General features: G+C 63.5%; 46 protein-coding genes (1 of these 46 running past the window's edge). 18 read left to right on the top strand and 28 right to left on the bottom strand.

The window, feature by feature from the left end; genetic code table 11:
- From H3Z74_RS07910 to H3Z74_RS07900, 3 genes are all read right to left on the bottom strand, one after another.
- Positions 1-973: the 5' portion of a cytochrome c3 family protein gene (locus H3Z74_RS07910; protein WP_187763356.1), read on the bottom strand. It extends 839 nt beyond the left edge of the window; 973 of the gene's 1,812 nt are visible here — the first part of the coding sequence; it begins with the start codon at positions 971-973; its stop codon lies beyond the left edge, outside the window.
- A 10-nt stretch (positions 974-983) separates the two neighbouring features.
- Complete coding sequence (locus H3Z74_RS07905) at positions 984-1,751, bottom strand: hypothetical protein (RefSeq protein WP_315443966.1); 768 nt, start codon at positions 1,749-1,751, stop codon at positions 984-986.
- Positions 1,752-1,861: 110 nt separating this feature from the next.
- Positions 1,862-4,315, bottom strand: coding sequence for a cyclic nucleotide-binding domain-containing protein (locus H3Z74_RS07900; protein WP_229726968.1), 2,454 nt, complete (start codon positions 4,313-4,315; stop codon positions 1,862-1,864).
- A gap of 133 nt (positions 4,316-4,448) precedes the next feature.
- Between H3Z74_RS07900 and H3Z74_RS07895 the strand changes: the two genes are divergently transcribed.
- On the top strand, positions 4,449-5,387 hold the full coding sequence (locus H3Z74_RS07895; RefSeq protein WP_229726967.1) for a tetratricopeptide repeat protein: 939 nt from the start codon (positions 4,449-4,451) through the stop codon (positions 5,385-5,387).
- Positions 5,388-5,972: 585 nt separating this feature from the next.
- A complete protein-coding gene (locus H3Z74_RS07890; RefSeq protein ID WP_187763354.1) occupies positions 5,973-6,260 on the top strand; it encodes a hypothetical protein in 288 nt (95 codons plus the stop codon).
- 9 nt (positions 6,261-6,269) lie between these two features.
- Here the strand turns inward: H3Z74_RS07890 and H3Z74_RS07885 are convergent, their stop codons facing one another.
- Positions 6,270-6,842, bottom strand: coding sequence for an Lrp/AsnC family transcriptional regulator (locus H3Z74_RS07885; RefSeq protein ID WP_229726966.1), 573 nt, complete (start codon positions 6,840-6,842; stop codon positions 6,270-6,272).
- 37 nt (positions 6,843-6,879) lie between these two features.
- Here H3Z74_RS07885 and H3Z74_RS07880 point away from each other — a divergent pair, with 37 nt between their 5' ends.
- Genes H3Z74_RS07880 through H3Z74_RS07870 form a run of 3 tightly spaced genes read left to right on the top strand, consistent with a single transcriptional unit; the run spans position 6,880 to position 9,423 of the window.
- Complete coding sequence (locus H3Z74_RS07880; RefSeq protein WP_229726965.1) at positions 6,880-8,052, top strand: MFS transporter; 1,173 nt, start codon at positions 6,880-6,882, stop codon at positions 8,050-8,052.
- A 4-nt stretch (positions 8,053-8,056) separates the two neighbouring features.
- Positions 8,057-8,650: a glutathione S-transferase N-terminal domain-containing protein gene (locus H3Z74_RS07875; protein WP_187763352.1), complete on the top strand. Its 594-nt coding sequence runs from the start codon at positions 8,057-8,059 to the stop codon at positions 8,648-8,650.
- Positions 8,650-9,423, top strand: coding sequence for a class I SAM-dependent methyltransferase (locus H3Z74_RS07870; RefSeq protein ID WP_187763351.1), 774 nt, complete (start codon positions 8,650-8,652; stop codon positions 9,421-9,423). The genes H3Z74_RS07875 and H3Z74_RS07870 overlap by 1 nt, the downstream gene beginning before the upstream one ends.
- A gap of 71 nt (positions 9,424-9,494) precedes the next feature.
- On the opposite strand, the gene H3Z74_RS07865 is transcribed toward H3Z74_RS07870, so the two are convergent.
- Both H3Z74_RS07865 and H3Z74_RS07860 read right to left on the bottom strand, forming a co-directional pair.
- Complete coding sequence (locus H3Z74_RS07865) at positions 9,495-9,887, bottom strand: response regulator transcription factor (RefSeq protein WP_187763350.1); 393 nt, start codon at positions 9,885-9,887, stop codon at positions 9,495-9,497.
- 44 nt (positions 9,888-9,931) lie between these two features.
- Positions 9,932-10,984 carry a sensor histidine kinase gene (locus H3Z74_RS07860; protein ID WP_229726964.1) on the bottom strand — a complete coding sequence of 351 codons (1,053 nt, stop codon included), beginning with the start codon at positions 10,982-10,984 and terminating at the stop codon, positions 9,932-9,934.
- A gap of 246 nt (positions 10,985-11,230) precedes the next feature.
- Between H3Z74_RS07860 and H3Z74_RS07855 the strand changes: the two genes are divergently transcribed.
- Together H3Z74_RS07855 and map are read left to right on the top strand one after the other, a co-directional pair.
- Complete coding sequence (locus H3Z74_RS07855; protein ID WP_187763349.1) at positions 11,231-11,443, top strand: ParD-like family protein; 213 nt, start codon at positions 11,231-11,233, stop codon at positions 11,441-11,443.
- Positions 11,440-12,228 carry a type I methionyl aminopeptidase gene (map, locus tag H3Z74_RS07850; protein ID WP_187763348.1) on the top strand — a complete coding sequence of 263 codons (789 nt, stop codon included), beginning with the start codon at positions 11,440-11,442 and terminating at the stop codon, positions 12,226-12,228. The genes H3Z74_RS07855 and map overlap by 4 nt, the downstream gene beginning before the upstream one ends.
- A 69-nt stretch (positions 12,229-12,297) precedes the next feature.
- Here map and H3Z74_RS07845 read toward each other — a convergent pair whose 3' ends face one another.
- Positions 12,298-14,559: a CHASE2 domain-containing protein gene (locus H3Z74_RS07845; RefSeq protein WP_187763347.1), complete on the bottom strand. Its 2,262-nt coding sequence runs from the start codon at positions 14,557-14,559 to the stop codon at positions 12,298-12,300.
- 202 nt (positions 14,560-14,761) lie between these two features.
- Between H3Z74_RS07845 and H3Z74_RS07840 the strand changes: the two genes are divergently transcribed.
- A complete protein-coding gene (locus H3Z74_RS07840) occupies positions 14,762-15,343 on the top strand; it encodes a CC0125/CC1285 family lipoprotein (protein ID WP_187763346.1) in 582 nt (193 codons plus the stop codon).
- A gap of 250 nt (positions 15,344-15,593) precedes the next feature.
- On the opposite strand, the gene secA is transcribed toward H3Z74_RS07840, so the two are convergent.
- The 3 genes from secA to H3Z74_RS07825 all read right to left on the bottom strand — a co-directional run bounded on the left by secA (position 15,594) and on the right by H3Z74_RS07825 (position 19,480).
- Positions 15,594-18,329, bottom strand: coding sequence for a preprotein translocase subunit SecA (secA, locus tag H3Z74_RS07835; RefSeq protein ID WP_187763345.1), 2,736 nt, complete (start codon positions 18,327-18,329; stop codon positions 15,594-15,596).
- 98 nt (positions 18,330-18,427) lie between these two features.
- On the bottom strand, positions 18,428-18,706 hold the full coding sequence (locus H3Z74_RS07830) for a hypothetical protein (protein ID WP_187763344.1): 279 nt from the start codon (positions 18,704-18,706) through the stop codon (positions 18,428-18,430).
- Positions 18,707-18,817: 111 nt separating this feature from the next.
- Positions 18,818-19,480 carry an energy transducer TonB gene (locus H3Z74_RS07825; RefSeq protein WP_187763343.1) on the bottom strand — a complete coding sequence of 221 codons (663 nt, stop codon included), beginning with the start codon at positions 19,478-19,480 and terminating at the stop codon, positions 18,818-18,820.
- A gap of 92 nt (positions 19,481-19,572) precedes the next feature.
- Between H3Z74_RS07825 and ppk2 the strand changes: the two genes are divergently transcribed.
- The gene (ppk2, locus tag H3Z74_RS07820) at positions 19,573-20,499 is read left to right on the top strand and encodes a polyphosphate kinase 2 (RefSeq protein WP_187763342.1); all 927 of its coding nucleotides are present in this window, start codon (positions 19,573-19,575) and stop codon (positions 20,497-20,499) included.
- Positions 20,500-20,903: 404 nt separating this feature from the next.
- Here the strand turns inward: ppk2 and H3Z74_RS07815 are convergent, their stop codons facing one another.
- Both H3Z74_RS07815 and H3Z74_RS07810 read right to left on the bottom strand, forming a co-directional pair.
- Positions 20,904-21,857, bottom strand: coding sequence for a transporter (locus H3Z74_RS07815; protein ID WP_187763341.1), 954 nt, complete (start codon positions 21,855-21,857; stop codon positions 20,904-20,906).
- 55 nt (positions 21,858-21,912) lie between these two features.
- On the bottom strand, positions 21,913-23,514 hold the full coding sequence (locus tag H3Z74_RS07810) for an inorganic phosphate transporter (RefSeq protein ID WP_187763340.1): 1,602 nt from the start codon (positions 23,512-23,514) through the stop codon (positions 21,913-21,915).
- Positions 23,515-23,817: 303 nt separating this feature from the next.
- Here H3Z74_RS07810 and argJ point away from each other — a divergent pair, with 303 nt between their 5' ends.
- From argJ to H3Z74_RS24855, 5 genes are all read left to right on the top strand, one after another.
- A complete protein-coding gene (gene argJ / locus H3Z74_RS07805) occupies positions 23,818-25,047 on the top strand; it encodes a bifunctional glutamate N-acetyltransferase/amino-acid acetyltransferase ArgJ (RefSeq protein ID WP_187763339.1) in 1,230 nt (409 codons plus the stop codon).
- A 2-nt stretch (positions 25,048-25,049) separates the two neighbouring features.
- Positions 25,050-25,493 (top strand): GFA family protein, encoded by a 444-nt coding sequence (locus H3Z74_RS07800; protein ID WP_229726963.1) that lies wholly within the window; start codon positions 25,050-25,052, stop codon positions 25,491-25,493.
- Complete coding sequence (locus H3Z74_RS07795) at positions 25,487-26,095, top strand: glutathione S-transferase family protein (RefSeq protein ID WP_187763337.1); 609 nt, start codon at positions 25,487-25,489, stop codon at positions 26,093-26,095. Before H3Z74_RS07800 ends, H3Z74_RS07795 begins: the two co-directional genes overlap by 7 nt.
- Before the next feature lie 35 nt (positions 26,096-26,130).
- On the top strand, positions 26,131-27,036 hold the full coding sequence (locus H3Z74_RS07790) for a glutathione S-transferase family protein (protein ID WP_187763336.1): 906 nt from the start codon (positions 26,131-26,133) through the stop codon (positions 27,034-27,036).
- Positions 27,037-27,211: 175 nt separating this feature from the next.
- A complete protein-coding gene (locus H3Z74_RS24855) occupies positions 27,212-27,367 on the top strand; it encodes an SEC-C metal-binding domain-containing protein (RefSeq protein WP_390901789.1) in 156 nt (51 codons plus the stop codon).
- A gap of 37 nt (positions 27,368-27,404) precedes the next feature.
- Here the strand turns inward: H3Z74_RS24855 and trxA are convergent, their stop codons facing one another.
- The 14 genes from trxA to ahcY all read right to left on the bottom strand — a co-directional run bounded on the left by trxA (position 27,405) and on the right by ahcY (position 49,756).
- Positions 27,405-27,728: a thioredoxin gene (gene trxA / locus H3Z74_RS07780; RefSeq protein ID WP_187763335.1), complete on the bottom strand. Its 324-nt coding sequence runs from the start codon at positions 27,726-27,728 to the stop codon at positions 27,405-27,407.
- A 48-nt stretch (positions 27,729-27,776) separates the two neighbouring features.
- Positions 27,777-31,193, bottom strand: coding sequence for a double-strand break repair helicase AddA (gene addA, locus H3Z74_RS07775; protein WP_187763334.1), 3,417 nt, complete (start codon positions 31,191-31,193; stop codon positions 27,777-27,779).
- Positions 31,174-34,143, bottom strand: coding sequence for a double-strand break repair protein AddB (gene addB, locus H3Z74_RS07770; RefSeq protein ID WP_187763333.1), 2,970 nt, complete (start codon positions 34,141-34,143; stop codon positions 31,174-31,176). Before addB ends, addA begins: the two co-directional genes overlap by 20 nt.
- On the bottom strand, positions 34,136-34,900 hold the full coding sequence (locus H3Z74_RS07765; RefSeq protein WP_187763332.1) for a nucleotidyltransferase family protein: 765 nt from the start codon (positions 34,898-34,900) through the stop codon (positions 34,136-34,138). The genes addB and H3Z74_RS07765 overlap by 8 nt, the downstream gene beginning before the upstream one ends.
- Positions 34,897-35,895, bottom strand: coding sequence for an aminoglycoside phosphotransferase family protein (locus H3Z74_RS07760; protein WP_187764221.1), 999 nt, complete (start codon positions 35,893-35,895; stop codon positions 34,897-34,899). Before H3Z74_RS07760 ends, H3Z74_RS07765 begins: the two co-directional genes overlap by 4 nt.
- Positions 35,892-36,332 (bottom strand): tRNA (adenosine(37)-N6)-threonylcarbamoyltransferase complex ATPase subunit type 1 TsaE, encoded by a 441-nt coding sequence (gene tsaE / locus H3Z74_RS07755; RefSeq protein ID WP_187763331.1) that lies wholly within the window; start codon positions 36,330-36,332, stop codon positions 35,892-35,894. The genes H3Z74_RS07760 and tsaE overlap by 4 nt, the downstream gene beginning before the upstream one ends.
- Entirely contained in the window at positions 36,332-36,631 is a 300-nt protein-coding gene (locus tag H3Z74_RS07750) for a CcdB family protein (RefSeq protein ID WP_187763330.1), read from the bottom strand. Before H3Z74_RS07750 ends, tsaE begins: the two co-directional genes overlap by 1 nt.
- The gene (locus H3Z74_RS07745; RefSeq protein WP_187763329.1) at positions 36,631-36,885 is read right to left on the bottom strand and encodes a type II toxin-antitoxin system CcdA family antitoxin; all 255 of its coding nucleotides are present in this window, start codon (positions 36,883-36,885) and stop codon (positions 36,631-36,633) included. The genes H3Z74_RS07750 and H3Z74_RS07745 overlap by 1 nt, the downstream gene beginning before the upstream one ends.
- Before the next feature lie 57 nt (positions 36,886-36,942).
- Positions 36,943-39,297: a sensor histidine kinase gene (locus H3Z74_RS07740; protein WP_390901796.1), complete on the bottom strand. Its 2,355-nt coding sequence runs from the start codon at positions 39,295-39,297 to the stop codon at positions 36,943-36,945.
- 227 nt (positions 39,298-39,524) lie between these two features.
- On the bottom strand, positions 39,525-42,755 hold the full coding sequence (locus H3Z74_RS07735; protein WP_187763328.1) for a TonB-dependent receptor domain-containing protein: 3,231 nt from the start codon (positions 42,753-42,755) through the stop codon (positions 39,525-39,527).
- A gap of 150 nt (positions 42,756-42,905) precedes the next feature.
- A complete protein-coding gene (locus H3Z74_RS07730; protein WP_187763327.1) occupies positions 42,906-44,660 on the bottom strand; it encodes a tetratricopeptide repeat-containing sulfotransferase family protein in 1,755 nt (584 codons plus the stop codon).
- Positions 44,661-45,016: 356 nt separating this feature from the next.
- Positions 45,017-46,732, bottom strand: a complete 1,716-nt coding sequence (locus tag H3Z74_RS07725) for a TonB-dependent receptor domain-containing protein (RefSeq protein WP_229727063.1) — start codon at positions 46,730-46,732, stop codon at positions 45,017-45,019.
- A gap of 52 nt (positions 46,733-46,784) precedes the next feature.
- Positions 46,785-47,960: a TonB-dependent receptor plug domain-containing protein gene (locus H3Z74_RS07720; protein WP_187763326.1), complete on the bottom strand. Its 1,176-nt coding sequence runs from the start codon at positions 47,958-47,960 to the stop codon at positions 46,785-46,787.
- Between the two features lie 374 nt (positions 47,961-48,334).
- Complete coding sequence (ahcY, locus tag H3Z74_RS07715) at positions 48,335-49,756, bottom strand: adenosylhomocysteinase (protein WP_187763325.1); 1,422 nt, start codon at positions 49,754-49,756, stop codon at positions 48,335-48,337.
- Between the two features lie 196 nt (positions 49,757-49,952).
- Here ahcY and H3Z74_RS07710 point away from each other — a divergent pair, with 196 nt between their 5' ends.
- A complete protein-coding gene (locus H3Z74_RS07710; RefSeq protein ID WP_187763324.1) occupies positions 49,953-53,273 on the top strand; it encodes a DEAD/DEAH box helicase family protein in 3,321 nt (1,106 codons plus the stop codon).
- 50 nt (positions 53,274-53,323) lie between these two features.
- Here H3Z74_RS07710 and H3Z74_RS07705 read toward each other — a convergent pair whose 3' ends face one another.
- Positions 53,324-53,869 (bottom strand): hypothetical protein, encoded by a 546-nt coding sequence (locus H3Z74_RS07705; RefSeq protein ID WP_187763323.1) that lies wholly within the window; start codon positions 53,867-53,869, stop codon positions 53,324-53,326.
- A gap of 89 nt (positions 53,870-53,958) precedes the next feature.
- The gene (locus H3Z74_RS07700; RefSeq protein ID WP_187763322.1) at positions 53,959-54,519 is read right to left on the bottom strand and encodes a YqgE/AlgH family protein; all 561 of its coding nucleotides are present in this window, start codon (positions 54,517-54,519) and stop codon (positions 53,959-53,961) included.
- A gap of 134 nt (positions 54,520-54,653) precedes the next feature.
- Here H3Z74_RS07700 and H3Z74_RS07695 point away from each other — a divergent pair, with 134 nt between their 5' ends.
- The 3 genes from H3Z74_RS07695 (at position 54,654) to H3Z74_RS07685 (ending at position 57,565) form a co-directional block, all read left to right on the top strand.
- Complete coding sequence (locus tag H3Z74_RS07695; protein WP_187763321.1) at positions 54,654-55,133, top strand: peroxiredoxin; 480 nt, start codon at positions 54,654-54,656, stop codon at positions 55,131-55,133.
- A 465-nt stretch (positions 55,134-55,598) separates the two neighbouring features.
- Positions 55,599-57,029, top strand: coding sequence for an AMP nucleosidase (locus tag H3Z74_RS07690; RefSeq protein WP_187763320.1), 1,431 nt, complete (start codon positions 55,599-55,601; stop codon positions 57,027-57,029).
- 86 nt (positions 57,030-57,115) lie between these two features.
- Positions 57,116-57,565 (top strand): hypothetical protein, encoded by a 450-nt coding sequence (locus H3Z74_RS07685; protein ID WP_187763319.1) that lies wholly within the window; start codon positions 57,116-57,118, stop codon positions 57,563-57,565.
- Positions 57,566-57,671: the final 106 nt, after the last annotated feature.

Genomic DNA, 57,671 nt, shown 5'->3' with positions numbered 1-57,671 from the left:
CGCGCGACAGTGCCGGCTGCGCGCCGGCCTTCGCCGCGACCAGCGGACGGAATTGCGGATGCGTGGTGCCAAAGTCACCGGCATTCTCGATCTTCGTATCGGCCAGCCTCTGCTTCAGGCTGCCATGACAATCGGTGCAGAAGGCCTGGGCGGTCGGCGGCATCGGCCCGGCCCCCTCATGCTCGGTGTGGCAATCGACGCACGCCCCGGCTTCCGGCTTGCCGAACGCAGTCGCGACGCCTTGCAGCAGGCGCCCGCCAAGGCCGGGCATTGCGCGGGCGCCGGCAAGGCGCGATGGCGGAGCATGCTCATGCGCGTCCTTATGACAAGCGGTGCAACTCGTATCGCGCACCGACACAAACGCCTGCTGGTGACAGGCGGTGCACTTCCCCTCCAGTTCGTGATGCGCCTGGCTCAGCGGCCCGCTCGACCAATTATGGTCAGCCGTGAAGGCATAGATGCTGCGCTTGTCCTCGGCCGGGTGCATGAAGGTCCAAACCGGCCAGGCCAGGAAGACGAGCAGGATGCCGATCGCCAGGATATAGGCTGACCGGCGCTTACTCAGCATCAGGTCGTGCAGCGAAAAGGCCGTCGCCTCCTCGCGATATTCGGCAGCGTCCGACACCGCCTCGACCCGCTGGACGGTGAGGACGACATGGTCCTCGGCATCGTGCGAAACGGTGATGCGGTGACCGCCGATCGCGATTTCGGCGCCCTTGGCGCTGTTGACGTCGCATTTGCTCCGCGTCCGCCCATCGACCTCGAAACCGAGCGTGCCCAGCGCGGTAATCGTGATGCGCTTGTCGTCCTGCAGGTCGATCCGCGCATGATAAGGCGTGACTGCCAGGTCGGGCAGCGCGATGTCATTGTTCGCCGCACGGCCAATGGTCAGGCTGTCGTCGGCATGGGTGACGCCGCGTACGATCTCACGCCCGTCGGCGGTGTGGCTGATCTGCCGGATCAGGAAGCTCATCCGCCCCGCCTCACCAGTAGAAGAACACGCTGACGATATGCGCCGTCAGCGCGGCGAGCAGCGCAAAGGTCACCGGCACATGGATATATAGCCAGATCTCGAGCATCGCCTTGTAGCGCAGATGCCGCCGCAGCTGCACCAGCATCGCCATCTTGCGGTCGAGCAGCGCGTCGATCTTCTCGAGTGGATCGGTACCGACGTCGGGGCGCGGGCCGGTGCTCCGGCGGATCTCCTCGAAGCTCTGTGCGGTCGCGCAGCGCGGGTAGCGGCCGGTCAGCCGCGCCGCGATCCCGCCACCGAACGGGTCCTGCTCAAGCGAGCGCTGCACGATCGCCGCCTCGCGCTGCGGTAGCGGCTGTGCGGAATCGTGGAGCTGGCGATCGACCGCGCGCAAGCCGTCGAGCATCTGCATCTGCGTCATCTGCTCGCGATTGTCGCTCATCCGCCGCGGGATCACGGCATAGACCGAGATGCCGAAGATCCCCGACAGGATCACCAGCATCATCAGCACATAAGCCAGAGTGTGCACGTTCCAACCGAACTGGAACCCGGTGTGCAGGGTGCCGATCACCACCAGGCTGAGCCCGAGATAGACATGCGCGCTCGTCCACGCCTTGAGCGACCAGCGCCCGCTGGTCATCGCGCGCTTGCGCAGCCCAAGCGCGGTCAGCCACAGGATCAGCAGGACTCCGATCGTGCCGAGCGTATAGCCATACCAGCTGCCGCCATTGGGCCGCGGTCGCACGTCGATCAGCAGATAGGCGAGCGTCACGACCATGCTCAGCCCGACCGAGATCTTCAGCCAGCGAAAGTTCCGGTGGCGCAGGAATCCGTCATGTCGCGCAGTGGCATTGGTCGCCCCGCGGACGGCAATGGCCGATCGGCTGACTATGACTGTTCCTCGCTCTCGAGCCGCGCGACCGTGAGGAATTCCTCCGGCGCGACGCGGATCGCGGCGCCGGTCGGGCAAGCGCGAACACAGGCGGGACCGCCGGTAATGCCGGCGCACATGTCGCACTTGATCGCCTTTTTGGGCTTTTCGACCCCAGGCTTGCCATGCTTGGCGCGCCATTTCTTGGACGGCTCTCCGGGGCCCGGCCCCGCGCCGAGCATCAGCCAGCTCATCAGCCCGGGCTTTTTCGGCGGCACGCTTTCCATGCGGATCACGCCATAAGGGCAGTTTCGCTGGCAATTGCCGCAGCCGATGCAGCTGTCGTCGATGAACACCTCGCCATCCTGGCCGCGATGGATCGCATTGGGCGGGCAATCGGCCATGCAGTGCGGATGCTCGCAATGCCGGCAGCTGGTCGGCACATGGAGATGCGCATAGGTCCGCCCGGTCTCACGGTCGAGCCGCGACAGTCCTTCATGGCTGTCGGCACAGGCCTTTTCGCAATTGTCGCAACCGACACACAGATTCTCGTCGATCAACAGCACGTCGGTCGCCTCGCCGATGCCGTTCTCGACCAGGAACGTCGCGGTCTGCGAATACATGTCGACCACGCCCGAAAAGCTGTTCTTGCGGCTCTCGACAAAGGCGTTGACGTTCTGCCGTGCGGCCATGTCCGCGCGGGTGCGGTCGAGCAGCCGGGGCTTGGCCCGCATCAGCCGGCTGAACGCCGCGCCGTGAAGCCGGATCACCTCCGACTTGACCGCCGCCTTGACCGTCGCGGTGCGCGGGCCGCCGGAGATCAGTGCCATCTCCCCGACATAGGATCCGGCCGGAAGATAGGACAGGAACACCGGTTTCTTGCCGACCATCTTCTCGACGATCATGCTGCCGACGCGGATGACGAAAATGTCCTCGCCATCCTCCCCTTCGGTGATGATCGGCTGGCCGGCGCTGACCGTGATCAGCTCCGCCGTGTCGAGCACTTCGACCAGATCGGCAGCGGTCAGGCCGGAGGCGAACAGCTGCAGCAATTGCCGTTCGACCGAAATACGCGTGACGGCGCGCTTCGCCGCCGGGACCGACGCCATCAGCTTGAGCGCCGCGGTACGCGGCACCTCCACCATGATCGCCGGGCTGCCCGCCACCACGGTCGCACCACGACGCCGGCCCGAAATCAGCCCGACCTCGCCTATGATCGAGCCCTGTTCGATCAATGCGGTATTCGCCGGATCGTCCTTGTCGACCTGAACCAAAGCGGTCCCCTCAGCGAGGGCGAACAGCGACGAGCCGGGGTCGTTGCGCTCGAAGATCGTTTCGCCGGGCTTGAAGGCCCGAACTTCGGCGCCGAGCATGAACTCGCGCATCTGCAAGGGCGACAGCTCGTTCAGAATCGAGATATTGGTGCGCAGCAGATCGAGCCAGTCGTCGACCGAGCGGTTCACGCGGAGACGCTCGAACTTGGCCTCGAGGATCGGCTCGTCGGCCGGCTTCAGCAAGTGGTTGCCGTTGATGAACTCGACCACGTCATGGCCCTGGTTCATGCAATGCTTGATCAGCGGATAGCCGGCGAGCGCACCGATCACGAAGATACCGGGATTGGTGGATTCGAACACCGGCGACAGTTTGGGAAACGCCTCACGATCGGCGCTGCTGAACTCGACCCCGCATGCCTCGACAAAGGCGCGCGGCGCGGCGGAGCCCATCCGCGCGATGATCCGGTCGCAACGGATCGTCGTCTGCCCGTCGGGCGCGTCGAGCATCAACTGACCACCGCGCACCTCGCACGGCGTGGTCTGCAGCCGGATCGTGATCCGCCCGGCCTCCGCTGCCTCGGTGAGCAGTTTGACATTGGCGTTCTTGGCACGCGCGAAATCGGTCGAGCGGTTGAGGATCGTGATGACATTGCCCTGCGCGGCATCGGCGGCGAGCCCGAGCGCATTCTCGATCCCCGCATCGCCCGATCCAATCACGGTGATATGCTCGTCGATATACGCGCCGGGATCATCGAGTTGATACTGGACATGGCCCATGTCGCTGCCGGTGCAGCGCATCAGGTTGGGATTGCCCTGCGTGCCGATCGCCAGCACCACTGTCTCGGCGGTAATGAACGCGCCGTCCGTCAGAGCGAGAGTAAAATCACCTTCGGCGCCGGTGATCGACTTTACCTCGCTGCGATAGCGGACGTTGATGCCATGTTCGGATGCAAGCCGGTTCCACGCATCGAGGATCGCCTCGCGCTTGCCCGCCGCGAAGGCCATGTCGGAGCGCAGCGTGAGCTGGCTGGGCGTCGCCATGACATGCTTGCCCTTTTGGTATTTGAAGATGGTGTCCGACAGATGATCGGTCTTCTCCAGCAGGACGTGCGACAGACCGAGCTGCGCGGCACGCGCGGCGGCACTCAGGCCGGCCGGACCCGAGCCGATGATCGCGATGCGGACTTTATCCGCCACGCATTTACTCCCCAGTTGTCCCCGTTGTACAAAAGCGACATCCAATCGGGATTGCACTTTCGACAGACCAGTAGACACTAGCACGGACATGGCTTTACGCCACCCTTTCACGTGGTCAGGTGCAGGAACGGCAATGGATCAGACCAGCAATTCTTCGCGAACCGGCAAGCTGATCATGGGCTTTGCGGCAATCGTCTTGATCGTATCGATCGGCTACGCCTCGTTGCGCGGCAGGAACGATGCGGCAAGGCCCCTCACCGACCCGGTGCCGATGGTTGCGGACAAGCCAGGCAGTCTCGCCATGTTGCGCGACCAGGCGCGGGCATCGCCCGACAATGCCGAGGCCTGGCACGCGTTCGGCGCGGCAGCGTTCGAGCAGCAGCAATTCGCCGAAGCCGTGACTGCCTATGAACATGCTACCGCCCTCGCGCGGGAGCGTGCCGATCTCTGGTCCGCGCTGGGTGAGGCGCGCGTGATGAACAGCCCGACCGACCCGATGCCGGCCGTGGCCGTCAGCGCGTTCGAAAAGGCGATGGCGATTGATGCGAAGGATCCGCGCGGCCGGTACTTCCTGGCAGTGAAGCGCGACCTGTCGGGCGATCACAAGGGCGCGATCGACGACTGGCTCGCGCTGTTGCGCGATACGCCGGCGGGTGCGCCATGGGAAAGCGACCTGCGCCGCACTATCGTACAGGTCGGCAAGATCAACGGCGTGGACGTCGAGTCTCGACTCGCCGCGATCAGCTCGGCCGACGCGCATGCGGGGCTCGGCGTGACATCGACCGCCAATGCCCCGATCCCCGGCCCCTCGGCCGCGGAGATCCGCGCCGCCGCCGCGTTGCCGCCGAGCGAGCAGAACAATATGGCCCGCGGCATGGTTGCGAGCCTGGAAGGCAAGCTGAAGGCCAACCCCGCCAATATCGATGGCTGGGTGATGCTGATGCGCAGCCGGATGATGCTCAACGAACCCGCCGGCGCCATGGCGGCGCGCAAGGCGGCGATCGCGGCCAACCCGGGAGCCAAGGCCCGGATCGAGAGCGAGGCGGGCGCATTGGGCGTGCCGGCGGGATAATTTGAACCAGCGACGGCCGGGAGGCGGCGATTCGCATCGCCTTGCGACCGCTGTTTACCGGGAATAAAAAAACCACCCCTGTTAAGTTGGATATAAAACCCTGATTTCGTTTTTATTTTCAATGCCTTGATTGGAATTTCCGCTGTTATTGATAACAGCGGTGGAGCAGCGGAAGAACAGGGGTCGGCTCCCGCCCGAACAGGGGTGAGAGAAGTGCGAAAATGATCCAGTCATGAGAAAGAGCAGGCCGAGCCGCCGATGGCGCCTCGTCCGGGTGCACTGTGTCATGGTGTAAAATGACATTGAATCGGCGCGATCCGGCTTCAATGATCGGCGTGGACCATAAAGCGAAGTCGCAAGCGACCGACAAAGGATGTTGCGCGAGCAAACGGCCATCCAGTTCGCGGTGTACCGCGGCCGCGCTGTTCGCGAGCATGACACCCTTTCCACCGATAGCGTCGTCAACATATGCCGGGCGTGCCGGTTTCCAATCCAAAGCCGCCGGTTGGTACCATTGCCCGTTTATCTCACGCTTGGCCCGCATATACCGCTCGCGTTACAGACCAATTTTTTTGCGGAACTCCGATGGCGAAGAAGCACTATCTGACAGCCACCCTGCCGGACGGCTATATCAAGACGATCGGACCCACCCCCGTGGAATTCTCGCATTATTGGAGGATCGTCGCGCATCTCTCCAAAGGGGGGACCGAAATATTCTGGGGTCATACAAAGTCGTTGGCCGAGGCAAAGAAGAAGCGGAACGCGGCAATCGAGGCGGTCGATCGGCGCGGCTGGAAAGCCTATGATTTCGACGTCGTCGAGTTGGTGAAGACGTTCGAACAGCCCGGTCGGACGATGTCCAACGGCAACTGAGCCGGGCCGTCAGACAGGGTGAAGTTCCCCCGTGTCCGCGAAATCGGTGATGCCGGCCTGCGAGGTGCGTTCCAGATATGTTGACAGGACAACATAGCTGCGGGTGCTCCTGATGCTCGGCATCGCATAGAGCCTTGCGAGCAAAGCCTCCAATGCCAGGCTCGAGGCGCAACGGACCTTGAGCAGCATCCCTGTGTCGCCGGCGACCGAGTGGATTTCTTCCACTTCGGGCAGATCGGCCATCGCCATCAATTCCTCGGTTTTGCACCAGCCAGTGTTGTCGACATGGACGAAGGCCAGAAATGGCTTACCGATTGCGGCGGCGTCGAGCACCGCGACCGTGCGGCGCAGGCACCCCGACGCGCGCAGTTTCTTCACGCGGTCGTGAACCGAGGGTGCAGACAAGCCGACCATCTGGCCGAGCTCGACATAGCTGACGTCCGCATTCGTAGCGAGTGCGCCTAATATTCTTCGGTCAAAAGTATCGAGTGGCCGTACGATTGTCGGCACTTGCCGAATGCGATCTGTTTTTTCGGCGTTCGGCATAATCACCCTTTCCTGAATGTCATTCGTGCGTTTCAATCATAGTCCTAATGAAATTTAGAACAGGCATATGTTGATGCGCAAGCTTCTCCCGCTGGCCGGATCGATTGCGGTGATCGGCGCAAACTCGCTGGCGCTGAGTCCGATCGCCGGCACAGTCGCGCGCTCTTTCGTCGGTGTGGACGCGCCGGGCGTGATGAACGCCGCCATCCTCTATGGGCTTGCGACAGCCGCCAGTGCTCTGGCGCTCGCCCCTGCAATCGATCGGATCGGCCACCGGACGGCGCTCATCCATTCTCTGGTCGCCCTGACAGCGGCGCTCACCCTGTCGGCCTTCGCGCCGAACCTGCTGGTGTTCTGCCTTGCCCAGGCGCTGGCCGGCCTGGCTGCCGGGTGTGCGCTGCCGGCGATCTATGCGCTGTCGGCGCTGGTCGCCGAGAAAGGGCGCGAAAGCGAGACACTGGGATGGGTGCTTACGGGATGGACCGTCAGCCTCGTGCTCGGCGTCAGCCTGTCGGCCATTGTCGCCGATTTCGCTCATTGGCGCTTCGTGTTCGCAGGACTCGCACTCGCGGCGGGCTGGCTGGCAGCGAAGGTGGGTCGCGGCCCGGACCTGGCATTCCCGGCGCCTTCCCCGGTTGCTCTGGCGGGCACGAATTCACCGCTGACCGCGCTCCGCGTGCGCGGCGTTGCGCCGGCACTACTGGTTGTCGCCACCTACATGACCGCTTTTTATGGCCTTTACGCCTATCTTGGCCTGCATCTCACAGGAGTCCTGCACCTCTCGACGGCGGCCGCCGGGCTCGCGCCCGCAGCTTATGGCATCGGCTTCGGGGTCGCGGCGTTCGCGGATCGCTTGCTGGACCGCTATGGTCCAAATATTGCCGCCCCGGTCGCGTTCGTGGGTCTCGGGTTGGTCTATTGCGCGCTGGCCGCGGCTTCGGACCATGCCGCGGTCCTCATTTTCCTTTGCCTGGCATGGGGTGTCGCCAACCATATCGGCCTGAACCTGATTGTCGGTCGGCTAACCGCGCTTGATGCTGGCCGGCGCGGTGCGATTCTGGGCCTTTACAGTGCCGTCACCTATCTCGCCGTTTCTGCTGGAGCATTCTTCTACCGGCCATGGTTCGAGCAGTTCGGCTTTGCCGGCTGCGCGCTCGCATCCGCCTGCTGCATCGCGCCGGCGCTCGCGCTGTCGTTGCACGGTCGGCAAAAATCCCCCTCGCTCACTCGCAGGAATGGAGGTTGATCCGATGAAACTGTTCTTTGCTCCAGAATTCAGCAGCCTTGCCGACCATATCGCGCTGCTGGAGACCGAAACCGCGTTCGAGATCGCTGAGGTCGACCTCGAGTCGAAGCGGCTCGGCGACGGCAGCAATTATCTCGAGGTCAATCCCAAGGGACTGGTGCCGGCGCTGCTGTTCGACGACGGCGCGGTGTTGACGGAGAATGTGGCGATCCTCGCCTGGAGTGCCGACCGTGCTTCGCATCTCATGCCACCGGGGGAACTCGGCCGCTACCGGCTGCTGGAGATGCTGAGCTTCATTGCCAGCGAGATCCACAAGCGATTCCCGATCTATTTCTCGCTTCCCGAGGATGCACGGGAGGCGATCGGCGACGACATTGTGCGATGGTTCGGCTTTCTCGGCCCGCGCCTCGATTACGGCTATCTGTTCGGCGAGGCGTTCAGCGCGGCGGACGCCTATCTGTTCGTGATGGCGCGCGGTGCGCTCGCGATGGAATTACCCCTGGGCGAGCCATATCCAGACTATGTCGCGCGCATCGAAGCACGACCCGCCGTGCAGGCAGCACTGCGCCGTGAGCGGGCACCAGGAAAGGCACAATGATGGCCCTGGATCGCGCAGCCTTTTACGATGCCGAACTGCAACGGTATCAGCAGCATTTCCGCGCCGCGCTCAACGTCGGGCTGCAGGACCGCATACTCGATATCGGCTGCGGCGCAGGAAAATCCACTCGGGAAGCGGCCCGCGCCGCGGCGGAGGGAAGCGCGTTCGGCGTGGATGTATCGGAAGACATGCTCGACGTCGCGCGCCGGCGCAGTGCGGAAGCGGGGCTCCGCAACATCAGCTTCGACCTCGGCGATGCGCAGGTTCATGACTTTCCGGCCGCCCATTTCGACCTGTGCATCAGTCGTTTCGGAACGATGTTCTTCGCCGACCCGGTTGCCGCCTTTGCCAATATCGGCCGGGCGATGCGCCGCGGCGCTCGCCTCGTGATGATGGTGTGGCAGGACCGCGAGCGCAATGAATGGGCGGTCGCCATCCAGCAGGCGCTGGCGCTGGCCGGAGAGCCTTCGACAACGGCGAGTCCCGCATTCTCGCTTGCCGATCGCGCGGTCACGTCGCGCATCCTGAGCGCGGCAGGCTTTGCCGCAATCGACTTTGCCGACATCCACGAACCGGTCTTCTATGGGCCGAATGTCGATGCCGCGTATGAGGCTGTGGCCGGGCTGTTCCTGTCAAAGGATAAGCTGGCCGGTACGAGCCCGGCGGCCGACGAGGTGCACCAGCGATTGCGCACCTTGCTGAAGGCGCGTTTTACCGTCGACGGCGTGCTGTTCGATTCGCGCGCCTGGATCGTGACTGCGCATAGAGCATAGCGCCCCCGAAGCCATTTCAGGCCGTGCCCCGCTCGCTCGCATGCATCAGAATCGACCGCCATCAGGCGGGTTCAGCTCGGCTGATCCGAGACGACCAAAAGCGAAGAAATGGCAACCACCAACTGGGAGCCCGCGAACGGCTTGGCAATCATCGTGCTGCCCGGCACACCTTGCGATGTCCAGTCATGATCACTCGCCGCGCTGACATAGACCACCGGCAAGCCACCGATCGACTGGCGTGCAGCTCTGGCGACTTCCCAGCCATCCGGGCCCGCGCCCAGGTTCACATCGGTAATCAGGCCGCGCAGCTCGGCGCCATGCGCGGCAAGCAATTGCAAAGCCTGTTCGCCATTGTCGGCGACCACCAGGTTGAAACCCGCCTCCTCAAGGTCGATGACCACGAGGTTCTGAATCAGTGGCTCGTCTTCGACATACAACAGGAGTGGCGCTGCCGGATCGGGCATCAAGGGTCGCTTTCTGACGAGATCATTGCCCGCCGAACAAGTCGTCAGGCTAAAAGTGCCGTTGATGCACCTTCATGGTGAATAATCGCCACTCTCGTTCCTGGGCTCAAGCCGGTGATCGTTACCGTTGCGTTCAGCTGTTTGGACAGCGCGTCAACGATGCCGGTACCAAGGCCGGGTTTTCGCGTGATGTGATCCCCCGGCATGCCGACACCATTGTCTTCGACCGTCAGCCGCCACCCCGTCGGCCGCGACCAATATTCGACCGTAATTTTCCCCGATCTTTCACGTTCGGGGAAAGCGTGTTTCAGCGCGTTGATGACCAGTTCGGTCACGATCAGGCCGAGACTGACCGACACCTCCGACGTGGTGATGCTGTCATCGACGATCGCGGTAAGGGTCAACAGATCATGATCGTAGATCATCGACGCGCCGATACTGTCGCAAAGGTCGGCGAAGTAGGGCAGCAGCACCACGTCGCCCGACTTGGTCGCCGCGAGCTGACGCTGCAGCGTTGCGATGGACATCACACGGTGATGGGCATCATTGAGATGGCTGCGGGCCTCATCCGACTGCACTTTGCGCGCGCTTTGCATGAGGACGCTGGCGATAATCTGGAGGCTGTTCGCCACGCGGTGCTGAAGCTCCTGCAACAGGACCTGCTTTTCGCGAACGACATCATCCTTGAGTTTTTCCGCGAGGCGCATGTCCGTCACATCCAGGACCGCCAGGGCGATCCGGACCTCGTCGGATCCGAGATAATCGAGTTTATGGGCGTTCAAGATCAACGTTCGTGTCGGCTGGCCCAGACGAACCAGATCCAGTTCATACGCCTTGATCGCCGCGTTGCCGGAAACGGTTGCGCGAAGGAGCGAGCGAAGCTGCGGCAGGCCCCACTCCCCGGTTCCCAGTGCGACCAGTTCAGCGCCCACCACCATATCGGGGTCGAGGCCGAAGGCAGCGCAAAACGAGCCGCTCGCGGCTTTGACGACCAGATGCGCGTCGAGGAGGAGCAGGGGTGTGGCCGACGAAAAGACCAGCGCCATGCCGAGGCTGCTGGCGGCCGCTTCGTGAGGTAGGGGCGTAAAAAATTCCACGGCCGAAGCCTTCGGAAGCCGGAGACTCGCGGAGCGAAAGCCATACCCGGTAGCAACTTCTGGGGCGCTTATCTCGATACGCTTGCCCAAAGATGCGCAACAATTCCCTACTACCACCAAATGCGGGCCAAACCCTATCTTATTCGAAAGTACCGTCTGGGGTGCCGGCAATTGCGACACGAACCCTGGCATTTCTATATACGCAAATGTATATGATCCATATACGAATCATATATGGAGATTCCGATGGGCATCGTGAACATCGAGGATGATTTGCACGAACAGCTGCGCCGCGTGAGCAAAGTATCGTGTCGTTCGATCAACGCGCAGGCCGCCTATTGGATCAAGGTCGGCATGCTATGCGAGACCAATCCGGCGCTCAATTTCACTGAGATCATCGGGCGCGAACTCAGTTCCGCAGGCGTTTCGGTTCAGTCGCCGGCGTTCGGCGACACATGACGAAGCAGCCTCAGGAACTGGCGTTGCTGGCCGAATCCGGCCGGCTACTGGCGTCCGTATTCGAACTGCTGGATCGAACCTCGCTCGCCGGCGTGTCGACGCTTGAGATCAATGACATGGTCGAGCGTTTCATCGTTCACGACCTCCAGTCCCGGCCCGCGAGCAAGGGTCAATATGGCTATGGTTTTGTGCTGAATTCTTCAGTGAACGATGTGGTCTGTCACGGCGTCCCATCACGATCGGGCGTGCTGCAGGACGGCGACATCGTCAATTTCGACATCACGCTCGAGAAGAATGGCTATATTGCGGATTCCAGCAAGACCTACCTGGTTGGTGCGGTAAATCCAGCCGCCAGGAAGCTGGTCCAGACCACGTACGAAGCCATGTGGATGGGCATCCGGGCGGTTCGGCCGGGCGCGCGGCTTGGGGACATCGGCTGGGCGATCGAACGACATGCCAAGCGAAACGGCTATTCCGTGGTACGTGAATATTGTGGCCATGGCATCGGCCGGGAAATGCATGAGGAGCCGCAGGTCCTGCATTTCGGAAAGCCGGGCACTGGCCTCCCCCTGCGTGAGGGCATGGTCTTCACGATCGAGCCGATGGTCAATCGAGGCAGACGGAGCGTGAGAGCCGAGGCTGACGGCTGGACCGTCGTGACGAGAGACGGATCGCTTTCCGCACAATTCGAACACACGGTTGCCGTCACGGCTTCCGGCGTGTCGGTGCTGACGCTCCGTCCCGACGAACGAGGCATGATGGGCAGGATGAAGATTGTAGCCTGAGCGCGCCATGGAGCGCCTGTCGCGAATTGCGCACATTTCGCAGAGCACAAGCTGGCCGAGACAGCTTTTCTATTTCTCGGTCGCCTCGAACACCCCATCCCAATTCCCCGAAGGTGGATCGGCCTGGAACCGCCCGACCCGCTCCCGCATCAAACAATAATGTTGCGCCAGCCCATGAACCGCGGCGTCAGCAGCGCCGACATCGAGCATCCCGGCCGCCATCGCCCAATCCTGCGCCCAATATGCCTCGATCATCCGCGCATGCCGATCGGCAAAGGCCCGATAGTCCGGCGTCGTCGCCAGCGCCTCGTCGCCAAGCAGTGCGAACACCGTCTCCGGCGCGTCGCGGCCGACCACCCGCACCCGGTCCAGCGTCACGATCGCGAAGTCGGGAAGATGCTGCTGCAACGCCTCCCCCATCGCAATGCGCACGCCATAATATTTGGTCAGCCCCTCGATCCGCGATGCGAGGTTCACCGTATCGCCGATCAGCGAATAGGACAGGCGCTGCGCCGATCCCATATTGCCGACACAGCATGGCCCGGCGTTGAGGCCGATGCCGATATTGACTGTGCCCGGCCAGGGCTCAGTGCCTTGCGTTGGCATGTCGATATTGAGCTGTTCGAGCCGCGCGACCATCGCCAGCGCGCCGCGCGCCGCATTGGCATATTGGTCCGGGTCGTCGAGCGGGGCGTTCCAGAAGGCGAGGATCGCGTCACCGATGAACTTGTCGATCGTCGCCTTGCGGTCGAGCAGGATGTCGCACATCGGGGTCAGGAACGCGATCAGGAAGCGGATGATCTGCTTGGGGGTGAGCGTTTCCGAGATGCGCGAGAAACTGCGAATGTCGCAGAACAGCACGGTCATCTCGCGCTCTTCGCCGCCCAGCTCGAGCTGGCCGGGATCATCGACGATGCGCTTGACCAGCGTCGGCGAGAGATAGCGATCGAACGCGTGATGAATATAGGCGCGCTGCTGTTCCTCACGGTAATAGGTAAAGCCGGTGCTGCAGATATAGACGAGGACCAGCGCGAGCACCGGATAGGTCGGATCAAGCAGGTAATGCTGGCGCGAATAGGCGAACCAGCTGCCGGCCAGCATGGCGCCGACCAGCACCAGCCCAAGCATCGCGCCCCGCGTCGCGCCGAGGCGCGGCAGCAACAGCGCCATCGACAGGCCGAGAACCAATAGAAGGGCGCGCTCGAGGCCGACCGCCCAGTCAGGCTTGGTGACGAACTGGCCGAGGATCATCTGCTCGACCGCCTGGGCATGGACCATCACGCCAAGGTCGTGATCCTGCATCGGGGTCGAGACGAGATCGCGCAGGCCGACCGCTCCCGCGCCGACAAAGATGATCCGGCCAGCGAATTTCTTCTCCAGCTCCGCCTGAGTCAGTGCACCAGAGAGGATTTTCCAAGCCGGCACGATGCGGTCGGGGCGCGGCGGTGTATAGTGCATCCACAATTCGCCAGCCGGGGTAGTCGGTATCTCGAACTGGCCGATCTTGAGCGAAACGACCGCCGCGCCCGAGCCGCCGAGTTCGCCGCTGGCGTCGCTCGACTTGACCATCACCGACCCGGCCCCTTGTGCGGTGCGCAGCGCCTCGACCGCAAGCGAGGGAAGCAACTGCCCGTTCTGCGACGCGATCAGCGGGGCCTTGCGCAGGATGCCGTCGCTGTCGCCGACCAGGCTGACAAAACCGAGCCCCCTCGCGGCATCGCGCAGCGGGGCGATCGGCTGGATCGCATTGCTGTAACGGGTGACGCCGGCATCGGGTTGCGACCCGGCGACCGCCATCCCGGCCTTGGGTTCGACTGTCGGCCCCTTGCCGCTGCGCGTCAGGAAATAGCCGAGCGTGACCGGCGACATGGCGATGGTCTGCGCAAAGGCAGCGTCATTGTCCGGAAGCGAGCGCAGCGCCGCAAGGACCGCGGGCGCGCTGTTGTCGCGCTGCAACCGCTCGGCCAAGCGCGTCGGCGAGGTCCGGTCGCTTTCCGAAAAGACGATATCGAAGGCAATCGCCGAAGCGCCGGCATCAGTCAGGATCCGGGTCAGGCGCGCGACATCGGTGCGCGGCCAGGGCCATTGGCCAAGGCGGCGGATCGTCTCGTCATCGATATCGACGATCCTGACCGGCGCATCCTCAGAAGGCCGCGGTGTGGCGCGCTGATAGCTGTCGAACAACAACAGGCCGACCCGGTCGAGCGGCGCGAGGCCGATAAATTGCAAGAGCGCGACGAGCAGCAGCGCGGCGACGCCGGGCAGTACCAGCACGCCCTTGCCGCGCAGCAGTTTCCGCAACGGCATGCCCGCCATTTCGCCCTTCCCCATTTCGTCGCATTTTCGACGATTTGGGTACCCTAACACAGAGAATAACGCTTGCGAAACGACCCCATTAAGCCGTTAGTCAGGTTCGGGAAAACAAAGTGAAGCCGTAAAAATCCTCACCGGAAACTTACGGCTTTTGGATCGTTCCACCGTTAACGGCATATGCGGCTCGTTCAATCGCATCTTGCCGTATTGGAGAAATCGAATGTCTGCCTCCCCGCTCCGTCGCCGCCTTGCCACTGCCGCCCTTGCCTCCGCCCTTCTGGCCGTTGCCGGCTGTGCGACCGAATCCACCTACCGCCCGGCTACCGGGACGGGCTTTGCCCGCTCCGGCTATAGCGACCGTCAGGTCGAGCCGAACCGCTATCTCGTCAGCTTTTCGGGCAACAGCTACACCTCGCGCGACACGGTCGAGCGCTATTTGTTGTTCCGCGCCGCCGAACTGACGGTGCAGAGCGGCAATGATTATTTCATCCTGACCGAGCGCGACGTCGATCGCCAGACGCGCACCTACAGCACGCCGTCCTTCGGTGGCGGTTTCGGCGCCTATGGCGGCTGGGGCCCGAGCTGGCGCTATTATGGCCGCGGCTATGGCTGGCGCAGCTGGAGCCCGTTCTGGGGCGATCCTTTCTTCGACCGCGACATCGACGTGCGCACGATCGACCGGTTCGAGGCGACTGCCGAGATCGTGACCGGCAAGGGTCCGAAGCCCCGCGACAATGTCCGCGCCTTCGATGCCCGGGCGGTGATGGACTCGATCGGGCCGAGCGTCGTTACGCCGAAATAAGCGCCGGTTTCACGAAAAAGGGCCGCGCCGACCCAGGTTGGCGTGGCCCTTTTTTGTGTGTCCGCTGAACCAGCGAGCGTGAGGCACTTGCCTCTCCCCGTTCGTGCCGAGCTTGTCGAAGCACCCCTCTCTCACTCTCTACCGTCGAGAAGAAGAGCGGCCCGCTTCGACTTCCTGCCAAGCCAGGCGCTCAGAACAGGCTTCGACAAGCTCAGGGCGAACGGCGTTTCGGGAAGCGATGGAGCCCCTCTCAAACCGCGCCGTGGCAATGCTTGTATTTGCGCCCCGACCCGCAGGGGCATGGCGCGTTGCGGCTGACCTTGCCCTCCCAATCGGCGGGATCCTCGCCGATTTCCGCACCGCTCGGCAGCGGGATCGACAGCGGCGGGAGTCGTGTGGTGATCAGGCCCGAACCGGCATCGATGTCATTGGTATCGTCATCGCCCGAGAACGGGTCGAAATGGGTGGTGATGAAATCGGGCAGGTCGGGCAGCGGCGGCGGCACGTCGTTCATCTGGAACTGCGCATAAGCGATGGTCCGGGTCACATCCTCGCGAATGCTGTCGAGCATGCGCTGGAACAGCGAAAAGGCTTCCTGCTTATATTCGTTGATCGGGGTCTTCTGCGCATAGGCACGCAGATGAACGACCTGGCGCAGCGCATCGAGCGTCGCCAGATGCTCCTTCCAGTGATGATCCAGATTCTGCAGCAGGATCGATTTTTCGACCTGGATCCAGGTTTCCGGATCGAGCTCGCTCGCCTTCTGGACAACATGCGCGTCGGCCGCTTCGCGGACTCGCTCCTCGATCATCTCCGGATCGACTGCCTCTTCCTTGAGCCAGTCGTCGAGCGGAACGTCGATGTTGAGCATGTCGGCGAGTTTGGCCTTCAGCCCCTCCGCATCCCATTGCTCGGGATAGCTATTGGGGGGGCAGGCATCGCCGACGATCGCGTTGACCGTCTCGGACCGCATATCCTCGACCACGTCGCCGACCGTTTCGGCATCCATGATGTCGCTGCGCTGCTCATAGACGACCTTGCGCTGGTCGTTCATCACGTCGTCATATTCGACGACCTGCTTGCGGATATCGTAGTTGCGTGCCTCAACCTTCTTCTGCGCGGTCTCGATCGCCTTGGAGAGCCATTTCGAGCCGATCGCCTCGCCGTCGCCGATGTTCGAACGCATCATCCGCGCGAACAATGTGTCGGGTCCGAAGATGCGGAGCAGATCGTCATCGAGGCTGAGATAGAAGCGTGACAGGCCGGGATCGCCCTGACGCCCCGAGCGGCCGCGCAGCTGATTGTCGATGCGGCGGCTTTCATGGCGTTCGGTACCGAGCACGAACAGGCCGCCGGCGGCGAGCACATTCGCTTTCTCATTCTCGATCTCGGCCTTGATCCGCTGGATCGCGGCGTCGCGCTCCGGGCCTTCCTCGAGGTCGGTCAGTTCGTCGTTGATGCGGAATTCGAGATTGCCGCCAAGCTGAATGTCGGTGCCGCGGCCAGCCATATTGGTGGCGATGGTCACCACACTCATGCGCCCCGCCTGCGCCACGATATGCGCCTCGCGCTCATGCTGGCGCGCGTTGAGCACTTCATGCTTCACGCCTTCCTTGACCAGGAATTCGCTGAGCAGTTCGGACTTTTCGATCGACACGGTGCCGACCAAGACCGGCTGGCCTTTTTCGGCGTGGAACTTGATCTTCTTGGCGATCGCCTGGAATTTGTCGGCGGTGTCCTTGTAGAATTCGTCTTCCTCATCGACGCGCTGCACGCCGACATTGGTCGGAATGGTCACGACATTCATCTTGTAGATGTCGAAGAACTCCGCCGCTTCGGTCGCCGCGGTGCCGGTCATGCCCGACAGTTTCGGATACATGCGGAAATAATTCTGGAAGGTGATCGAAGCCATGGTCTGGTTCTCGGGCTCGATCTCGACGCCCTCCTTGGCCTCGACCGCCTGATGAAGGCCGTCGGACCAGCGCCGGCCATCCATCATGCGGCCGGTGAACTCATCGATGATGATGACCTTGCCGTCTTTGACGATGTAATCGGTGTCCGCCTTGAACATCACGATCGCGCGCAACGCCTGGTTGAGATGGTGCACGACCTGGGTGTTTTCGAAGTCGTAGAGATTCTGCCCCTCGAGCAAGCCGGCCGCTTCAAGCATGCGCTCGACTTTTTCGGTGCCGTCCTCGGTCAGGATGATGGTCTTCTGCTTCTCGTCCTTCTCGTAATCGCCCGGGACAAGCTGCTTCACGACCAGATCGACGCTTCGGTACAGGTCCGACTTGTCGTCGGTCGGGCCGGAAATGATGAGCGGCGTGCGCGCTTCATCGATCAGCACCGAATCGACTTCGTCGACGATCGCCATCGCGAAGGGGCGCTGCACCATCGAGGTGCGTTCGTATTTCATGTTGTCGCGCAGATAATCGAAGCCGAACTCATTGTTCGTGCCGTAGGTGATGTCCGAATGATACGCCTCGCGGCGCTGCCCATCGGTCAGGTTCGGAATGATCACCCCGACCGTCATGCCGAGGAATTTATAGACCCGGCCCATCCACTCCGCGTCGCGCGCCGCGAGATAGTCGTTGACGGTGATGACATGCACGCCCTGCCCCGGCAACGCGTTGAGATACACGGCGAGCGTCGCGACCAGGGTCTTGCCCTCGCCGGTGCGCATCTCGGCGATCTCGCCACGGTGGAGCACGATGCCACCGATCATCTGCACATCATAATGACGCTGGCCGAGCACACGCTTCGCCGCCTCGCGGACCGTGGCAAACGCCTCGGGCAGCAGGTCGTCGAGCTTGCTGCCATTCGCCAGCCGCTCGCGAAATTTAGCCGTCTGGCTGGCGAGCTCTTCGTCCGACATGGCCGATATGGTCGGCTCGAAGCCGGCGATCTTGTTGACGATCGACCCGAGCGACTTGACGTAGCGGTCGTTCGAAGAGCCGAAAAGCGATTTGGCAAGGCCGCCGAGCATGGAGAATTCCTGTAAATCTGGGGATGTCGCGGCGGAGCACGCCCCGACCGTCGAAAAGGAGAATGACGAAAAATGGCGCGGTCAGGCGCCTGCGCGTCTCACTCGCGCAATTTGCTCAGATAGAGCGGGACCGGGGCGAAGATCGCCAGATCCGGCGCCACGATCCGCACCGAAGCGGTCGTGGCGAAGCGCGGCTCGGCCACGAGCGCCAGCCAGGTACGAAGCTGCCGCACGGCCGCATGACGCACCGTGGCCGAGGCCTGTGCACCGGCAACCGCGCCGGCGCTTTGGTGGAATTGCGCTTCCGGCGCGCGCACGCCCGAAATCGCGCCGGTCAGCGCGCTCAGCAGAGCAGAAAGGAAAAGCAGCAATTGCATAGCCGTGAACGCATGTAGTGCGCCGGACGCCGGTCGTCCATCCGTTACGCGCGGATCAGGATTGTGCCGGTACGAGGCTAAAGCTGACCAGCATGGTTCCCGACCTCGCCCTCAATCTTCAATCCGCCAATGGACCGGGCGCATCTGGAAGTCACCCCACACTGGTTCGCCATCCACCCCGCGCGCGGGCGTGAAGCGACCATTGCGCAGGGCGAGCCGGCAGGTCGCGGCGTCGAGCCAGCCCGATCCGCTGCTCGAAACCAGTTCGCATTTCCTTGGCCTGCCGGACGGGTCGATCCTCAGGCTGATCACGACCCGGCCCTGCTGATTGCGTCTGCGCGCCTCCGCCGGATAGGAATCCTCCGGAAACCAGTCGCCCATATTGCCACTCGGCACGGGCGATGTCGCCGTCGACGTGCGCATCTCAACGGGCGGTGGCGGTGGTGGCACGGTGACTATGGCGGGCGGCTCGGATCCGGCAGGAGGCGCGGCCGGAATCGCGACCGGCACCGGGCTGGATGGCGGGCTGTACGATGGCGGCGGCGTCATCCAGCGGGTGAAGAGTCGCTGCAGATCGTCCGAATGCCCGGCCGCCAGAACCGACACCAGCATGATGATGGCAAGGATCAGGATGCAGCAGATCGCCAGTACCGCGATCATCAGTCCCTTGCCTTGATCAGCGATCAGACCAGCGCGCGGTTTATCAGGGGGCTCTTCGGTCATCGTCGCAATCCGGTCACCCTTCGCAACCTGATCACCGCCTGTGCCTGCCATAAGCGCTCCCCGGTCCTTCCTATCGTATCGCAGGTCATACCAGTGTCATGCGCATCGGCCAGTGAAAGCGTTCACGATACCGGAAGACCAGCATGGCGTTCTCGCTCGACCCCGCTTCCTCGGCTGAAATGGACCGCATCAAGCAGGAGATCGCCGACAGTTTCGACGAGGAACTGGAGATGGAGATCGACGAGAGCCGGCTCGAAACGCTGCTCGCCGACCTGTCGGACCATCCCGACCGCGAACAGGTCGAACGGCGAGTCTATTTCCGTGAACTGTTCCGGCTTCAGCATGAACTGGTCCGGCTGCAGGACTGGGTCCAGCACAAGGGGCTGAAGGTCGTCATCATCTTCGAGGGCCGCGACTCCGCCGGCAAGGGCGGTGCGATCAAGCGCATCACGCAGCGGCTCAACCCGCGGGTATGCCGGGTGGCGGCACTCCCCGCGCCCAATGAGCGCGAGCGGACGCAATGGTATTTCCAGCGCTATACCGCGCACTTGCCCGCAGCGGGCGAGATCGTGCTGTTCGACCGCAGCTGGTACAATCGCGCCGGGGTGGAACGGGTCATGGGCTTCTGCACCGAGGACGAATGCGAGGAGTTTTTCCGGTCGGTTCCGGAGTTCGAACGGATGATGGTGCGCTCCGGCATCATCCTGCTGAAATACTGGTTCTCGATTACTGACGAAGAGCAGCAGTTCCGCTTCAACATGCGCATCCACGATCCGCTCAAGCAGTGGAAACTCTCGCCGATGGACGTCGAATCGCGCCGCCGCTGGGAGGATTATACCCGCGCCAAGGAAACGATGCTGGAACGCACGCATATCGCCGAAGCCCCGTGGTGGGTGGTGGAGGCGGTCGACAAGAAGAAGGCGCGGCTGAACTGCATCGCGCATCTGCTCGACCAGATTCCCTATGGCGATGTGCCCAAGGCGCCGGTGACGCTGCCGGATCGAGTGCGGCATGACGATTATATCCGCCAGCCGGTGCCGGCCGAACTGCATGTGCCGGACCGGTATTGAAACGAGCCCGCCATTAAGCGGATAGGCCCGACGCTGCGTTAGGGTAGACTCACCGCCGGCGGCATGGGCTCAGGGGATGAACGGCGGGAGATATGGGACACCGGTCGTGTCCCATATCTCGTGCTGCACCTCGGCGCGAGGATTGCATATAATGATTATATTTCAAATATTTACATGAAATCTCGACCGCCAAACCAGCCCAACCATCTCCTGGAAAGCGGAGATGGCTGGAGAAGTCGAACTGCATGGTGCCGGATCGGCATGAAGAGACATGGGTTCGACACAACCTCTCACCGTCCGTGCTGAGCTTGCCGAAGCACCGCTTTTCTTTACGGGGCGTAGAAGCAAGAACGGCCCTTCGACAGGCTCAGGGCGAACGGAAGGGTGTGGAGCAATGCAGCCCCTTATCGCCGCATGAAGCCAAGCCAGCGCAGCAACAGATAGGTCGCCACCGCTGCGCCGAGCGCCAGCACCGTCGCGCCCGCCGTGCCCATCGACGAGGCCAGCGGCATCCCGCCGGTATTCATCCCGAAAATGCCCGTGACCAGTGTCGCCGGCAGCATCAGGGCAGTCATGATCGAGAGGATATAGAGATTCTGGTTGGTGCGCTGCGCCGCCTGGATATCCAGCTCTTCGCGCAACAGCCGCAATTGCCCCTGCACGGCGACGATATCGCCGTCGAGCGATTGCAGGCGCTGAACCAACTTCTCGACTGTGGCGAGCAGGGCTTCCGGCAGTTCCTCATCCTCCTCCAGCCGGTGAAAGACCTCGCGCATCCCGCCGAGCAGGCGGTGGAGCTGAGCAACACGGCGGCGGATACCGATCAGGTCGCGAGTGGTGGGCGGATGATGCCCGTCGAGCAGCGCATCCTCCGCGATCCGCACATCATCGCTCAACGTGCGGCTGATCCCCGACACATTCTCGGTGATCGCGCCGACCAGCAGGTCAAGCGCCGCCGCCGGTCCGGCGAGCATCGGAATCCGCTCGAGCCGCTGGCGGACGATATCGGCCGACCGGATCGGGTGCGACCGTGTGGTGACTATGAGTGTCGGAGTCAGCGCAATGCGCAGCGCACCGATCCGCGCGGTATCGGCAACGTCGAAATCGCGCTCGAAATCATGCAACACGCATCCGACCGTCTCGCCATCGACCAAGGCGCGTTGATGCGTATCGGCCGACAGCAGCAATTCCCGCACGTCCATTGGCAACGCGGCATTCTCTATCCAGCTGCGCGTGCCGTGATCGGCGAGATTGAGATGGAGCCAGCGCAGCCCCCCGGGTTGCGGCGCGTCGCAGGCCTCGACTGCCAGGCTACCGGATGCGGTGAAATCCAATCCCCAGATCAACCCCGGCCGCATGCCCCCAAAGGGTATGAAAGCAGGAATGAGCGTCTCGCGCGTAGCCCTGCCCTCCCTACAAAATCTGCGAGAAGAGCATGTAGAGGCCACCGGCCAGCACGATCGATACGGGCAGCGTCAGAACCCATGCCATCAGCATGTTGCGAATCGTGCTCATCTGCAGCCCCGATCCGTTCGCCGCCATCGTCCCTGCGACGCCCGACGACAGGACGTGGGTGGTGGAGACCGGCAGGCCAAGATGATCGGCGCCGAAGATCGTACCCATAGCGACCAGTTCCGCCGACGCGCCCTGCGCATAGGTCAGGTGGGTCTTGCCGATCTTTTCACCCACGGTGACGACGATCCGCTTCCAGCCGACCATCGTGCCCAGGCCGAGCGCAAAGGCGACGGCGATCTTCACCCAGGTCGGGATGAAGCGGGTGCCGGCATCGAGCGACGCCTTGTAGCTGGTCAGCGTCTTGCTGCTCGCTTCGGAGAGGCCGGCATCCTTGTCCTTGTTGAGCCGCTTGATCGCTTCCGACGCGAGATACATATCGTTGCGGATATTACCCACCGCCGCTGCCGGGACCTTGGTGAACGAGCCATATTCGATCACCTGCTGATCGACATCGGCGATCAGCGTGGCCAGCGCCGGAACCGTGGTCGGCGTGAACTTCTTGTCGGCGATATAGGTGGTCACCACCTTGCGCGCAGCCTCAGGCGAGGCCCCTGCGGGGCGTCCGCCGAGCGCATCGGTCGCGACGACCGAGTTCATATGGAAATCAGCCGAATATTTGGCCGGCACCGCCCGGTTCAGCGCATAGGCGGTCGGCACCGTGCCGATCAGGATCAGCATGATCAGGCCCATGCCCTTTTGCCCGTCGTTCGAGCCATGCGCGAAGCTGACCCCGGTGCAGGTGAAGATCAGCAGGCCGCGGATCCATGCGGGTGGCGGGACGCCGGGCTTGGGCTCCTGATACAGCGCCTTGTTGCGGACCAGCAGCTTCATGGCGAGGAACAGCAGCGCTGCGATGCCGAAACCGATCAGCGGCGAGATCAGCAAGGCCTGGCCGATCTCGGCCGCCTTCGACCAGTCGACGCCCGACGTCCCGCTCTTGCCGTGCAGCATCGCATTGGCGACGCCGACGCCGATGATCGACCCGATCAGGGTGTGCGACGATGAGGATGGAATACCCAGCCACCAGGTCGCCAGATTCCACGCGATCGCCGCGATCAGCAGCGCGAAGACCATCGCGAACCCGGCATTGGAGCCGACCTGGAGAATCAGCTCGACCGGCAGCAGCGATACGATGCCGAACGCCACCGCCCCGGTCGACAGCAGCACGCCGAGGAAATTGAAGAAACCCGACCACACCACCGCGACATTGGCCGGCATCGCATTGGTATAGATGACCGTCGCGACGGCGTTGGCGGTATCGTGAAACCCGTTCACGAATTCGAAGCCAAGCGCGATCAGCAGCGCGATGAACAACAGGATGAAGGGCAGATAGGCAGTCGCCTCGACCCCCACCGCGCTGGCATCGGCGTAAACGCTGTAGCCGACATAGATCAGCGCCACGAGGATCGCCGCACCAAAGCCCAGTTTCCCGGCAATGCCCAATCCCTTGTCGAGGTCGGGCCGTCCCAGCGCAGCATCTGTGGCGATCGTAGCATTCATCGGGTCGCGGCCTTTGTAGCTTCAACCTTCGGTACAAGCCGGTTGTGACAGGCAGATGTCGGTCGCGCCGACTCATTGGCTGTGCAGGTCTGGTTAGCCCAATCCCAGCTCGCGCTTCCCCGGCGAAGGCCCGGGCCCAGTTGCGAAGGTCGAGGTAAGGACGCTCAGCGCCCGTCCACAAATGCTTGCCATCTGGGCCCCGGCCTTCGCCGGGGAAGCGGGCAGCAAGAATCCGAATTATGGGAGCTGACATGGCGAAAAAGCGCCGGTGACCTGCCTCCCGATCATGGTTATGGGGTGCGCATGACCACGACCATCTCGCCGCTCGCCCCTGCCGGTTTTCCCGCACTTCCCGCCATTCCCGGCGTCACGCTGCGCATCGCGCGGGCGCGCTACAAGACCTGGGACCGCTGCGACCTGACCTTCGTCACGCTCGATCCGGGCACGGTGGTGGCCGGCGTGCTGACCCAGAGCCGCTGCCCTTCGCCCGAGGTGGAATGGTGCCGCAAGGCGCTGATCCTGGGCCAGGCGCGCGCACTGGTGGTCAATGCGGGCAACTCCAACGCCTTTACCGGCGATCGCGGGCGCGCCGCGGTGGAGAATCTCGCCGCGCGCACCGCACAGCATCTCGGGTGCCAGCCATCGGACGTGTTTCTCGCCTCGACCGGCGTGATCGGCGTGCCCCTGCCGATCGACAAGTCGGAAGCAGGGCTCGCCGCCGCCTTCACCGCCGAACCTTGCGGCTGGGAGGATGCCGCCGCGACGATCATGACCACCGACACCTTTGCCAAGGCGGCCGTCACCACCGCGATCGTCGATGGTCGCACGGTCAGCCTGGTCGGGATCATCAAGGGATCCGGCATGATCATGCCCGATATGGCGACGATGCTCGGCTTCGTCTTCACCGATGCCGCCGTAGAGCCGGCGTTCCTGCAATCCGCCTTGTCGGATGCGAATGTGAAGACCTTTTCGTGCATCACGGTCGACAGCGACACCTCGACCAGCGACACGGTGCTCGCCTTCGCCACTGGCGCGGCGGGCAATGCCCCGCTTGCGTCGGACGAGGATACGGGTGCCGACGCGTTCCGTGCGGCGCTCGCCGATCTGTGCCGTCAGCTGGCGCATCTCGTGGTACGAGACGGCGAAGGTGCGTCGAAGTTCATCACTATCGACGTGACCGGCGCGGAGAGCGACCGGAGCGCGCACCGCATCGCCTTGTCGATCGCCAATTCTCCACTGGTGAAAACCGCGATCGCCGGCGAGGACGCCAATTGGGGCCGCGTCGTCATGGCGGTGGGCAAGGCAGGCGAACCGGCCGAGCGCGACAAGCTCGCGATCCGTTTCGGCGAGACTCAGGTCGCGCGCGATGGGCTGGCCGTCACGGGGTATGACGAGGCGCCGGTAGCGGCGCATCTCAAGGGCAACGACATCGATATCGGAGTCGATCTGGGCCTGGGCGAAGGTCGCGCGACTGTTTGGACCTGCGACCTGACGCACGGCTATATCTCGATCAACGGCGATTATCGGAGCTGATGATGACGGGGGCAACGGGCAGCTGCGCATGCGGCGCGGTGCGTTATCGATTGTTGTCGGAGCCGTTCGACACCGGCTGGTGTCATTGCCGGAATTGCCAGCTGACATCGGGCGCGCCGGCGATGGTCTTTTCGACGGTTCCGCGGGACGATTACCGGATCGAGAGCGGCCAGGATCTGATCGGCCGGCATGAGTCGAGCTCGTTCGGCGCGCGGCGTTTCTGCAGCGAATGTGGCACGCCGCTGACGTTCGAAACCAATTTCCAGCCCGACACGATCGACTTCACCGTGGCGACGCTGAACGATCCATCGTCCGTCACACCCGGCTTCCATATCTTCTATGGCAGCCGCATTCCCTGGGCCGAAGCCAGCGATACCCTGCCCCGTCATGACAAGTTCCGCCCCGACACCCGCGGGCTCCCGGATGGAGAAGTGCCGCAATGCTGACGATCTGGGGACGGCTCAATTCGCATAATGTAAAGAAGGTCGCCTGGCTGGCGGCGGAGATCGGCCTGCCGCATGTGCGCCACGATGTCGGCGGACCATTCGGCATGGATGCCGCCTATCTGGCGCTCAATCCCAATGCGCTGATCCCGACGATCCAGGATGATGATGTGGTGCTGTGGGAGTCGAACGCAATCCTGCGCTATCTGGCCGCGCGTTATGCCCCCGACCTATGGCCGCTGGATCCAGTGGACCGAGCGCAGGGCGATAAATGGATGGATTGGCAATTCGCCTTTTCCAGCGCGCAGCACCGCGCCTTTCACGGCCTGATCCGCACCGCGCCGGCGGATCGCGATCCGGAAGCGATCGCGCAATCGGCCGCAAAATGCGCCGAGCTGATCCCCGTTCTGGAAAAGGTGCTGGGCGATCAAGCCTGGCTCTCGGGCGATCGTTTCGGCATCGGCGATATCCCGATGGGCGTTTACATCCACACATGGCTCTCACTAGCGATCGAACGGCCGCCTACGCCCAATATCGCGGCCTGGTATGAGCGGCTAAAGTCGCGCCCCGCCTATGCCGAACTGGTGATGATCCCCCTGACCTGATCGCATTCCCGATCGGCGAAATAGCGGAGCCCAATATGCCCGACCTGATCCTGCACCACTATCCAATGTCACCTTATAGCGAGTTGCTCCGCCTCGCGCTGGGCATCAAGGGCGCGACATGGCGGTCGGTGATCATCCCCAATATCGCACCCAAGCCCGATCTGACGCCACTTACCGGCGGATATCGCAAAACGCCGGTGTTCCAGGTCGGCGCCGATATCTATTGCGACACCGCGATCGCGATCGAGGCGATCGAAACCTTCCAGCCCGAGCCAAGTCTGTTCCCGGCTCCGCTCGGCCGGCTCGCCGCTCTGGTCGCGCTGCAATCCGGCGGCACCACTTTCAGCCAGGCGGTCGGATCGGCCATGGCGCCGTTCATCGACCGGATCGATGACGAATTCTTCGAGGATCGCAAAAGGCTGTTCGGGTTCGACCGCGAACGCGTTCGGCGCGGCGCGCCGCATCTGACGGCGCAGTTTCTCGGCTGGCTCGCGCGGATCGACGATGCGCTGTCCGACGGCCGCGCGTTCCTCGGCGGCGATGCGCCGGGCTATGCCGATTGCGCGGCGGGGATGAATGTCTGGTTTCAGGGCAATTTCGGCCTGAAAGGATCGCGCACCGCCCCCTTCCCGCATGTCGGCGCCTGGATCGCGCGGGTCGAGGCGATCGGTCATGGGTCACCCAGCGACATGACCGGGCAGGAAGCGCTCGATGTGGCGCTGGGCGCCGAGCCGATGGTCGCCGAACGAGTCGACGAGGATAGCGGTTTCACGGCCGGCCAGCCGGTCACGGTACGCACCGAAGACCCAGGCGCGGACGTGGTCGAAGGCAAATTGGCGAGGCTGACGTCGCGCGACGTCGCAATCCTGCGCGACGACCCGCGTGTCGGTACCGTGGCGGTGCATTTCCCGCGCATCGGGCAGATCGTGACACCGGCCTGACGCCTTTACTCTGAGGCAGAGATAGACGAAAGCGCGCCCGCGCCAATCAGGGCGCGACGACCATAGGAGGCCGACATGCCACGCATTAACGAGGATCGCGCCGACCTGCCCTGCTTTCGAGATCACAAGCAAGCGGCGTAAGGGCTTCCCCTCCGAGACGAACGTCAAACGCGGCGTGCGGATCGTCAACGGGGACAAATATCTGATCGAAAAGCTGGGCCGGAACGATCCCTGCCCCTGTGGCTCCGGCCACCGGTTTCAAGCGCTGCTGCCTCGATACGGGGCGGTTTCGATGGAGCCGGGCGCCATGATTATTGGCGCTAGTCGCTAAGGTTTCCCCGGGCCGCAGGGCCCGGGGAATTGGATGCTTAGCCGAGCTCGTTTTCGAGCCAGGCCTTGAGCTGGTTCTTCGGCCGCGCGCCGAGCAGCTCGGCGACCGGTGCGCCGCCCTTGAACAGCTTGAGCATCGGGATGCTGCGAATGCCCATCTGCGCGGCGATATCGGGATTGTCGTCGATATTGAGCTTGGTGATGGTCACTTGTCCGGCAAGCTCTTCCGAAATCTCTTCCAGGCTCGGCCCGATCTGTTTGCACGGGCCGCACCACTCCGCCCAGAAATCGACGAGCACGGGCCCATCGGCCTTGAGGACGTCCGCGTCCCAGCTCGAATCGGTAATCTGTTTGGTGGCCATGATGGTATCTCCTTGTTGTCTCTAATCTAGGGAACGGGCGGGGTCCGCTCAAGCGCTCGGGGTCAAGCTTTGCTCCGGCGCGGCATAGCCGGGCTTGTGCGCTTCGAGCATGGCGGGCGGCAATTCGAACAGCACCGGTCCTGCCGTATAGAGCAAGGCCATGTCGATGGCGCGATCCGGGAAGATCGCCGCCAGTGCCGCGCCATAGGCCGCCATCTGGCGCAAATGATAGGTTGGGATATCCGCCGGCGTCGCAGGGGCGTAGCGCCCGGTCTTGAAGTCGATCACGCGCACGCTGGAGTCCGTGACGAGCAGGCGGTCGACCGTGCCCGACACGACCACGCCATCGGCAACGACTGCGGCGATCGGTGCCTCTGCCAGCGAGTCCGGGCCGAACAGATCGTCGAAGCGCGGGTCGTCGAGCACCGAGAGCACGGTCGCGGCGATCTCGGCGCGATCCGCCGGGGATTCGACGGCCCCTGCCCCCGCCAACCAGCGCTCCGCAGCCTGTACGCGCTGATCGGCCGCGACCGCCGGCAAGCGTTCGAACAACGCATGGATCAGCCGCCCGCGCTCGGCCGCCAGGCGCAGAACCGGCGATGGCGGCGGATCGGCGACCGCATCCTCGCCCAGTGACGATGGTGCCAGCGGGCGCGGCGGACGTGCCTCGACCGGCGCTTTTCGCTTTACCCAGTCGGGTAACTCGATCGCCGACGTGCGCCCAATGCCCGCCCGCCTGTCGGCGGCGACCGGGCGTTGCGGCGTGCGCCCGGCATAATGCCGCGCCTCCTCGGACGTTTCGATGCCCAGCGCAGTGAACGCGCGGTGCGACGCTGCGTACCAGCTGGTTTCCGGCGGCACGCCTTTCGCCATCGGGCCGAGCGCTCCCGCTACGATCAATCGCTCCTCCGCACGCGTCGCGGCGACATAGAACAGCCGCCAATGCTCCTCCAGCTCGCGGCGCGAGGTGCGCTCGACCAGCTCGGTCAGCGGTCCGCCGACCTCTGCGGCGCGCGGCCGGAAGATCGGGAAGGCATCTCCACCATCGGGCGCCCATTTCAGCACCCGTGCGGGCGTGCGCGACGGATCGGCCGTCGCATCGGCCAGGATAACCAGCGGCGCCTGCAAGCCCTTTGCACCATGCGCCGTCATCACTCGCACTGCGTCGAGCGGCGCCGACGGGTCGCGTACGATCTCGACATCGCCGCGATCGAACCAGTCGAGGAAGCGCTGCAGCGACGGGGTGGACTGGGTTTCGAAATCAAGCGCGGCGTTCAGCAGTTCCTCGATCGGATCGCGCGCTTCCTGGCCGAGGCGGCGCAGCATCTTGCGCCGTCCATCGAGCGGGCCGGAGAGCAATTCCTCCAGGAAGCGATAGGGCGTAGCGATGTCGGCGCGCGCCAGCATCGCCAGCAATGGCGCGAGCCGCGCCGCCGGCTGAGTGCGGCGCAGATGCGCCCACAGGCTGCCCGACCCGCGTGGCGCCGCGGCCATCAGCTCGTCCTGGCTCCAGCCGATCAGCGGCGACACGAGCAGGCTTGCCAGCGACAGGTCGTCGCCCGGCTGCAGCACGAAGCGGATCGCGGCGAGCAGATCCTGTACGCTGAGCGGCGCATTGAGGCGCAGCCGGTCGACCCCGGCGACGGGCACCCCCTCGGCATAAAGCCGCGCCACGATCAGCGAGGCGAGTTCGCCGCGCCGCTTGACCAGGATCATCACATCCTCGGGCCGCAACATGCGCCCCTTGCTTTCCAGCATCAGCGGCACCGGGCCGTAGAGCCAATCCTTCACCGCACGGGCAATCTGCGCCGCGAGCGCGCGGGTCGCATCCGGAATCCAGCCCTCGGCATCTTCCTCGCTGCCGCCGGTGACGACGGGCGGCCACAGGGTCACGGTGCCGGGGCCGGCGACTTCGCTGGCGTGAAGTTCGCGATCGGCGATCTCCCCCAGGCCCGGATCGCCGATCGAGTCGATCGCCGCGTCGACGAATTCGAGCACCGGACGGGTCGAGCGAAACGACGCGGTCAGCGACAGACGCTCGAACGGCACACCGTCATCCCCGATCGCCTCGGCCTTGGCGAGAAAACGTTGCTCCGCCGCGCGGAAGAAGATCGGATCGGTGCCCTGAAAGCCGAAGATCGCCTGTTTGTAGTCACCGACGGTGAACAGGGTGCGGGTGCGCTCGCCGTGCACGCCAAGGCCGGAGAAGAATTCCTCCGCCAACGCGGCGACGATCGCCCATTGCCGCGGATTGGTGTCCTGCGCCTCGTCGATCAGGATATGCTCGGTGACCTGGTCGAGCTTGTAGCGCACCCATTCGCCCATGCCGGGCTGGGCAAGCAGTTCGACCACCGAATGAATCAGGTCGTCGAAATCGACTGCCCCGACGCGCCGCTTGGCCAGTGCATAGGCATTGGCATAATCGCGCCCGACACCCAGCGCATCCGCGAGCAGATCGGCATAGGCGCCGCGCACGCGCATCTGCAGCAGGTTGGCGCAATAATCATACATGCCCGTCGCCAGGTCGGCATAGTCGGGATCCTGTGGCGCCTGCCCCTTCCCGAACGAGCGGATATCGAGATCGGCCTTGGCCCAGATCTTGTTGAGCTCGCCCAGGGTCGCGGCGCGCTCGGCCGGCGAGCGATCGAGCCAGGCCGATACCAAGCCTGCACGTTCGACCCCGCTCTTGGTCCCCCAGCTGGCATTGAACCCGCCGATCGCGTCGAGCGTTTCATGGTCGAACACATTGTCGTCGCAGGCCGCGGCGATGGCTTGTTCGATATCGCCCTCGGGCAAATCAAGTTCGCGGCGCAGGAACGACTGCAGGTCGATCGGCAATTGCTGCAGCGCCGCCAGCGAGCGGGCGCAATCGCGCAGGAAATTCTCCGCCTCGCCCTCGCCGAGCCTGAGGCTCAGCGCGCCGACTGTGTCGATCGCCTGCTGGCTCGCATCGACCAGCATCTCGGCCAGGGCCTCACGCGCCAGTACCGATTCCTCGCGCGCTTCGAGCGGACGAAAGCCCGGCACCAGCCCGGCCTCGATCGGAAAGGCCGCGAGCAGGCTCTGGCAGAAGCCGTGGATGGTCTGAATGCGGATACCGCCGCCGGGCGCGTCGAGCACCTTGGCGAACAGCGTCCGCGCCCGCTCCATCAGCGCGTCATCGGGTTGCTCGCCGAGCGCGTGCAGGTCGCCGAACAAGGCGGTTTTGGGCATGCGCACCCACGCGGCAAGCCGCTGGCTGATCCGCCCGGCCATTTCAGCAGCACCAGCCTTGGTAAAGGTCAGGCACAGGATCGCACCGGGATCGACGCCTTGCAGCAGCAATCGGAACACACGCGCGGCAAGGACCTGAGTTTTGCCGGTGCCGGCCGATGCCGACAGCCAGACATGCGCACGCGGGTCGCTCGCCCGTGCCTGATTGTCCTTCAGGACTGGCAGCGGGCGGTTATCCACGCTCGCGTCCATACCATTCGTCGCGGCGCATCAACTGATCATAATCGGCATAGGGCGCATATTCGGGATGGAGCTTGGCGGTAAACGGCGCGTCGCCGGTCAGCCATTCGCGCACCGCTTCCGTGAAATTGCGCGCAGCGACCGTGGTGAAATCGGCGGTGACGATGCGGTTGCGCTTGCCCTCGGGATCGACCGGGCTTTCGATATAGCCGAACTTGCCGTTCTTGCGCGACAGCGACCAATATTCGAACGCGTCGGCGCGGCCTTTCGCATCGGCAAACCCGCCGCGTTCGGCGATCAGCCCGAGCAGGCCGAGTTGCAGACTATATCCCTCCATCACCGCGGCAGCCGAGGGCGGTTTTCCGGTCTTGTAATCGATGATCGCCAGCCCGCCGGCGGGCAGCCGGTCGACGCGGTCGAACTTGCCGGTCAGTTCGACCCCGGCAATCTCGCATTTGCCGTCCTGCTCCACCGCGACCAGCGTCCGGCCATCGGCGACATGGCGCGCCGTTTCCTCGACGATCCAGTCGATCGCCTCCATCAGGCGCGGCTGCCACAGGGCCTGCATCAGCGGGTGCGCATCGGCGAGCATGGTCAGGGCCCGCGCATGAAGCTTCGCCGGGTCGCACTGATCCTCGCGCGCCCACATCTCCAGCACTTCATGCACTGCACTGCCGCGCCAGGCCGCGCTCGGGTCGGCATCGACCGGATCGAGCGGCATGAGCCGCAGGATGCGCTTGGCGTAAAAGGCGTAAGGGTCGGCCTTGAGCCGGTCGACATCGGTGACCGCGATCCGCCGCGGGCGCTGTTCGGCCGGCGGCGATGGAGCGGGCTGGGTTTCGGGCACATGCTCGCCCGGATCGTCAAGCGCTCGCGTCCAGCCCTCCAGCATCACGGCACGATCGAACCGCTCCCCCGCCAGCGCCTGCAGCCGCAGCCAGAAACGCGAAGCGATCGCGGGCGATTTGGCATCGCGGCGCGCGCGAGTCAGCAGTGCGGCCGGCGCGCCCAATGCCCCGGCGAGATCATGCGCCGAGATGCCGACGCGCCGTTCCAGCCCGGGCAGGCCGAGCTCGCTCCGGATTCGCGGCGCGAGCCAGGGATCGGGCGCGGGTTGCCCGGGCCAGATGCCTTCGTTCAACCCGCCCAGGATCATCAGATCGGCGGTCTGCAGCCGCGCTTCGATCAGACCATAGATTGCAAGGCGCGGATGCCCGCCCTGCGGTGGCCTGACCGCGACCTCGTCCATCAAGGTCTTGAGCAACGGCGCGAGGCTCTCCGGCTCGACCAGTGCCGGGCCGGATCCCGCCTGCGCTTCCAGTTCGGCAAGCAATTCCGCCGCGGCGCGACCTGCGGTGCCGCTCCATAGCGCGTCGCCACACAGCGCCTGCGCCGTCTCGCGCAGTGCCGCGACCATCAGCGGCAAGGGTTGCGCTCCCCCTGCGAACAGCGCCTCGATCGGCGCGAGCACCGCACGCGCTTCGGGCCACCAGATCGCCGCTTCGGCGCGCCGCTTCGCTTCGCGATCGGGCGCATCGGCGAGATGCACGTCGATCCCGGCCAGCCCGGCCGCCGGACGCGGCCCGCGCAGCACGCGGTCGAGGCTGCGTGCGCCATCAAGCCATGCCGTGCGCGCGTCCCCGAACCGCACCAGCGGATGCTTGAGCAAGGCAAGCAAGGCGAGTGGCGCAAAACGCTGCACCGCGGCCTCGGCCAATGCAGTCAGCAGCGTGCCCGAGGGCAGGATCGACAAGGGCCGCCCGGCCGTATCGTCGATCTCGATCTCCCAGCGGTCGAGGTGCGCGGCCACGCGCCGGGCAAGCGCGCGATCGGGCGTGACCAGCGCGGCCGTCTTGCCCTCCGTCTCCAGCACTTCGCGAAGCGCGAGGGCGATCGCCTGCGCCTCCTCGGCCGGCGTGGCCAACTCCGCCGCGACGATGCCCGCCAGCCTTCGCTGATCGGCATCGAGCGTGGTCCATTTGCCGGTGAACTCGGCCGGGGCGAGCGCATTGGCGATGGCGCGTCCCCGCGCGATCGTCGCGTCATGCCCGCCGCCTTCGCGCCACAGGGTAAATTCGCCACGGTTGACGCTCATCCGTTCGAGCAGCAGCTTGAGATGGAACTGCGGATGCGTCTCGATCGACCGGCGCCGCAAGCCCGTCACCGGATCGGGATCATGCGGCCCCAGCGCCAGCCATTCATGCTCGTCCATCTCGAGCGCAAGATCGGCAAGCACGACCATGCCCTGCGGCAATTCGGAAACGCAGCGCATCAGGCCGGCAACAGCGGGGGCGCCATCGGTGATCCCCGCAGCGCAGACAAAGCCCGACGGCGATGCCTGTCGCCACTGATCGGCAAGGCGTCGGAGCAGTCGCGACCGGCGATTGGCCAGATCGATCCGCTTGAGCCTTGCCAATTCCTCCGGCCAGCGGTCGAGCACGGTACCGAACAGCGATAACGCCTTTTGCCAATGGTCGGACAGCTCCTGCGTGAGCTCCAGCTCGCGCAGCTTACGCGGATCGACTTCCTCGACCAGCAGCTGGTCGAGCGTCCGGGCGAGTTCGCCGGCCAGCCGCACCGCCTCCGCCGCATCGACCGCCTGTCCGGCGCGCATGCGTTCTTCCGAGACCAGGCGTGCCAGGATCATCCGTCGCTGCATTGGCACGACCGCTGGCGGCACCGGCTCCAGCGCGTCGGCCGGATCGATCGCTGCGCCTGCCGCTTCGTCGAGCGACGGATCGCCGATCGCGACCAGCCTTGGCAAAAGCAAGCCGCCGCCGCTGGCGCGCACAAAGGCATCGGTCAGCGCGCGTTTGGCGCGGTTGTTGGGAAGCAGCACCAGGCCCCGCGCAAGGCCCATCGCCTCCCCGCCAAAACGCCGGATCAGGCCCGCTGCCAGCGCGTCGGCAAAGGCCCGGTGTGCCGGTATCGTATAGAGTGAAGGCTTCCCGCCCTCACCCATCGGCGAGCATGGCTTCGGTCTTGGTAATCGCCCCCGGCGTGCCGACGTCGAACCATAGCCCCTGATGCACCAGCCCATATGCCCGGCCCGCGGCGATCGCGCGTTCCCAGAAGACCATGGTCGAGAACGGCCCTTCCGGCCAATCGGCGATTACGCGCGGCGACAGGATCTGCACGCCGGTATAGACGAACGGCGCGATCTTGCCCGGCTGGCGCCGCCCGATGATCCGTCCGTCCGGCGCGACGCGGAAATCGCCCTGTCCGGCATGGCAATGCGCGCGCGCCTGCGGCACGAGCAGCAGCAGCGCATCCATCTTGTCATCGTCCCATCGCGCGGCGAGCGCACGGATCGCATCGGTCGGCCCATCGATCCACAGATTGTCGGAATTGATCACCAGAAACGGCTGGTCGCCGATCAGTTCGCGCGCCTGGACGATCCCGCCACCGGTCTCCATCAACTGCTTGCGCTCGTCGGACACCGCGATCTCGATGCCCTTCACGCGATTGTCGAGATGCGCCTGGAGCGCGTCGGCGAGATAATGGACATTGACCACCGCGCGCTTCACCCCGGCGGAGCGCAGCTTGTCGAACACATGGTCGATCAGCGCCTTGCCGCCGACCTCGACCAATGGCTTGGGGCGCGTCGCGGTCAGCGGCCGCATGCGCTTGCCCAACCCCGCCGCCATCAACATCGCGGTTTCGGGCACGATCCCGCCCGGATCGGGGCGGATCGCGAGCGTCTTCTTTTTCAGGCTCATTGCCCGTCTGTCCTGGCGCTGATCGTCATCGGGTCACCACGCAGGTCGGCAGGGATATTGGCATCGAACCAGGCCGCGACCGGAGCCAGCGCCGGGTGCGCCAGATCATGTTCGAGATAGCGCCACACGCGCGGGCACATGCCGGGATAGCGCGGCTTGCCGTCGCGCTTCCACAGCCGCGTAAAAATGCCGACGATCTTCGCGTTCCGCTGTGCGCCGAGCACATGATAGGCAGTGTCGAAATCATCGCCCACGCCGGTAATGCGGCGGTAGCGATCGAGCATCGCCGCTTCGAGCGCGGACGGCACATCACGCCGCGCATCCTGCAGCAGCGAGACGAGGTCATAGGCAGGGTGTCCGGCCAGCGCGTCCTGGAAATCGAGCAGTCCGAGCGTCTCGCTGCCGCCATCGACAGCGGCGCCGATCAGCATCAGGTTTTCGGCATGATAATCGCGCAGCACCGTCACCCGCGGGCCGGTCAGCGTCGCGCCGAACACCGCATCCCACGCGTCGCGATAGCCCTGAAGATCCGGGTCGATGCCGACCGCCGGGCAATACCATTCGGTCAGCAGGCCGACCTCACGGTGCAGTTCGGAGAGATTATAATCGGGCAGCGGCCCCGCTTCATGATCGCGCAACCGGATCAGGATGTTGATCGCCGCTTCATAGAGCCGCAATTCGCTTTCCGGGGCAGCATCGACCGTCTCGCGCATGCGGGCGTCGCCGAAATCCTCGATCAGGACCAGGCCATTGTCGAGATCGATGCCGTGGATCGTCGGTGCCGCAAACCCTCGCTCGCCGAGCCAGCGCGCAATATCGATAAAGGGGCGCGGATCCTCATGCGGCGGCGGCGCATCCATCAGCACCGCGCTGCGGTCATGATCGACCACGCGAAAATATCGCCGGAACGATGCATCGCCCGCCAGCGGCAGGATCGATGCCTCCGCCCAGCCGATGCCGCGAAGAAAGTCGGCCGCGGCGGCCGGGGGGTTCATATCTGGTGCCATCGCGCCCTCCATGCCGCCGGGACCCGCGCTGTCAAGGCGCGCGCGCCATCGGGCATGATCTGCAAGGTGAGCGCCAGCGCCTCGGGCCAGTATCCGGGCGCGCGTTCGGGCCATTCGACGATCAGCAGCGAATCGGACGCCGCATCGTCAAGGCCCAGTTCCTCCATCTCATCGGGATCGTCGATGCGGTAGAGATCGATATGCAGCACAGGCAACCGCACCTCGGGCGGGGCATAGGGCTGCACGATCGCGAAGCTCGGCGATGGCGCCTCACCGGCAAGGCCAAGCGCGGCGAGCAGGCCGCGCGCGATGCTGGTCTTGCCGGCGCCAAGCGAGCCTTCGAGCGTGATGACGTCGCCCGGTTGCACAAGAGCGGCAAGGCGGATGCCCAGCGCATGTGATGCTCCTGAATCGTGAAGAATCATCAAAAGCCGATCATCAACATATCGAGCGCATTCATGATCGCTGGCTGCTCCTTAGCCAATGAGGCGACTACAGGCCCCAGCGAGCGCGTACCGATGCTGGCAGCACCTTGCGTCACCATGACCAGATCGCGTCCACCGACTGTAAAAACGGGATTGAGACGCGGAAATGGCGGCCTTACGCCTGCCAGCGGCATCAAGGGTACGACAAATCGTGTCTCAAGCACGCTGAGCAAATCCGCCTGACAATCGAGCACGAGCCCGCCGCCCTCACGCTCCGCATAGACATCGAAGCGCGCCATCAGAATTGCCGATACTTCTCCAACGGCAAGCCATGTTCCGCGACCCAAGCATTCCAACCGTCGATCGCCTCGCGATTTTCTTCGATCCAGCGCCGCTCGCGTTCTGCCTTGATCTGTTTCGCCAGCCCTTCCTCACACGCACGCGAGACGTTGATACCGAGTTCCTTGGCATCCTCGATCATCGCAGCATCCAGAGATACATTGGTCGGGCGACGATAAGCGGTGCGGGTTTCGCCGACATTGGATCGGGGCATAATATCACTCCGAGAAGATACGCATATTGTATGCGCATCCCTTTGCGCATGCAATATTCAACGCCGTGGCAATTCGACCGTGACGAACGTCCCCTGCCCAGGCTCGGACACCAGCACGATCGTTCCGTCATGCGCCTCGACGAACTGCTTGGCGAGCGGCAGGCCCAGCCCGAGCGCCCGTTCCCCGCCACGCGTCACGCCCGGCTGCGCAAAGCGATCGAACGCGCGCTTGACCGCATCCTTGCTCATTCCGGTACCATCGTCGGACACGATGATCCGCGCCGCCGCGGCCGTTCCGTCAGCGTGAAGCAGGATACGCCCGCCTTCCGGCGTGCCATGGACCGCGTGGCGCAGAAGATGCTCGATCACCTGGCGCAGGCGCTTCGCATCGCCCTTGGTGCTGCCGATCGACGGCAGCACCTCGACTGCGAAATCAAGCTTCTTGCGCCTGGCGATCGGCGCGATCACGTCCGCTGCCGCGCGGGCCGCCTGTTCCAGATCCACCTCCAGCATCTCCAGCGCAGGAGTCTTCCCGTCATTCTGGGTCAGGTCGAGGACTTCATCGACCAGCAGGCCGAGCCGTTCGACCGATTCCATGATGGCGTCGACATAGCTGTCGGCCGCCTTGGTCAACTTCCCGGCATAGCCTTCGCTCAGCATCTCGGCGAACCCGCTGATCGAGGTCAGCGGCGTACGCAGTTCGTAACTCATATTGGCGACGAACGCGGTCTTCACCCGGTCCGCCGCCTCCAGCGCTTCGTTGCGGTCCCGCAGCGCGCGCTCGATCTGGCGGCTGTCGGAAATGTCGAGCATGGTGAACAGGCCGTTGCCGTCCGGCAGCGGCACGGCGGCGAACTCGAAATGCCGCCCATCGGCGAATCCGACCCGGCCGCCGCGCTGTTGCCGCTCGACCGTCGCCGCACGAACCAGGTCGGCAATCAATTGCGCACGCGCCGGGTTGGCGAGTTTCGCGGCCGCCGCTTCGGCCAGCACATCGACGCGCGGATGGGTCGACAGGAACTCTTCGTCGAACCCCCACAGCGCGCGGAACTTGTTGTTCCAGATCTGCAACCGGCCATCCGCCGCGAACACACCAAGCGCTTCGTAGAGATTGTCGAATGTCGCCGTGCGCACTCGCAGCAGTGTGTCGCGCGCGCTGGCCAGCTGCACCTGCTCGGTGCGGTCCTCGAAGATCAGCAGCAGGCCGCCATCGGGCAAGGGCTGCGCGACTACGCGCAGGTGGACACCGCCGGGCAGATGCCAATTCTCCTCGATCGCCCCGCTGGTCGCGACGAACCAGTCGCGCCGCTCCGCCTTCCAGCCCGGAAAATCGCGCACTTCGGGCAGCCGGTTGGCTTCGCGCATGCGCTCCAGCACGCGGTCGAATTCCGGCCGGTCGGACAGCCATTCGCTGCGCATCGCGAACAGGCGGCGGAACGGCTGGTTGCAGAAGATCAGCGTCCGATCGGCGGCAAACTGCACCACCCCGGCCGACAATCGGTCGAGCATCGCGCGTTGCGCATCGCCGAAACGCTTGATCCCCGAACGCGCCTGTTCGAGTTCCTCGATATCGACCGCGAAGCCGGCCACCCCGCCGGTCGGCAAGGGCACGTCATAGACGCGCAGCATGCGCCGTGCGCCGCGAATAGTGGCGGGCATCGCCTGCATCTGCGGCATGTCGGTATCGCGCGCCAGCACGGCGCTGGCCAGCGGACCGCCGACCCCCGACCCTTCGACCAGTTCGACCCCGCGGCGCACGACATCCTCGGCATCGGCGCCCTCGACCGCCTCGACATAAGCGGAGTTGACCATGGCAAGCCGCAGGTCAGCGCCGCGATACCACATCGGCAGCGGCGCCGCTTCGATCAGGCCGGTCAATGCGTCGAACGCGGCACGCGCGCCCGCGCCCTCCTCGCTCAGTCGCCCGATCTCCGCCTGGCTTTCGGTCGCGTCGAACACCCAGAGTACAACGCCCCCCGGCGCCTGCAGGTCGCGCGGGGCGCGTACGCCCTGGATCATCAATGTCCGCGACGACCCTTGCGCACGCACCGTTCGCTTGAACGTTCGCCCCGCCTTCTGCGCTGCCGCGACATCGCTCGCGAGCGCGGCCGCATCGTCCGCCGTAAGGCCGACCTTCCCGCCCGCCAGATCGGCAAGATAACGCGGGGACGAAGACAGGCCAAGCCAATCGGCCAGGCGATCGGGCAGTTCGAGGCGCCCATCCGCACGAACGACCATCGCCAGCGCTGGCGCAGCGGCGAGCAATGCTTCGAGACGGGCGTTGGTGGTCAGCGTTGCCAATGCCTCGCGCTGTGCGCGCAGGCCCCGATAGAGGATCGCACCCGCACCGATGACGAGCAAAGCGAGCACGACACCGGCAATCGCGGTGGCCGTTGTCGATATCTCCGTCACGCGTCGCCCGGTCGGCGCATCGTCCACTGACTCCCTTAACCGTGGGTCACGGTTTCACACCCAATGCCGCGTTAGCCTAGATCCGTCGACAACGAAAAGGCTCCGGTGAATACGCGTCGCGGCAACTGCGTTTTCCGGTCCACCGAGCTTGAGCCTGAAAAAGAAAACGGGCGGAGCATTCGCCCCGCCCGTCATACTCGATCAGATGAAGGACCGAATGCCGGCCGTCAGAACGAGCGGGTCACGTTTATGAAGAAGGAGCGGCCACGATAATCATAAGGCCCATTGGCAAAGGTGTTTCCAAGCCTGGGAGCGTTATTAGTCGGATGAGCGCTGATCGTCGGAGGCTTCTCATTGAACAAATTGTTCACCCCGATCGTGACCTGACCGATATCCTTCCATAGCCATTGAACGGAAACGCCGTGCTCCCAATACGTTTCCGCGACCAGATCATAATCCACTTGGACACAATTGCCCGGAATATTCTCATCGCACGTACCGCCGTTCGCCGTCAGGAAGAAGGGATCCTCCTTGTCTTCGGCCTTGCCGACATATTCCACGCCCCAACGGAATGTGACACCGCTCTTGGTAGTGAATCGGGTATCGAGCGAAGCGACAAGCTTCGGCCCTGCACCAGCTCCCGGATATCCGAGCTGACCGTTGAAGTCGTTCAAGCCATCTCCGTCGAAATATTCGAGCTGTTGCTTGAGCATCCGGGTCGCCTGCAACTGGGTCTGGAAGCGTCCGCCGAACAGATCTGTCGCATACCGCGCATCGAGATCGATGCCCTGTGCACGCTGCCGGGAAATATTCAAATAGGGATTACGGAAGCTCGATATCTGTCCAAAGCCCGGATCCTGACTATCCGTGATACGCCCGTTGAGGAAGCCGCAATATGGATTGTTGGGGAAATCATTCGCCTCATAACAGAAGTCCAGGATCAGGTTACCCAGAGTAGAAACCTCACCTTTCACTTCGACATTCCAGTAATCAATTGCCAGCGAGAAATCTCCCCAGTCCTTCGGTGCGGACAATACCGTGCCGAGGCCCCAGGTCTTGGCCTTCTCGGCCTTGAGCCGCCCACGACCGCCCGTCGTCGTCACCTGGATGGAACCTGAGGTAAAATAGCCCAGCGCGCCTTCTACAACATCGGGTGTAGAGGGGTCGTCGACACCAAGTATGGGTGTCAGCTCTGCCAAGCAATTCTTGTATACGGTGTTCGTCGATGAGTATTTGCTGGCAAATTCGTCGCAGGGATCAAGTCCACCCGGGTAGAAACCGACTTCGTCGGCAACAAACTGCTCGTACAGATTCGGTGCACGGAAGTTGGTACCGTAATTACCACGAAACCGGATGTTGCTGATCGGCGCCCATTCACCCTTGAACGCATAGGTCCACCCCGACCCATAGGACTTGTAATGCGTATAACGGCCAGAGGCAGAGAATTCGAGTGAATGAAAGAACGGACGATCTTTCAGAATCGGCAGTTGCAACTCGGCAAAAGCTTCGTTGACACGATCGCTTCCCTTGGTGATCGCCGCCGTCCCGTAGCCGTAAAGCTGTCCTGACATGCGCTCCGGCGACGGAGTATCGACGATCTTGTCACGCCGATGCTCAAAACCGATCGCAGCCTTTACCGGGCCGCCAGGCAGCGAGAACAGCGAGCCATCGAAGACAAGGCTGAACGTATCCTGGTCGTACCGGGTACGGCCCGTGCTGTTGGCGTAGAGATAATCATAAAAGGCACTGGAAAGCTGGCCGTCGGTCAGAACGGCGGGATCGAAGAAATTGATCGGAACACAGGTTCCGCCATTATAGGCACCAGCGGTGACGTTCGCAGCGCAGGTATAGTTGTTGCCCGCGCCGACCTGACCAGGCAAGCCGCGCGTGATATATTGCGCCGGCGTGTTGGCCGGGGCGTCGACCGCAACCAGGATATTTCCGACGCGCTCCGTCAGCGGATTCTGAATCGTCGATTTGGAACGTGTGCGGGAGAACATTGCATTGGCGTCGAAACGCCAGTCGCCAATTCCGGTGCTGCCTCGAAGGCCGACATTGCCACGGAAGAAATCCACGTCCTGTGACTGCTGGAAAGTCCGATTGGGGACGACAAACGGGCTATAATAATTAATTCCGCTGTCCGCCCAGGCAGTCGGATAGAACGGACTGCAAGCACTTCCGAAAACATCCGCACATGGAACCGTGGCGGGCCCGGCACCTAGATTGGTTAGATTGCCACCGTAGAGCTGCGCTTCGCCAAAATTCGTGATGTTCTGGAAATTGATCTGGGTGCTGTTTTTCTGCCGTGACTGCCGGCGGCTGAACAGCGCTTCGCCGTACAACTCGGTGTCGCCAAGTACTCCCAGCTCATAGGCACCGTTGACATAGGCCGTATAGGTCTTGATCGGGGTGAAAACCGTGTCCTGCAGCGCGATGGGATTGGAAAGCGGCCGCAGGTCGTAATTGTCCACATTGAGCGGCGGCGTATTGATACTGCCGTTGCGCAATCCCTGGCGGCCGGCGAAGCTGAAACCCAACAGGCTGTTCCCGTCAGTAAAGCCGGTGTAGCCCAGACCATAGCCCACCGCCGTACCAATCGCCTGCCGCTCGAACGGAAAGCAGCGCAGCTTGTTGGGGTCATCCGGCGATCCCTGGCCAATCTCCTTACCGCCGATAAAGGCAAGTTCGCGTGGGCAGGAATAGATATCCCGGTCGCCGAGGCGAAGCCCCTTGTCTTCGCGATATTCGAAAGCGGCGGTGATATGCCCGCGCTCAAACGTCTTACCGCCGGTGACCGAAATACGATAGGTATTGCCGGCACCGATTTCCGGAACGTCACTGAACGCATCGACCGTCAGCCCGTTCATCTTGGTATCGGTGATGATGTTGATGACCCCCGCGATCGCGTCGGAACCGTAAATCGACGACGCGCCCTCGCGCAGGACTTCGATACGCTGGACGATCGCGGTCGGGAGCACGTTTAGGTCAGCAGATACCAATTGCGGACCCACCCCGGCCGGCGCCAGACGGCGACCGTTCAGCAGAAGCAGCGTACGCGATGATCCCAGACCACGAAGGCCCACCACGTTAGCCCCTTGGCCACCCTCGGAAAGGAAGCCGAGAAAACTGCCGCTGACCTGCGAAGTGCCGGACGTCACCGTCGCGCTTTGCAGAATCTCGGTGGTTGACCGCGCACCCGCCAGAATCTGATCGTTGCGCGTGAAGATATCGACGTTCTGCGGCGTGGCAAAATTGTCCCGACGGATACGGGAGCCGGTGACAACGATATCGTTCTCCGATTTCGCTTCGTCCTGTGCAGGCTCGCTGGGCGGTAACTGAGCCGCCTCCTGTGGAGCTGCCTCTGCCGGTGCGGCGCTAGTGGATTGCGCGAACGCGGGCGCGGTGCCGAGCGCAATGAGCGAAACGGAAGATAGAATGATCAGATTGGGCTTACGCATGACCTGAGATGCCTTTGCCGAAAAGTGAACTGCAAAGGGTTCTGCCCAACGAAATCTCAGAATAGAATAGCTTTCGATATAAAACCACAAATTGACCCCCGGATGTGACATGAATGCCACATTAACGGAGAGGTAACGGTCGAGTCCTCCTCAGCGCTGATCGCGCCAGTCCTCCACGAGGGTACCAAGTGCATTCCTGAGTTCGCCCACCCATGGCTCATATTTCCCGACTCTGCCGATTCCGGCTCGATTGATAGGTTGCCGTACTTGCTCGGAACTGGGGGTATGGATCGGACGGTCGGTTTCGAAGAATCTCAGGCACGACTCTTCGAACGGCAACGCGAGATGATCGAGTAGCGCCCGCACCTCAGCTTCGACATTTTCGACAAGGTCTTCGTAGATGACTCGATGCACTCTGCCCGGCAAGACCCGGTCGAAGTGACGCATAAGTCGCACATATTCACGATATTGCGACGCAATCTCCGTAAACCCGTAGCTGTAGTTCACACCCACCATGAAATGTTGCGTGTAGTTTGCGAAGCAGCAATCGAGCGGGTTGCGACGGATATCGATGATCCGCGCATTGGGAAGCATCATGTGGATCAACCCCACCTGCCGCCAGTTGCCCGGATTCTTGTCGATGAACCTGGCCCGGTCCGTCCTGCGGTGAAAACGCGTCAGTTCGAGGTAGCGGTTGCCGAGTTTCCGAAAATCGGCCGGGTCCAGATCCTCGACGATGTTCTCGATGGAGATGCTTTCCTGCTGGCGGAACAACTCCATTTCGATCTGCTGCACGGCAAATAGCTCTGCCGTACCTTCGATCCGGGAATGGCTCGACAATATCTGTTCCAGCAACGTGGAACCGGATCTCGGCAGACCAATGATAAAGATGGGATCCGGGCTTGGCTCGCCCACATCCGACCGCTTTACGAAAAACTGGGAAGTATAGGTCTGGATCGCGGCATCGATGCCGCACTGCATTGCCTCCATGTCATGAGGACGAAGATCGAGACGAAGGCCATTGCCCCGACGCCAATGATCGGCCGCGGGCGCATAGTCCCCGGCCTGATCATAGGCTGCGGCAAGCGCGAAATGCAGGTTGATCCTGCCGGCATCGGGCATCGATCGTTGAAGCGCGTCCTCCATCCGGTGAATGTCTGCCGGAAAGAAGCGCGCGAGCTTCAGGTCAGCGAACAGCCACCAGGCAGTGCCGTTGGCCGGGTCAAGCGCGATCGCGGTTCGATAAGCGGCAACCGCCTCTCCGAAAAATCCGAGCGTCTTCAGCAGATGCGCGAAGTTTACCCAACCCGGCGGGCTTTCCGGAAATGCAGCGACCAATTCCTCGAACGCCTGCCGCGCCGCATCGAGCCGCCGGATCTGCACGAGCAGGGCGGCCTTGTAGCCAAGCGCTTCCTCGTGGGTCGGATCGATCGCCAAGGCGCGATCAAGGCAGGCAAGAGCTTCATCGACCAGCGTGACCCGGTCGAGTTTCTTTGCTTCTTCGTGCAGGACCTGCGCCAGCGCCATCCAATTATCGGCTCGCCCCGGGTGGAGTTCGACGGACCGTCGCAGGATTTTTTCCGCATTCTCGGGAAAACCGGAACGGCCAGCGATATTCGCCATCAGCAACATGGCGTCCGGGTCATTCCGCACCAAGGTGAGGTAGTGCCGGAGCAGGATTTCTGCCTCTTCGACGCTGTCCTTTTCAAGGAGCCTCGTCGCTTCGGCCACTTGTGGAGCAATGGCGTAGGTAGCCTTGGACCGTCGTGTCGCTGCGATGTGACCGGCTTGGCTGACGGCTTCGAAAAGCATTTGTGCGGCAGCTTCATCGCGAGGGTCGGCGGCCACGCGAAGACGGGCCTCTTCACAGGCGCCCCTAAGGTCCGTGCCGTCGCTCTTCACCATACCCACCGCCCCCACCATAGACCAAGGCTAGGTCCTTCATTCGAGCCGCGTCAACCCAAGGGCCTGCACGTTTGCGGGCGACTATTTCTGAATGCTGGGGCAATTTGGCCCGACTTTGGCAGGCCGAGTTCGATTTGCGCGGACGCCCTGCGGGGAACATTGATCGAGAGTTGATCCACATCGCACGCGGCGCTTTGTCGACGTGACGCGTCACCTCACACCCGGTCAAATGCCACAACATCGATCAGGAAGTTGGCGACGCCGCCCGCCGCCATGCAAAGAAAAGAGCGGGCCCGACCAACGTCGAACCCGCCCTTCTTCAATGTCAGCCGCGCCTCCAGAAGAGGCGAGCTAGCTCAGAACTTGGCTGAAACCCCAACATACATGAAGCGGCCGATATTATCATAAATGCCGTCGCCGTCGCCGGTGCCGAGCAACCCATAAGGCGGCCGCTTGTCAGTCAGATTGTCGACGCCGCCGTAAAGAGTGAAGCTTTTGTCGACATCCACCGATGCGCGAACCGCGTGGTAAATGACCTTCGGATAATAGACGACGTCAGCATAATTCGGGTCACGCGCGGGTTCGCCATAAGTGTCGTGCTGAGCCTCCCAATCCGTGATCGACTGCCGCCCGATATAACGAAGCTGGTACCCCAAGGTGAAATTCTTGTGGGTCAGATCTATCGATGCGTTGACGTTCCAGACCGGATCGCCGAGTTCGCCCTTGACACGATCCGGCTGGTTCGGGTCATCGAGATACGGATAATTGGTGCGCGTGCGGACCCACGTTCCAACGACACGCAGCACCGCCTTGGTATCGGGCCCGAACCGGCGATTGTAGGAGGCGTCAAAGTCGATGCCCTTGGCACGCTGCGCAGCGAAATTGACCACGGTCTGCAGCAAGGCCGGGCGAGCGAACAGACCGTTGGACTGCCGCGGGTTGATGAACCCGCAGAACTGGTTGTTGAGCGACGCCGCGTCATAGCAGGCATTCAGAATCGTCTGGGCATCGACGGCGCTGATCACCTTGTTGATCTTGATGTCGTAATAATCGACCGTGACCGCCAGACCGGGAACAAAGCTCGGCTGGAAAATGGCGCCGTACGTCAGGCTTCGCGATTGCTCTGCCTTCAGATTCGGATTGCCCGCGGACAGGAAGTCGGTGCTGCCGGCACGTGCCACCGTATTCTCAAACCCGACCGGCACACCTGCCGCCGCACAGTTCGCGGCGCGGGTCGGTTTACCGGTATTGATATAGAGAACATCGCAAGGGTCGTTCAACTGATCGAAATTCTGCGACGGAGATGAGTAAAGATCGCCCAGAGTCGGTGCCCGCACCGATTTCGAATAATTGACCCGGAACTTCAGATCGCGGACCGGCGCATACAGACCGCCGACATTATAGGCCCAGACCGTGCCGGTCGATCCCTTGTAGTCCGCGACCCGTCCCGCTGCGCTGATAGACAGTTCCTGAGCGAACGGCAGATCCTTCAACAGCGGAAGCTCGAGTTCGCCATAGGCTTCCTTGACCGAGAACGATGGTGGGCGGAAATCCGGGATGGCGTTGAAGAACGTATCGCCGCCCTTGATGGTATCGTCATAGGCGTAGGAGGCCGTCTCGCGACGATATTCCGCACCAATCGCGAACTTTACCGGGCCACCGGGAAGTTCGAACAGCTGCGAACTGTCGCCCACCACGTTCGCCGTGACATCGAATTCGGTCGCCTTGCCGCGACGCGTCGAAGTCGTGTTGATGTAATTAAGCGCTGCCTGGCTCGGCGCGCCGTTGCCGAACAAGTTCAGTGGGACGCAAGCGGCGTCGGTAACCGTAACCTGATTGACGCGGCACACGATCTGCCCGCTTCCGTTGCGTACGGCATCCGCCGCCTTGAGGAAACGCGACTCGATCCGGTTGTTGTAGAATTTGGATCGGCTTTGGAATTCTCCGTAGTTGACCGAGAAATCATACTTCCAGTCGTCATTGAAGGTGCCTTCCGCGCCGACCACGATGCGGTAGGTATCGCGACGATCGAATTCGTCGCGAGTGCCGAGATCGTTGTTGTTACGATTCAGGCGAAAATATTCCGAACCGGCCGGCAGAAGCGACCGAATGGTGGCTGCGGCCTCAGGCCTGAGAAAGGCGTTGTCGAAATAGATCGGGACCCCGGAACCGAGATAGGTCTCCCCCTACAGCAGGTCCGCCATCACCATCGCTGCCCTGAGTCCCACCCTGACCGAAAGTTGGCGTGCCTTGGTTGAAGCTCTCGACGCGTACGAATTTGGCCTCGATAAACGGCTTGAAGCCTTCCGAGACATCGTAATGGGCGATGAAATTGGCCACGTAGCGCTTCAGCGACGGATCCAGCGTACCGCGGTCGGTAAGCGTGCCGCCATCACCATTCTGGTTGTTATTCGATCCCGCCGGGCGGAAATCTGTCCCGTAATTATATTCCGACAGTGAGCCATCCGGCTTGAAGCCAAAAACCCGCGGAGCGCCGTTGGGGAGGCAAGCGGACGCAATACCGCCGCCACAATCGAGTAAGCTACCGCCGTTATAGGCAACAAAATTGCCGCCATTGTCATAGCCGAAGCTGTGAACCCCGGTAAGGAATCGACGCTTCGGCGAATTGGCCGTCGGACGGTCAACGAGCTGGAACTGATTGCGGCCCGAAAAAGCGCCGGTCAATTCATCGCGGTCGGCGTTGGTCAGCAGATTGGCCCGATTATATTCCAGGCTCAGCGCGACATTCCCGCGTCCTTCGGCGAAGTTCTTCCCGAACGTCCCGGACACGCGATAGGTGCCCCGGTCTCGCTTGTCCGAAATACCGCTCTGGGCATTGAGCATCACCCCGTCAAAATCGCGCTTCATCACGAAATTGACGACACCCGCCATGGCGTCCGAACCGTAAACGGCGGAGCTGCCGCCGGTCACGACATCCACCCGGTCGATCAGATCGGTCGGGATCGTGTTGGTGTCGACCTGAAATTCGCCCTCTTGCGAAGTGATGTGACGGCGACCGTTTACCAGCACGAGCGTGCGCGGAACGCCAAGACCGCGAAGGTCGAGCAGGTTCAGGCCGGACGTGCCGAGATACTGAGTTGAATTCGCCTGACTGAAGGTCGACCGCAGCGCCGGCAGGTCGTTCAGCACATCACCGATGACAATGCCGCCCGTTCGCGTCAGGTCCGCGCCGGTGAGCGTCGTGGCAGGCTGGATGGAGCTGAGCGACGGGCGCGCAATGCGCGATCCCGTGACGACAATGTCCCCGCCCGCAGCCGGGTCAGCCTGCGCATCGGCCACGGCCTCGGTCGATTCTGATCGGAGCGGCCTGATCGGCGCTCGCCGGTGCGGCGGTTTGCGCCATCGCCGGCACCGTGGCGGCGATGACGAACGCGACTGTGGAAGTGGTGATAAAAAGCCCCGACTTCAGGACCGTCGATCCAACCATGATATGACCCTTTGATACGCGTTACACTCGGGCCTTGCCGCCCGTGAGGAGGCGCGGAAAGCGCCTTTTTCAGCGACGAAGCAATCCCTTGCCATGAATTTTTGCTGGATTGTTGCGGCCCTGCAACACGGATGCGTAACGACCTTCCAGGCACGACAAAGCCGCGCCTGCCTGGTGGCAGACGCGGCTCAAAGTCCAAGTCAAATTGTCGAAAGTTTTGGCTGGATCAGTAGCGGTAATGATCCGGCTTGAACGGCCCCTCGACCGGCACGCCGATATAACCGGCCTGCTTCGGGGTCAGCTTCGACAGATGCACGCCGAGCTTTTCGAGGTGCAGCGCCGCGACCTTCTCGTCGAGATGCTTGGGCAGGACGTAAACGTCGTTCTTGTAGTTCTCGCCCTTGGTCCACAACTCGATCTGCGCGAGCGTCTGGTTGGTGAAGCTGGCCGACATCACGAACGACGGATGGCCGGTCGCGCAGCCCAGATTCACCAGACGGCCCTTGGCGAGGATGATGATCTGCTTGCCGTCCGGGAACTTCACCAGGTCTGTGCCCGGCTTCACTTCGGTCCACTCATAATTGCTGAGCGCAGCGATCTGAATCTCGCTGTCGAAGTGACCGATGTTGCAGACGATCGCCATCGGCTTCATCGCCTTCATGTGATCGGCGGTGATCACGTCGGCATTGCCGGTCGCGGTGCAGAAGATGTCGGCGCGGCTGACGGCCTCTTCCATCGTCACGACTTCGAAGCCCTCCATCGCCGCCTGCAGTGCGCAGATCGGGTCGACTTCGGTCACCATCACGCGCGCGCCGCCGTTGCGGAGCGACTGGGCCGAGCCTTTGCCGACGTCGCCGAAGCCGGCAACGCAGGCAACCTTGCCGGCGAGCATCACGTCGGTGGCGCGACGGATCGCGTCGACCAGCGATTCCTTGCAGCCGTACAGATTGTCGAACTTCGACTTGGTCACGCTGTCGTTGACGTTGATCGCCGGGAACGGCAGCTCGCCCTTCTTGGCGATCTCGTACAGGCGGTGAACGCCGGTGGTGGTCTCTTCCGACACGCCCTTCAGATTCTTGACCGTCGCGGTCAGGTAACCCGGATATTTCGCAATGAACGCCTTCAGCGCGCGCTGGAATTCGACTTCCTCGTCATTCTCCGGCTCGCCCAGCGTTGCGCCGGCTTCGAGCTTGGCGCCCCACAGCGCGAACATCGTCGCGTCGCCGCCGTCATCGAGGATGATGTTGGCGGTGGTGCCGTCGGTGTCCGCACCCCAGTTGAAGATGTCGCCGACATAGTCCCAATATTCGGCCAGGCTCTCGCCCTTCACGGCGAACACCGGCACGCCGGTCGCGGCGATCGCGGCGGCGGCATGGTCCTGGGTCGAGAAGATGTTGCAGGTCGCCCAGCGCACATCGGCGCCCAGCGCGGTCAGCGTCTCGATCAGCACCGCGGTCTGGATCGTCATGTGCAGCGAACCGGTGATGCGCGCGCCTTTCAGCGGCTGCGACGCACCGAATTCCTGACGCAACGACATCAGGCCGGGCATCTCGGTCTCGGCGATGTTGATCTCGGCGCGGCCGAAATCGGCGAGGCTGATGTCCTTGACGACATAGTCGTTGGTTTCGATGGCAGGTGCGGTGGCCACGAGAAAGTCTCCGGTAAAAGCGTTTGGATGCAGCGCACATAGAGCGGGATGGCGCCCAAATCAAATATAAAGATGTCTTTATATGCCTTCTTCAGCCTCGCTTAGGAACATACCCGATGCCGCCCCGCCCCGGCGTGATTGCGATGCCTTCTGAAGTCGGGCACGTCACCGTTCCGACCGGAGCAAGGGTGCGAGCATGATATCGGAAATGGCGTTCCAGGGACGCTGGCGCGATTATCAGGACCAGGTCCTGGCCGATCTCGATACGCATCTCGCCGACGATAAGCTGCATGTCGTTGCGGCACCCGGATCGGGCAAGACCGTGCTTGGGCTGGAAGTGATGCGCCGCATCGGCCAGCCGGCCCTGATTCTCGCGCCGACGATCGCGGTGCGCAACCAATGGGTCGATCGGCTGTGCGCGATGTTCCTGCCCGCACCGCATACTCAGCCCGACTGGGTGTCGACCTCGCTTGCTGCGCCGGCCCCGGTCACGGTGCTCACCTATCAGGCGCTCTATGCCGCAATGGGCGAAATCGGGGACCGGATCGAACCCGATATCATCAACCCGGAAATCATCGCAGACGATACGGTCGAAGAGCAGGCGGATGCCGCTCCGGTACGGATCGAAACGCTGCTCGCCTATTTCCAGGCGCTGGGTCCGACCACGATCATCCTCGATGAGGCGCATCACCTGCGACGCGAATGGTGGCGAGCGCTCAACGCGCTCCATGCCGCGCTGCCCGAGGCGCGGCTCGTATCGCTGACGGCAACCCCTCCCTATGATGTCGAGTACACCGAATGGATCCGGTACGAGACGCTGTGCGGCCCGATCGATGCCGAAATCCCGGTGCCCGAACTGGTCCGCAACGGCGATCTGTGCCCGCATCAGGACCATGTCCATGTATCACAGCCGACCGGCTCGGAAGACGCCGTGCTCGCGGCGCGGCGCGACGGCCTTTATGCTTTCGTGACGACCCTGCTCGCCGATGCCGGGTTCCGCGCGCTGATCCTTGCTCATCCCTATCTGACGAATACCGCGGCGCATGAGGAGGAGATTCTGGCGGCACCCGAATTCTTCTCGTCGATGCTGATCTTTGCCTTCTCGACAGACGCGCCGCCACCGCGCGAGGCGCTTCACCTCCTCGGCATCGGCCGCGCCGACATGCCGCCCATGTCGCTCGGCTGGCTGGAAATCCTGCTCACCGGCCTGTTGTTCGCCAAGGTCGACCAGATCGAGGACAAGGCCCGGCTGACCGCAATCAGAGCCGACCTCCGGCAACTCGGCGCGATCGAGGCGCGCCGCGTCCGCCTGGTCGACCAGAGCGAACTCCATTCGACCGTCGCCGGCAGCATCGCCAAGCTGGGCAGCGTGATCGAGATCGCACAGCATGAGGTCAAGGCGCTGGGCGACGATCTGCGCATGGTCGTGCTGGCCGATCATGTTCGCGCCGGAGACATGCCGCGCCGTGCCGGCGACCCGTTCCTGCCCACAAAACTTGGCGTCGTGCCCATTTTCGAAGCGCTCCGGCGCGCAGGGATCGGTGCTGCGAAGCTGGGCATACTCACCGGCTCGCTGGTGATCGTCCCGATCGAGGCGCAATCCGCCCTGGAGCGCGGCGCATACGAGGTCGGCATTGCCGCCGATCATCTCCGCATCATGCCGCTTGGCCACGACCCGCGCTATCTCCGCATCGAGATCGGCGGAGAAAGCGGCCACCGCATCGTCCAGCTCATCACTGCATTGTTCAATCAGGGCGAGGTGACCCTGCTGGTCGGCACCCAGGCCCTGCTCGGCGAAGGCTGGGACGCGCCGACCGTCAACACGCTGGTGCTGGCCAATTATGTCGGATCGTACATGCTGTCCAACCAGATGCGCGGCCGGGCGATCCGCACCGATCCACGGCGCCCCGACAAGGCAGCCAATATCTGGCATCTCGCAACGGTCGTGCCGCAAACCCTGGCCGGCGCGCTGTCACGAGGCCTGGGCTGGCTTGCCAACGACGACCCGTCCGATCCGATCGGCCGTCCGCTCGGTCCCGACATGGCAATGTTGATCCGCCGTTTCCGGGCGTTCGAGGGGATCAGCGAAACCGGATCGGCGCAGATCGAAAACGGCCTCGGACGGCTCGGCCTGGCGGGACGCGACTGGAATGCCGCGGCGATCCGGGCCCTGAATGCGGAAACGCTGGTGCGATCCGGCCAGCGTGCAGGCCTGGGCCCGCGCTGGCGCGCCGCGCTCGACGGAACGACCGTCCGGCCGAGGATGCGGCAGATCACGCGGGTCAATCATACACCGCGCCTGCTGCCGCTCGCCGATACGCTACGCTATCTCGCCATCACCGGCGTGATCGGCGGCCTGTTTTCCGCCGCCAACGCCCTGCGCAACCGTGGCCTGCCGTCGAGTTGGGGTGTGGCGGCGATGATCTTTCTCGGACTCACCCTGCTCTATGCGCTGCCCAAGCTGGGCAAGGCGCTTTACCTGCTGGTGCGCAACGGAACACTGGAGGGCAGCATGACGCAGGTCGGGCAAGCGGTGGTCGATTCTGCTCGCATATGCCGGCCTGCTCGGCAGCGACCCCGACGCCATTCGGATCGAGGCGCGCAAAAGCGCGCTGGGCAAGTCGCTCGTCCATATCGAGGGCGCGACGCGCATCGAGGAACGCCTCATCCTCGACTCGATCGAGGAAGTCCTCGGTCCGGTGCGCAACCCGCGCTATCTGCTCATGCGCGGCTCGCCGCTCGGCCGCTGGCTCAGGATCGATTATCACGCCGTGCCGACGGCCATCGGCCAGCACAAGGACGCCGCCGAATTCTTCGCCCGGCGCTGGGCCAGGCATGTCGGCACAGGGAAGCTCGTCTATCTGCGCAGCGCAAAAGGACGGCGCATCCTGCTCAGGGCGCGGACGCGATCGATGGCGGCGGGCTTCCAGCGCGCCGTCGACCGGTTGAGCGTGTGGCAGTAAGGCTCAGGTCAATCTCTCGAGCGCCTTCTCTATTCTTGCGCGGCAGGATTCGTACCCCCGAAAGCCGCCGCCGCGGCGCCGAGCACCTCCGTCATGCGCGGGTCGCCGCCGCTCTCGCTGTAAAAGATCGCCACGATCGGGCCGGCCTGCGCCGCGGCCATCGGCGACCTGATCTCGCTTTTCTGAAGGAACGCGTTCCGCCTCGCCACGACCTTCGCACCGCGCGCCGTCGCGGTCGCCGCATCGGCGAAGCGAACGACAAACAAACCGGCGTGGCGTTCGATGCCATCCGTGCCGGAGAAGCGCAGGTCATGGCCCTCGGTCCCGATGGCATCGCGAGTCAGTGCTGGATCGACATGGGCCTTGATCAGGGCAGCGACCTCGCTACCGGCGCGATCTTCCTGCTTCAACCGGGCGTCAGGGAAATGCTGCTCGATCGCGCCGCGCAAGGCGTCCACCGCCGAGGGCGCCGGCGATGCGGCATTTCCGGCCAGTGCCTCGGTCGCGGTGTTGGCGTCCGCTGCAGCGGCGGTGTTGACCACGGGCGACGCTGAACACGCCGCGAGTGAGCCGGCGATCGCGAAGACGATCATCCGCACCACGGTCACGCCTTGACCAATGGCGGGCGACTCGCCCGTTCGTAATGAATGCTCAATTTACCCGAACGGGCAATCGCATGAAGCTGATCGTCGCGGCTGCGCCCGGTCACGCCCGCCAGCTCGATCAGCAGATCATTGAACGCGACAAAGCCTTGCCGGCCCATGACTTCGACACAGCCGATCGACGCAAACAGCTCCGTGGCATTGTCGGGACCGTCGTGGATCAGGAAATTGGCGTAGACCTGCCAGCCGCCATTCTCCAGCGATCGCGCGCTATGCACGCGATAGGTTGGAATCCATTGCTTGATCGTGTGCGTTTGCGCATCGGCCAAGCCGACCACTTGCGCGCTACGGCCATCCTTGCTCTGCACACCGAACCGCAGGACCTCGAAAGCCACGGCTTTCGGACGGCCGGCAGCATCCGTGCCGCTCACCGTCATGCGGTAGGTAGGAATTCTGAAGTTCCCGAGCAAATCGCCCTTGGGATACGCCCAGGTCAGCGATGACCCGACCACAGTTCCACCGACAACAATACGGATAGGCCGCGCCATTGGGTTCTCCCGGTTGATAACATGGGAAGGCTAACCGATAAGCAGCGGGAAAGACAAGCTTTCGGGCAGGACGATCCGCCGGCCGCGGGTCAGGCGGTGCCCGCCCCGCTGGCCAGCAGCCGGGTATCCACCCCCGCCACTGCGAACCCGCGCGCCCAGCGCGCATCGGCGGGCGTGTCGTACAGCAGCTCCAGGTCGCCCGGCACGTTGAACCAGCCGTGCCGGGTCATCTCCTCATCCAGCTGGCCCTCGCTCCATCCGGCATAGCCGAGCGCGACGACCCAGTGGCGCGGCCCTTTGCCCGCGGCGATCGCGCGCAGCACGTCGATCGTGCCGCTCAGCGCCCAGCGGCCGGCAACATCGATCGTATCCTGGCCGCCCCAATCGTTGGAATGAATCACGAAGCCGCGGCGTGGCTCGACCGGGCCACCGAAATGTACCGGCGCGTCGGGCGCGTCGCCCGGGTCGATCTTGAACTGATCGAGCACCGTGTGCAGCCCGAGGCCGCCGATCGTCGCGCCGAGGCCGATACCGATCGCCCCCCCCCCGTCATGCGCGCAGATCGCGATGACGGCATGTTCGAATCGCGGATCCCCGATCCCCGGCATGGCGAGGAGAAATTGTCCGGTCAGATACGCTGCACTTTCCATCGCTTCGCCCATAGCCCGGCCATGGTCACGTCGCCAACGCTTGAAATCAGAACGAAGCTGCACGAGTTAGGCACGGCCGCGCCCTCGCGGCCATCACGCGCCGCACATAAGCGGCCACAGGAGGATTTTCTGCTATGACCATCAGCGTCGGCGATCGCGTACCCAACCTGACCCTCACCAAAGCGACCGCCAGCGGGCCGGACCAGGTCAGCTCGGACGAGTATTTCAAGGGCCGCAAGGTCGCCGTGGTCGCCGTACCCGGCGCCTTCACCCCGACCTGCTCGGCACGCCATCTGCCCGGCTTCGTCGACAAGGCCGGCGAGATCAAGGCAAAGGGCGTGGACGAGATCGCCTTCACTTCGGTCAACGATGCATTCGTGATGGGCGCCTGGGGCAAGGCCAGCGATGCCGGCGACATCACCATGCTCGCCGACGGCAATGCCGATTTCGCCAAGGCGCTCGGTTTGACTTTTGACGGGTCGAAGTTCGGCATGGGCGAGCGCAGCCAGCGTTACTCGATGATCGTCAATGACGGCGTGATCGAGCAGCTCAATGTCGAAGCACCCGGCGAATTCAATGTCAGCTCGGCCGAATATCTGCTCGGCAAACTCTAAGGTCGTCTCAGCCGCCCCGCGTTTGCGTCCAGCTGCTTTCGGGCATGGAACGACGGGCGCGGGGCGGTGTTGTTCATACGGATACCGAGAAGGGAATTTGCGATGAGCGACATCAAGCAGGATACCACGACGGCGGTCGCCGATTCCGTGAAAACGGCGGCGGGCGATAAGTCTTTTTCGACCAGGCCCGCGAAGCGGTCGGATCGGCCTTCGATTCGACCGTCGAAGCAGTCGGGTCCGCCGTCGAATCGACGATCGAGGCGGCCAGGGAGAATCCGGTCGCGGCGGCAGCGATCGCCACCGGCGCCGCTGCTGCGGTTGCTGGCGCGGCATTCGGCATCAGCAAGCTGCTGGACGACGACAAGGACTGACCTGCCTTCCTCCCCTCTCTCGACAAGGGAGGGGAGCGCGGCCGTAACGGCCCAATGACTTGCCAGCGTAACGATGCTGCCTTAGCGACAGCAGATGACACGCGCATCCATTATCGTGGCCGAGCTCGATCGGCTCTACACCGCCTCCGTCAAGCGGCTCCAGAGCGCCCTGACCGCCTATATCACCGACGGCACCACGCCCGATCCGAAAAGCCGGACCGACGGGTCGTTCGCCTATCCCGAAATTCGCCTCCGATATCTCGGCCTGGACGATCGTCCCGCGCCGATCCGCTCGTTCGGCCGGCTGGTGACGCCTGGTGAATACCGGATCAGCGTCACCAAGCCCGCGATCTTCGCCGACTATCTGACCGAACAGCTGACCCTGCTGATCGAGGATTATGACGTCGAGGTCGAGGCGGCCGAGGGACGGCAGGAAATCCCCTTCCCTTATGTGCTCGACGCCGGCCATGCGGTCAGCCTCGACGAGGTGTCGGCATCCGACCTGGCGCGCCATTTTCCAGCGACCGAGCTCGCCTATATCGGCGACGAGATCGCCGACGGGTTGTATGATGCGGAGATCCGCCCGCTTGCCCTGTTCGACGGGCTGCGCACCGATTTCTCCCTCGCGCGGCTGCGTCACTATACCGGTACGCCGACCGAGCATGTCCAGCGCTACATCCTGTTCACCAATTATCACCGCTATGTCGACGAATTCGTCCGCTGGGCCGCCTCTCAGCTCGGTGAGGGCAGCCGCTATACCGGCCTGTCGGGCGCGGGCGGGGTGATGATCCATGCCGGCGACGACGCCGACAAGATCGTCACCGACAGCGCGTGGCGGCGGCACCAGATGCCGGCCTATCACCTGATGGCCGAAGACGGCACCGGCATCACCCTGGTCAATATCGGCGTCGGCCCGTCCAACGCGAAGACGATCTGCGACCATCTCGCGGTGATGCGGCCCGAGGCCTGGCTGATGATCGGCCATTGCGGCGGCCTGCGCCCGAGCCAGCGGATCGGCGACTATGTGCTGGCGCATGCCTATCTGCGCGACGATCATGTGCTCGACGATGTGCTGCCGCCTGAAATCCCGGTACCGGCGATCGCCGAAGTGCAGGTCGCGATGGCCCGCGCGGCGGAAACCATTTCCGGCCAGTCGGGCGAGGAATTGAAGCGTCGCCTGCGCACCGGCACGATCGTCACCACCGACGACCGCAACTGGGAGCTGCGATATTCCAAATCGGCGCTGCGCTTCTCACTGTCGCGCGCGGTCGGCATCGACATGGAATCGGCGACGATCGCCGCGCAGGGGTACCGCTTCCGTGTCCCTTACGGCACGCTGCTTTGCGTGTCGGACAAGCCGCTGCACGGCGAGTTGAAGCTGCCCGGCCAGGCCAATCGCTTCTACGAACGCGCGATCAGCGAGCATATGCGCATCGGCATCGAGACTTGCGAGGAGCTGCGCCGCGAGGGCGCCAAGCTGCACAGCCGCAAGCTCCGCGCGTTCAACGAACCGCCATTCCGTTAAGGTGCATTCCGTTAACGGGGTTGCCGGTACGGGAAACCAACCGGCGCTCACGCGTTACGCAAGCTCAACGACTCAGGAGTCTTTCGATGGCCACGCCTCCCAAAAAGCCTGCTCCCCGCCGCAAGGCTGCGACCGCTCGCAAGCCAGCCGCGGCGCGCAAGCCCAATGTGGCCGCAGCGCCAGTCGTTCCGGCCGAACCGAAGGCGAGCACCCCGAAGCCGGCCGCCGCCAAAGCTCCGGCGGCAAAATCCAGCGCTCCGGCCAAGCCGCGCGCTGCGGCCAAGCCCAAGGCTCCAGCCGTCCCACGCGCCTCGGTACCCAAGACGGCGACGAGTGCCCGCAATGCCGTGGTGACGACGCTCGGCAAGGCGCAACAGGCGATTGCCGAGGCCTCGCCGGCCCGCAAATGGACCGTCGCCGCCGTGCTCGGGGCGATTGGTGCGGCGACCACCGCCACACTGCTTGCACTTCGCGGCAGCACGCCCGGCGGCGCCAAGGACAAGGCAAAGCCCAGGTCCGGCAAGAAAGCGGATTAGAACATCATAATATTGAATTGAATCCGGCCCTGTCATCCCCGCGAAAGCGGGGATGACAGGATAAGGCCGGTCTGAAGTCATCCGACTCCAGGCCGGCACCGCCCCG

Source organism: Sphingomonas alpina (assembly GCF_014490665.1).
Taxonomy (GTDB): domain Bacteria; phylum Pseudomonadota; class Alphaproteobacteria; order Sphingomonadales; family Sphingomonadaceae; genus Sphingomonas; species Sphingomonas alpina.
This window is presented reverse-complemented; position numbering and strand designations above follow the sequence as displayed.

What these genes read in the sequence shown, in the direction of transcription:
- H3Z74_RS07865 (WP_187763350.1), bottom strand. Translation starts at nt 9,887, where the DNA reads ATGCCCGATCCGGCAGCGCCACTCCTGTTGTATGTCGAAGACGAGCCA.
- addA (WP_187763334.1), bottom strand. Translation starts at nt 31,193, where the DNA reads ATGGACGCGAGCGTGGATAACCGCCCGCTGCCAGTCCTGAAGGACAAT.
- H3Z74_RS07845 (WP_187763347.1), bottom strand. Translation starts at nt 14,559, where the DNA reads ATGGGGAAGGGCGAAATGGCGGGCATGCCGTTGCGGAAACTGCTGCGC.
- H3Z74_RS07905 (WP_315443966.1), bottom strand. Translation starts at nt 1,751, where the DNA reads ATGGTCGTGACGCTCGCCTATCTGCTGATCGACGTGCGACCGCGGCCC.
- H3Z74_RS07855 (WP_187763349.1), top strand. Translation starts at nt 11,231, where the DNA reads ATGGGCATCGTGAACATCGAGGATGATTTGCACGAACAGCTGCGCCGC.
- H3Z74_RS07765 (WP_187763332.1), bottom strand. Translation starts at nt 34,900, where the DNA reads ATGAGCCTGAAAAAGAAGACGCTCGCGATCCGCCCCGATCCGGGCGGG.
- secA (WP_187763345.1), bottom strand. Translation starts at nt 18,329, where the DNA reads ATGCTCGGCGGCCTTGCCAAATCGCTTTTCGGCTCTTCGAACGACCGC.
- H3Z74_RS07730 (WP_187763327.1), bottom strand. Translation starts at nt 44,660, where the DNA reads ATGGTGAAGAGCGACGGCACGGACCTTAGGGGCGCCTGTGAAGAGGCC.
- H3Z74_RS07760 (WP_187764221.1), bottom strand. Translation starts at nt 35,895, where the DNA reads ATGAACCCCCCGGCCGCCGCGGCCGACTTTCTTCGCGGCATCGGCTGG.
- H3Z74_RS07700 (WP_187763322.1), bottom strand. Translation starts at nt 54,519, where the DNA reads ATGGAAAGTGCAGCGTATCTGACCGGACAATTTCTCCTCGCCATGCCG.
- trxA (WP_187763335.1), bottom strand. Translation starts at nt 27,728, where the DNA reads ATGGCCACCAAACAGATTACCGATTCGAGCTGGGACGCGGACGTCCTC.
- H3Z74_RS07870 (WP_187763351.1), top strand. Translation starts at nt 8,650, where the DNA reads ATGGCCCTGGATCGCGCAGCCTTTTACGATGCCGAACTGCAACGGTAT.
- H3Z74_RS07685 (WP_187763319.1), top strand. Translation starts at nt 57,116, where the DNA reads ATGGCCACGCCTCCCAAAAAGCCTGCTCCCCGCCGCAAGGCTGCGACC.
- H3Z74_RS07875 (WP_187763352.1), top strand. Translation starts at nt 8,057, where the DNA reads ATGAAACTGTTCTTTGCTCCAGAATTCAGCAGCCTTGCCGACCATATC.
- H3Z74_RS07795 (WP_187763337.1), top strand. Translation starts at nt 25,487, where the DNA reads ATGCTGACGATCTGGGGACGGCTCAATTCGCATAATGTAAAGAAGGTC.
- H3Z74_RS07895 (WP_229726967.1), top strand. Translation starts at nt 4,449, where the DNA reads ATGGATCAGACCAGCAATTCTTCGCGAACCGGCAAGCTGATCATGGGC.
- H3Z74_RS07745 (WP_187763329.1), bottom strand. Translation starts at nt 36,885, where the DNA reads ATGCCCCGATCCAATGTCGGCGAAACCCGCACCGCTTATCGTCGCCCG.
- H3Z74_RS07830 (WP_187763344.1), bottom strand. Translation starts at nt 18,706, where the DNA reads ATGCAATTGCTGCTTTTCCTTTCTGCTCTGCTGAGCGCGCTGACCGGC.
- H3Z74_RS07825 (WP_187763343.1), bottom strand. Translation starts at nt 19,480, where the DNA reads ATGGCAGGCACAGGCGGTGATCAGGTTGCGAAGGGTGACCGGATTGCG.
- map (WP_187763348.1), top strand. Translation starts at nt 11,440, where the DNA reads ATGACGAAGCAGCCTCAGGAACTGGCGTTGCTGGCCGAATCCGGCCGG.
- H3Z74_RS07750 (WP_187763330.1), bottom strand. Translation starts at nt 36,631, where the DNA reads ATGGCGCGCTTCGATGTCTATGCGGAGCGTGAGGGCGGCGGGCTCGTG.
- H3Z74_RS07735 (WP_187763328.1), bottom strand. Translation starts at nt 42,755, where the DNA reads ATGCGTAAGCCCAATCTGATCATTCTATCTTCCGTTTCGCTCATTGCG.
- H3Z74_RS07690 (WP_187763320.1), top strand. Translation starts at nt 55,599, where the DNA reads ATGACACGCGCATCCATTATCGTGGCCGAGCTCGATCGGCTCTACACC.
- H3Z74_RS07800 (WP_229726963.1), top strand. Translation starts at nt 25,050, where the DNA reads ATGACGGGGGCAACGGGCAGCTGCGCATGCGGCGCGGTGCGTTATCGA.
- H3Z74_RS07880 (WP_229726965.1), top strand. Translation starts at nt 6,880, where the DNA reads ATGCGCAAGCTTCTCCCGCTGGCCGGATCGATTGCGGTGATCGGCGCA.
- H3Z74_RS07705 (WP_187763323.1), bottom strand. Translation starts at nt 53,869, where the DNA reads ATGGCGCGGCCTATCCGTATTGTTGTCGGTGGAACTGTGGTCGGGTCA.
- tsaE (WP_187763331.1), bottom strand. Translation starts at nt 36,332, where the DNA reads ATGATTCTTCACGATTCAGGAGCATCACATGCGCTGGGCATCCGCCTT.
- H3Z74_RS07890 (WP_187763354.1), top strand. Translation starts at nt 5,973, where the DNA reads ATGGCGAAGAAGCACTATCTGACAGCCACCCTGCCGGACGGCTATATC.
- H3Z74_RS07810 (WP_187763340.1), bottom strand. Translation starts at nt 23,514, where the DNA reads ATGAATGCTACGATCGCCACAGATGCTGCGCTGGGACGGCCCGACCTC.
- H3Z74_RS07710 (WP_187763324.1), top strand. Translation starts at nt 49,953, where the DNA reads ATGATATCGGAAATGGCGTTCCAGGGACGCTGGCGCGATTATCAGGAC.
- H3Z74_RS07815 (WP_187763341.1), bottom strand. Translation starts at nt 21,857, where the DNA reads ATGCGGCCGGGGTTGATCTGGGGATTGGATTTCACCGCATCCGGTAGC.
- addB (WP_187763333.1), bottom strand. Translation starts at nt 34,143, where the DNA reads ATGGGTGAGGGCGGGAAGCCTTCACTCTATACGATACCGGCACACCGG.
- H3Z74_RS07790 (WP_187763336.1), top strand. Translation starts at nt 26,131, where the DNA reads ATGCCCGACCTGATCCTGCACCACTATCCAATGTCACCTTATAGCGAG.
- H3Z74_RS07695 (WP_187763321.1), top strand. Translation starts at nt 54,654, where the DNA reads ATGACCATCAGCGTCGGCGATCGCGTACCCAACCTGACCCTCACCAAA.
- H3Z74_RS07840 (WP_187763346.1), top strand. Translation starts at nt 14,762, where the DNA reads ATGTCTGCCTCCCCGCTCCGTCGCCGCCTTGCCACTGCCGCCCTTGCC.
- argJ (WP_187763339.1), top strand. Translation starts at nt 23,818, where the DNA reads ATGACCACGACCATCTCGCCGCTCGCCCCTGCCGGTTTTCCCGCACTT.
- ppk2 (WP_187763342.1), top strand. Translation starts at nt 19,573, where the DNA reads ATGGCGTTCTCGCTCGACCCCGCTTCCTCGGCTGAAATGGACCGCATC.